The 55,051-nt window shown below is 51.7% G+C and carries 63 protein-coding genes, 3 tRNA genes and 2 pseudogenes (2 of these 68 cut by a window edge); 31 read left to right on the forward strand and 37 right to left on the reverse strand.

Annotated features, from left to right (window positions below):
• The 6 genes from cheW to flhD all read right to left on the reverse strand — a co-directional run.
• On the reverse strand, window positions 1-303 hold the 5' portion of the coding sequence (gene cheW, locus ACLJRS_RS05745) for a chemotaxis protein CheW (RefSeq protein ID WP_000147295.1). The gene continues 201 nt to the left of window position 1, outside the view; the window shows 303 of its 504 coding nt (coding positions 1-303); the start codon lies at window positions 301-303; the stop codon falls past the left edge of the window.
• Between the two features lie 20 nt (window positions 304-323).
• On the reverse strand, window positions 324-2,339 hold the full coding sequence (cheA, locus tag ACLJRS_RS05750; protein ID WP_000061313.1) for a chemotaxis protein CheA: 2,016 nt from the start codon (window positions 2,337-2,339) through the stop codon (window positions 324-326).
• A 4-nt stretch (window positions 2,340-2,343) separates the two neighbouring features.
• Window positions 2,344-3,273: a flagellar motor protein MotB gene (motB, locus tag ACLJRS_RS05755; RefSeq protein ID WP_000795653.1), complete on the reverse strand. Its 930-nt coding sequence runs from the start codon at window positions 3,271-3,273 to the stop codon at window positions 2,344-2,346.
• Window positions 3,270-4,157: a flagellar motor stator protein MotA gene (motA, locus tag ACLJRS_RS05760; RefSeq protein WP_000906312.1), complete on the reverse strand. Its 888-nt coding sequence runs from the start codon at window positions 4,155-4,157 to the stop codon at window positions 3,270-3,272. The genes motB and motA overlap by 4 nt, the downstream gene beginning before the upstream one ends.
• A 125-nt stretch (window positions 4,158-4,282) precedes the next feature.
• A complete protein-coding gene (gene flhC / locus ACLJRS_RS05765) occupies window positions 4,283-4,867 on the reverse strand; it encodes a flagellar transcriptional regulator FlhC (RefSeq protein WP_000605987.1) in 585 nt (194 codons plus the stop codon).
• On the reverse strand, window positions 4,864-5,205 hold the full coding sequence (gene flhD, locus ACLJRS_RS05770; RefSeq protein WP_001518146.1) for a flagellar transcriptional regulator FlhD: 342 nt from the start codon (window positions 5,203-5,205) through the stop codon (window positions 4,864-4,866). The genes flhC and flhD overlap by 4 nt, the downstream gene beginning before the upstream one ends.
• Window positions 5,206-5,887: 682 nt before the next feature.
• Here flhD and ACLJRS_RS05775 point away from each other — a divergent pair.
• Together ACLJRS_RS05775 and uspC are read left to right on the forward strand one after the other, a co-directional pair.
• Window positions 5,888-6,004: a hypothetical protein gene (locus tag ACLJRS_RS05775; RefSeq protein WP_001617301.1), complete on the forward strand. Its 117-nt coding sequence runs from the start codon at window positions 5,888-5,890 to the stop codon at window positions 6,002-6,004.
• A complete protein-coding gene (gene uspC / locus ACLJRS_RS05780) occupies window positions 6,001-6,429 on the forward strand; it encodes a universal stress protein UspC (protein WP_000122603.1) in 429 nt (142 codons plus the stop codon). Before ACLJRS_RS05775 ends, uspC begins: the two co-directional genes overlap by 4 nt.
• A gap of 17 nt (window positions 6,430-6,446) precedes the next feature.
• Here the strand turns inward: uspC and otsA are convergent, their stop codons facing one another.
• From otsA to ACLJRS_RS05800, 4 genes and pseudogenes are all read right to left on the reverse strand, one after another.
• Window positions 6,447-7,868: an alpha,alpha-trehalose-phosphate synthase gene (otsA, locus tag ACLJRS_RS05785; RefSeq protein WP_000089042.1), complete on the reverse strand. Its 1,422-nt coding sequence runs from the start codon at window positions 7,866-7,868 to the stop codon at window positions 6,447-6,449.
• Entirely contained in the window at window positions 7,843-8,646 is an 804-nt protein-coding gene (gene otsB, locus ACLJRS_RS05790; RefSeq protein WP_000840114.1) for a trehalose-phosphatase, read from the reverse strand. The genes otsA and otsB overlap by 26 nt, the downstream gene beginning before the upstream one ends.
• Before the next feature lie 222 nt (window positions 8,647-8,868).
• Window positions 8,869-9,050: pseudogene (gene araH, locus ACLJRS_RS05795) on the reverse strand (L-arabinose ABC transporter permease AraH); the annotation flags it as partial.
• Between the two features lie 228 nt (window positions 9,051-9,278).
• Window positions 9,279-9,836 carry a DJ-1/PfpI family protein gene (locus ACLJRS_RS05800; RefSeq protein WP_000754800.1) on the reverse strand — a complete coding sequence of 186 codons (558 nt, stop codon included), beginning with the start codon at window positions 9,834-9,836 and terminating at the stop codon, window positions 9,279-9,281.
• Between the two features lie 549 nt (window positions 9,837-10,385).
• Here ACLJRS_RS05800 and ACLJRS_RS05805 point away from each other — a divergent pair.
• The gene (locus tag ACLJRS_RS05805) at window positions 10,386-10,889 is read left to right on the forward strand and encodes a non-heme ferritin-like protein (RefSeq protein WP_000741707.1); all 504 of its coding nucleotides are present in this window, start codon (window positions 10,386-10,388) and stop codon (window positions 10,887-10,889) included.
• A 178-nt stretch (window positions 10,890-11,067) separates the two neighbouring features.
• Here the strand turns inward: ACLJRS_RS05805 and ACLJRS_RS05810 are convergent, their stop codons facing one another.
• Window positions 11,068-11,706: an RpiB/LacA/LacB family sugar-phosphate isomerase gene (locus tag ACLJRS_RS05810; protein ID WP_000684804.1), complete on the reverse strand. Its 639-nt coding sequence runs from the start codon at window positions 11,704-11,706 to the stop codon at window positions 11,068-11,070.
• A 255-nt stretch (window positions 11,707-11,961) separates the two neighbouring features.
• On the opposite strand from ACLJRS_RS05810, the gene ACLJRS_RS05815 reads away from it, so the two are divergent.
• The gene (locus ACLJRS_RS05815; RefSeq protein ID WP_000803229.1) at window positions 11,962-12,297 is read left to right on the forward strand and encodes a YecR-like lipofamily protein; all 336 of its coding nucleotides are present in this window, start codon (window positions 11,962-11,964) and stop codon (window positions 12,295-12,297) included.
• 239 nt (window positions 12,298-12,536) lie between these two features.
• On the forward strand, window positions 12,537-13,034 hold the full coding sequence (gene ftnA / locus ACLJRS_RS05820; protein WP_000920611.1) for a non-heme ferritin: 498 nt from the start codon (window positions 12,537-12,539) through the stop codon (window positions 13,032-13,034).
• Between the two features lie 45 nt (window positions 13,035-13,079).
• Here ftnA and ACLJRS_RS05825 read toward each other — a convergent pair whose 3' ends face one another.
• The gene (locus tag ACLJRS_RS05825; RefSeq protein ID WP_000377232.1) at window positions 13,080-13,319 is read right to left on the reverse strand and encodes a YecH family metal-binding protein; all 240 of its coding nucleotides are present in this window, start codon (window positions 13,317-13,319) and stop codon (window positions 13,080-13,082) included.
• Window positions 13,320-13,545: 226 nt separating this feature from the next.
• Here ACLJRS_RS05825 and tyrP point away from each other — a divergent pair, with 226 nt between their 5' ends.
• Entirely contained in the window at window positions 13,546-14,757 is a 1,212-nt protein-coding gene (gene tyrP, locus ACLJRS_RS05830; RefSeq protein WP_001562965.1) for a tyrosine transporter TyrP, read from the forward strand.
• Between the two features lie 74 nt (window positions 14,758-14,831).
• Here tyrP and ACLJRS_RS05835 read toward each other — a convergent pair whose 3' ends face one another.
• From ACLJRS_RS05835 to uvrY, 10 genes are all read right to left on the reverse strand, one after another.
• Entirely contained in the window at window positions 14,832-15,497 is a 666-nt protein-coding gene (locus ACLJRS_RS05835; protein WP_000781521.1) for a YecA family protein, read from the reverse strand.
• Between the two features lie 238 nt (window positions 15,498-15,735).
• Window positions 15,736-16,062, reverse strand: a complete 327-nt coding sequence (locus ACLJRS_RS05840) for a glucose-6-phosphate dehydrogenase (RefSeq protein WP_000240837.1) — start codon at window positions 16,060-16,062, stop codon at window positions 15,736-15,738.
• A 212-nt stretch (window positions 16,063-16,274) separates the two neighbouring features.
• Window positions 16,275-17,714 carry an SH3 domain-containing C40 family peptidase gene (locus tag ACLJRS_RS05845; RefSeq protein ID WP_077906467.1) on the reverse strand — a complete coding sequence of 480 codons (1,440 nt, stop codon included), beginning with the start codon at window positions 17,712-17,714 and terminating at the stop codon, window positions 16,275-16,277.
• Window positions 17,715-17,927: 213 nt separating this feature from the next.
• Window positions 17,928-18,260 carry a hypothetical protein gene (locus ACLJRS_RS05850; protein WP_001556026.1) on the reverse strand — a complete coding sequence of 111 codons (333 nt, stop codon included), beginning with the start codon at window positions 18,258-18,260 and terminating at the stop codon, window positions 17,928-17,930.
• A 249-nt stretch (window positions 18,261-18,509) separates the two neighbouring features.
• A tRNA-Leu gene (locus tag ACLJRS_RS05855) sits at window positions 18,510-18,596 on the reverse strand.
• 11 nt (window positions 18,597-18,607) lie between these two features.
• A tRNA-Cys gene (locus ACLJRS_RS05860) sits at window positions 18,608-18,681 on the reverse strand.
• A gap of 52 nt (window positions 18,682-18,733) precedes the next feature.
• Window positions 18,734-18,809: transfer RNA gene (locus ACLJRS_RS05865), tRNA-Gly, on the reverse strand.
• Window positions 18,810-18,960: 151 nt separating this feature from the next.
• Window positions 18,961-19,509: a CDP-diacylglycerol--glycerol-3-phosphate 3-phosphatidyltransferase gene (gene pgsA / locus ACLJRS_RS05870; RefSeq protein WP_001160192.1), complete on the reverse strand. Its 549-nt coding sequence runs from the start codon at window positions 19,507-19,509 to the stop codon at window positions 18,961-18,963.
• A gap of 56 nt (window positions 19,510-19,565) precedes the next feature.
• On the reverse strand, window positions 19,566-21,398 hold the full coding sequence (gene uvrC / locus ACLJRS_RS05875) for an excinuclease ABC subunit UvrC (RefSeq protein WP_001289472.1): 1,833 nt from the start codon (window positions 21,396-21,398) through the stop codon (window positions 19,566-19,568).
• A complete protein-coding gene (uvrY, locus tag ACLJRS_RS05880; protein ID WP_000611323.1) occupies window positions 21,395-22,051 on the reverse strand; it encodes a UvrY/SirA/GacA family response regulator transcription factor in 657 nt (218 codons plus the stop codon). The genes uvrC and uvrY overlap by 4 nt, the downstream gene beginning before the upstream one ends.
• 311 nt (window positions 22,052-22,362) lie before the next feature.
• Between uvrY and ACLJRS_RS05885 the strand changes: the two genes are divergently transcribed.
• Window positions 22,363-22,518 carry a hypothetical protein gene (locus tag ACLJRS_RS05885; protein WP_000546186.1) on the forward strand — a complete coding sequence of 52 codons (156 nt, stop codon included), beginning with the start codon at window positions 22,363-22,365 and terminating at the stop codon, window positions 22,516-22,518.
• Entirely contained in the window at window positions 22,515-22,739 is a 225-nt protein-coding gene (locus ACLJRS_RS05890) for a DUF2594 family protein (RefSeq protein ID WP_000106483.1), read from the forward strand. The genes ACLJRS_RS05885 and ACLJRS_RS05890 overlap by 4 nt, the downstream gene beginning before the upstream one ends.
• A gap of 66 nt (window positions 22,740-22,805) precedes the next feature.
• Here the strand turns inward: ACLJRS_RS05890 and sdiA are convergent, their stop codons facing one another.
• From sdiA to ACLJRS_RS05935, 9 genes and pseudogenes are all read right to left on the reverse strand, one after another.
• Window positions 22,806-23,528 carry a transcriptional regulator SdiA gene (sdiA, locus tag ACLJRS_RS05895; protein WP_001157167.1) on the reverse strand — a complete coding sequence of 241 codons (723 nt, stop codon included), beginning with the start codon at window positions 23,526-23,528 and terminating at the stop codon, window positions 22,806-22,808.
• Between the two features lie 232 nt (window positions 23,529-23,760).
• Window positions 23,761-24,513 carry an L-cystine ABC transporter ATP-binding protein TcyN gene (tcyN, locus tag ACLJRS_RS05900; RefSeq protein ID WP_001273032.1) on the reverse strand — a complete coding sequence of 251 codons (753 nt, stop codon included), beginning with the start codon at window positions 24,511-24,513 and terminating at the stop codon, window positions 23,761-23,763.
• Window positions 24,510-25,178, reverse strand: a complete 669-nt coding sequence (tcyL, locus tag ACLJRS_RS05905) for a cystine ABC transporter permease (protein ID WP_001158234.1) — start codon at window positions 25,176-25,178, stop codon at window positions 24,510-24,512. The genes tcyN and tcyL overlap by 4 nt, the downstream gene beginning before the upstream one ends.
• A gap of 20 nt (window positions 25,179-25,198) precedes the next feature.
• Entirely contained in the window at window positions 25,199-26,185 is a 987-nt protein-coding gene (dcyD, locus tag ACLJRS_RS05910; protein ID WP_001128188.1) for a D-cysteine desulfhydrase, read from the reverse strand.
• Window positions 26,186-26,338: 153 nt separating this feature from the next.
• The gene (tcyJ, locus tag ACLJRS_RS05915; protein ID WP_000761636.1) at window positions 26,339-27,139 is read right to left on the reverse strand and encodes a cystine ABC transporter substrate-binding protein; all 801 of its coding nucleotides are present in this window, start codon (window positions 27,137-27,139) and stop codon (window positions 26,339-26,341) included.
• 146 nt (window positions 27,140-27,285) lie between these two features.
• The gene (fliZ, locus tag ACLJRS_RS05920) at window positions 27,286-27,837 is read right to left on the reverse strand and encodes a flagella biosynthesis regulatory protein FliZ (RefSeq protein WP_000218080.1); all 552 of its coding nucleotides are present in this window, start codon (window positions 27,835-27,837) and stop codon (window positions 27,286-27,288) included.
• Window positions 27,838-27,895: 58 nt separating this feature from the next.
• Window positions 27,896-28,615, reverse strand: coding sequence for an RNA polymerase sigma factor FliA (locus ACLJRS_RS05925; RefSeq protein WP_001087453.1), 720 nt, complete (start codon window positions 28,613-28,615; stop codon window positions 27,896-27,898).
• 196 nt (window positions 28,616-28,811) lie between these two features.
• Window positions 28,812-30,018 (reverse strand): annotated as a pseudogene (fliB, locus tag ACLJRS_RS05930) (flagellin lysine-N-methylase).
• A 78-nt stretch (window positions 30,019-30,096) separates the two neighbouring features.
• On the reverse strand, window positions 30,097-31,605 hold the full coding sequence (locus tag ACLJRS_RS05935) for a FliC/FljB family flagellin (RefSeq protein ID WP_000079798.1): 1,509 nt from the start codon (window positions 31,603-31,605) through the stop codon (window positions 30,097-30,099).
• Between the two features lie 256 nt (window positions 31,606-31,861).
• Between ACLJRS_RS05935 and fliD the strand changes: the two genes are divergently transcribed.
• The 4 genes from fliD to amyA all read left to right on the forward strand — a co-directional run bounded on the left by fliD (window position 31,862) and on the right by amyA (window position 35,611).
• On the forward strand, window positions 31,862-33,265 hold the full coding sequence (gene fliD, locus ACLJRS_RS05940) for a flagellar filament capping protein FliD (RefSeq protein ID WP_000146806.1): 1,404 nt from the start codon (window positions 31,862-31,864) through the stop codon (window positions 33,263-33,265).
• A gap of 14 nt (window positions 33,266-33,279) precedes the next feature.
• Entirely contained in the window at window positions 33,280-33,687 is a 408-nt protein-coding gene (gene fliS, locus ACLJRS_RS05945; RefSeq protein WP_000287764.1) for a flagellar export chaperone FliS, read from the forward strand.
• Window positions 33,687-34,055 (forward strand): flagella biosynthesis regulatory protein FliT, encoded by a 369-nt coding sequence (fliT, locus tag ACLJRS_RS05950; protein WP_000204899.1) that lies wholly within the window; start codon window positions 33,687-33,689, stop codon window positions 34,053-34,055. The genes fliS and fliT overlap by 1 nt, the downstream gene beginning before the upstream one ends.
• A gap of 71 nt (window positions 34,056-34,126) precedes the next feature.
• On the forward strand, window positions 34,127-35,611 hold the full coding sequence (amyA, locus tag ACLJRS_RS05955; protein WP_000795471.1) for an alpha-amylase: 1,485 nt from the start codon (window positions 34,127-34,129) through the stop codon (window positions 35,609-35,611).
• 39 nt (window positions 35,612-35,650) lie between these two features.
• On the opposite strand, the gene yedD is transcribed toward amyA, so the two are convergent.
• Complete coding sequence (gene yedD, locus ACLJRS_RS05960) at window positions 35,651-36,064, reverse strand: lipoprotein YedD (protein ID WP_000754694.1); 414 nt, start codon at window positions 36,062-36,064, stop codon at window positions 35,651-35,653.
• A 185-nt stretch (window positions 36,065-36,249) separates the two neighbouring features.
• Here yedD and yedE point away from each other — a divergent pair, with 185 nt between their 5' ends.
• The 3 genes from yedE (at window position 36,250) to ACLJRS_RS05975 (ending at window position 38,336) form a co-directional block, all read left to right on the forward strand.
• Window positions 36,250-37,455, forward strand: a complete 1,206-nt coding sequence (yedE, locus tag ACLJRS_RS05965; RefSeq protein WP_001672650.1) for a selenium metabolism membrane protein YedE/FdhT — start codon at window positions 36,250-36,252, stop codon at window positions 37,453-37,455.
• Complete coding sequence (yedF, locus tag ACLJRS_RS05970) at window positions 37,452-37,685, forward strand: sulfurtransferase-like selenium metabolism protein YedF (RefSeq protein ID WP_000790504.1); 234 nt, start codon at window positions 37,452-37,454, stop codon at window positions 37,683-37,685. Before yedE ends, yedF begins: the two co-directional genes overlap by 4 nt.
• 264 nt (window positions 37,686-37,949) lie before the next feature.
• Complete coding sequence (locus tag ACLJRS_RS05975) at window positions 37,950-38,336, forward strand: hypothetical protein (protein ID WP_000639596.1); 387 nt, start codon at window positions 37,950-37,952, stop codon at window positions 38,334-38,336.
• A 119-nt stretch (window positions 38,337-38,455) separates the two neighbouring features.
• Here the strand turns inward: ACLJRS_RS05975 and fliE are convergent, their stop codons facing one another.
• Complete coding sequence (fliE, locus tag ACLJRS_RS05980) at window positions 38,456-38,770, reverse strand: flagellar hook-basal body complex protein FliE (protein ID WP_000719039.1); 315 nt, start codon at window positions 38,768-38,770, stop codon at window positions 38,456-38,458.
• Window positions 38,771-38,986: 216 nt separating this feature from the next.
• Here fliE and fliF point away from each other — a divergent pair, with 216 nt between their 5' ends.
• From fliF to rcsA, 14 genes are all read left to right on the forward strand, one after another.
• On the forward strand, window positions 38,987-40,669 hold the full coding sequence (gene fliF / locus ACLJRS_RS05985; RefSeq protein WP_001276834.1) for a flagellar basal-body MS-ring/collar protein FliF: 1,683 nt from the start codon (window positions 38,987-38,989) through the stop codon (window positions 40,667-40,669).
• A complete protein-coding gene (gene fliG / locus ACLJRS_RS05990) occupies window positions 40,662-41,657 on the forward strand; it encodes a flagellar motor switch protein FliG (protein ID WP_000067735.1) in 996 nt (331 codons plus the stop codon). The genes fliF and fliG overlap by 8 nt, the downstream gene beginning before the upstream one ends.
• Window positions 41,650-42,357: a flagellar assembly protein FliH gene (fliH, locus tag ACLJRS_RS05995; RefSeq protein WP_000064163.1), complete on the forward strand. Its 708-nt coding sequence runs from the start codon at window positions 41,650-41,652 to the stop codon at window positions 42,355-42,357. The genes fliG and fliH overlap by 8 nt, the downstream gene beginning before the upstream one ends.
• Window positions 42,357-43,727: a flagellar protein export ATPase FliI gene (gene fliI, locus ACLJRS_RS06000; protein ID WP_000213257.1), complete on the forward strand. Its 1,371-nt coding sequence runs from the start codon at window positions 42,357-42,359 to the stop codon at window positions 43,725-43,727. Before fliH ends, fliI begins: the two co-directional genes overlap by 1 nt.
• Before the next feature lie 21 nt (window positions 43,728-43,748).
• Window positions 43,749-44,192: a flagellar export protein FliJ gene (gene fliJ, locus ACLJRS_RS06005; protein WP_000046981.1), complete on the forward strand. Its 444-nt coding sequence runs from the start codon at window positions 43,749-43,751 to the stop codon at window positions 44,190-44,192.
• Window positions 44,189-45,412: a flagellar hook length control protein FliK gene (gene fliK / locus ACLJRS_RS06010; RefSeq protein WP_000631686.1), complete on the forward strand. Its 1,224-nt coding sequence runs from the start codon at window positions 44,189-44,191 to the stop codon at window positions 45,410-45,412. Before fliJ ends, fliK begins: the two co-directional genes overlap by 4 nt.
• Before the next feature lie 104 nt (window positions 45,413-45,516).
• The gene (gene fliL, locus ACLJRS_RS06015) at window positions 45,517-45,984 is read left to right on the forward strand and encodes a flagellar basal body-associated protein FliL (RefSeq protein ID WP_000132169.1); all 468 of its coding nucleotides are present in this window, start codon (window positions 45,517-45,519) and stop codon (window positions 45,982-45,984) included.
• 4 nt (window positions 45,985-45,988) lie between these two features.
• Window positions 45,989-46,993 carry a flagellar motor switch protein FliM gene (gene fliM / locus ACLJRS_RS06020; protein WP_000502811.1) on the forward strand — a complete coding sequence of 335 codons (1,005 nt, stop codon included), beginning with the start codon at window positions 45,989-45,991 and terminating at the stop codon, window positions 46,991-46,993.
• The gene (gene fliN, locus ACLJRS_RS06025) at window positions 46,990-47,403 is read left to right on the forward strand and encodes a flagellar motor switch protein FliN (protein WP_001282111.1); all 414 of its coding nucleotides are present in this window, start codon (window positions 46,990-46,992) and stop codon (window positions 47,401-47,403) included. Before fliM ends, fliN begins: the two co-directional genes overlap by 4 nt.
• Window positions 47,403-47,780 carry a flagellar biosynthetic protein FliO gene (fliO, locus tag ACLJRS_RS06030; RefSeq protein ID WP_000978276.1) on the forward strand — a complete coding sequence of 126 codons (378 nt, stop codon included), beginning with the start codon at window positions 47,403-47,405 and terminating at the stop codon, window positions 47,778-47,780. The genes fliN and fliO overlap by 1 nt, the downstream gene beginning before the upstream one ends.
• Entirely contained in the window at window positions 47,780-48,517 is a 738-nt protein-coding gene (gene fliP / locus ACLJRS_RS06035; RefSeq protein WP_001253411.1) for a flagellar type III secretion system pore protein FliP, read from the forward strand. The genes fliO and fliP overlap by 1 nt, the downstream gene beginning before the upstream one ends.
• Window positions 48,518-48,526: 9 nt before the next feature.
• Window positions 48,527-48,796, forward strand: coding sequence for a flagellar biosynthesis protein FliQ (gene fliQ / locus ACLJRS_RS06040; protein ID WP_000187354.1), 270 nt, complete (start codon window positions 48,527-48,529; stop codon window positions 48,794-48,796).
• Between the two features lie 8 nt (window positions 48,797-48,804).
• Window positions 48,805-49,599: a flagellar biosynthetic protein FliR gene (gene fliR / locus ACLJRS_RS06045; protein WP_000616953.1), complete on the forward strand. Its 795-nt coding sequence runs from the start codon at window positions 48,805-48,807 to the stop codon at window positions 49,597-49,599.
• A 281-nt stretch (window positions 49,600-49,880) separates the two neighbouring features.
• A complete protein-coding gene (gene rcsA / locus ACLJRS_RS06050; protein ID WP_000103974.1) occupies window positions 49,881-50,504 on the forward strand; it encodes a transcriptional regulator RcsA in 624 nt (207 codons plus the stop codon).
• 38 nt (window positions 50,505-50,542) lie between these two features.
• Here the strand turns inward: rcsA and dsrB are convergent, their stop codons facing one another.
• The gene (gene dsrB / locus ACLJRS_RS06055) at window positions 50,543-50,737 is read right to left on the reverse strand and encodes a protein DsrB (RefSeq protein ID WP_000867218.1); all 195 of its coding nucleotides are present in this window, start codon (window positions 50,735-50,737) and stop codon (window positions 50,543-50,545) included.
• A 128-nt stretch (window positions 50,738-50,865) separates the two neighbouring features.
• On the opposite strand from dsrB, the gene yodD reads away from it, so the two are divergent.
• The gene (yodD, locus tag ACLJRS_RS06060) at window positions 50,866-51,093 is read left to right on the forward strand and encodes a YodD family peroxide/acid resistance protein (RefSeq protein ID WP_000844798.1); all 228 of its coding nucleotides are present in this window, start codon (window positions 50,866-50,868) and stop codon (window positions 51,091-51,093) included.
• Between the two features lie 309 nt (window positions 51,094-51,402).
• Entirely contained in the window at window positions 51,403-52,218 is an 816-nt protein-coding gene (locus tag ACLJRS_RS06065) for a mannosyl-3-phosphoglycerate phosphatase-related protein (protein ID WP_000948794.1), read from the forward strand.
• Here ACLJRS_RS06065 and dgcQ read toward each other — a convergent pair.
• From dgcQ to ACLJRS_RS06080, 3 genes are all read right to left on the reverse strand, one after another.
• Complete coding sequence (gene dgcQ / locus ACLJRS_RS06070) at window positions 52,197-53,909, reverse strand: cellulose biosynthesis regulator diguanylate cyclase DgcQ (protein ID WP_001119834.1); 1,713 nt, start codon at window positions 53,907-53,909, stop codon at window positions 52,197-52,199. The two genes, ACLJRS_RS06065 and dgcQ, sit on opposite strands and share 22 nt — an antisense overlap.
• Window positions 53,910-54,073: 164 nt before the next feature.
• A complete protein-coding gene (locus ACLJRS_RS06075) occupies window positions 54,074-54,259 on the reverse strand; it encodes a YodC family protein (RefSeq protein ID WP_000232161.1) in 186 nt (61 codons plus the stop codon).
• A gap of 76 nt (window positions 54,260-54,335) precedes the next feature.
• On the reverse strand, window positions 54,336-55,051 hold the 3' portion of the coding sequence (locus ACLJRS_RS06080) for a DUF808 domain-containing protein (RefSeq protein WP_410957770.1). The gene runs 202 nt beyond the window's last position; 716 of the gene's 918 nt are visible here — the last part of the coding sequence; the start codon falls outside the window, past its right edge; the stop codon is at window positions 54,336-54,338.

The raw sequence follows: 55,051 nt of genomic DNA on the forward strand, positions 1-55,051 counted from the left end.
CACTATCCCGACGACGCGTTGCCCCAGATTCAGTACGATCACTACCGTATTGTCATCGTACTCTACGTCGCCTTCGCAGAATTTCACGCGCAGATCGACAATGGGGACAATCACGCCGCGCAGGTTAGTCACCCCTTTTATAAAGGCCGGTGTATTGGCGATGCGCGTCACCTGGTCATAGCCACGGATCTCCTGCACTTTCAGGATATCGATGCCGTACTCTTCATTTCCCAGTGTAAACACCAGGAATTCCTGACCTGACGGCTCGCCGGCCAGTTTGCTTACATTACTCATACCGGTCATATTATTCCCTTCTCACTCAATCAGGCGGCTGTGATCGCCATACGTTGTTCGCGGTTTAAACCCTGCAATGCGGAAACATCAACAATCAGCGCGACGCTGCCGTCGCCCAGGATCGTCGCGGCGGAAATCCCCGGTACCTTGCGATAATTGCTTTCCAGATTTTTGACCACCACCTGGTGCTGACCGATGAGCTGATCGACCAGCAGCGCGTAACGGCGTCCCGCGCTTTGCAGGATCACAACAATGCCCTGCGTGGCTTCGGTTTTCGCCCCGTCCACGTCAAACACTTTCCACAATTCGACCAGCGGCAAATACTCGCCGCGAACTTCCAGAACCCGTTCGCCGCCCGCCAGCGGATGAAGATCCTCTTCACGCGGTTGCAGCGACTCCATCACCGCATTTAACGGCAGGATAAAAACTTCCCCCGCCACGCGAACCGACATCCCATCGAGGATGGCCAGCGTCAGCGGCAGCAGAATACGAATCGTGGTGCCGGAGCCTTGTTTTGACTGGATCTCAACGTGACCGCCCATCTCCTGAATGTTACGTTTCACCACATCCATGCCAACGCCGCGACCGGAGACATCCGTGACCTGTTCCGCAGTTGAGAATCCCGGCGCGAAGATCAACATGCCTACTTCATCGTCGGTCATGTTTTCATTCACCGCCATCCCCTGCGACATGGCCTTCGCCAGGATACGCTCACGGTTAAGCCCCGCGCCGTCATCGGTCACTTCAATACAAATATTCCCGCCCTGATGTTCTGCGGAAAGAATCAGGTTGCCGACAGCATTTTTCCCCGCCTCAAGGCGTTTTTCCGGCATTTCAATCCCGTGGTCGAGACTGTTGCGCACCAGGTGCGTCAGCGGGTCGATAATGCGTTCGATCAGGCTTTTATCAAGTTCAGTGGAGCTCCCCACCAGCGTCAGCTCTACCTGCTTGCCCAGTTTGCCCGCTAAATCGCGTACCAGACGCGGGAAACGGCTGAAGACGTACTCCATAGGCATCATACGAATCGACATCACCGACTCTTGTAAGTCGCGGGCGTTACGTTGTAACTGCCCCATACTGGTAATGAGATCGCCGTGGTTTACCGGGTCCAGCTCGTTAGAACGCTGGGCCAACATTGACTGGGTAATCACTAACTCGCCGACCAGGTTTATGAGCTGATCCACTTTCTCTACCGCCACGCGAATGCTGGTGGACTCGCGTTCACGCGCAGGTTTTTCACGCCCCGCATGATGTTCATGGGCCGCGCTTTTGGCGGCTGGCGCAACGACTGCCGGAGGCGCTACCGGCGCTACCTCGGTTTTCTCTTGCGCTTTTTCCACGGGCGCGGCGACCACTTTTTCAAAAGCGATCTGATCGGCCTCGATGACAAAACAGAGCACCGCGACAATGTCATCTTCCGCGACGCTGCCATCCAGAGTTGCCGACAGTGAATCCGCTCCCTTAACGACATCCGTCAGAGTAGCCAGATTGCCCAACTCTTCTTCAAGCAGATCGACCTCACTGGCTTTCAACCGTGAAAGTACAATGCGCAGTTTACTCTCGTCACGAGGCGATTCGGTTTCGGCTACGCTCTCTTCCTGGATCGCCGCGCTTAGTGCCGCGGTTTCTACGACCGCCGGCGTGGTTTCGCCTTTCGCCTCCAGCGCCAACTGGCGTAGCGCATTGCAGATATATTCGAAGCTTGCGGCATCCGGCTCTTCGGAGTTTTTATAGGCGTCGAGCTGTTCCTGCATAATATCTTTCGTTTCCAAAAACAGGTTGATAATGTCGGTATTGAGCTGCATTTCACCGCGTCGGGCTTCATCCAGCAGGTTTTCCATTAAATGTGTGGTTTCCTGCAGAATAGTGAAGCCGAATGTGCCCGCGCCGCCTTTAATGGAGTGCGCCGCGCGAAAAATGGCGTTCAGTTGTTCAGCGTCCGGAGATTCCGGCACCAAATCCAGCAGATGCTGCTCCATATCAGCCAACAGCTCGTCAGCTTCATCAAAAAATGTCTGATAAAAATCGCTAATATCCATGCTCACGCTATCACCTCGGTTCCGCTTTTGGCGATGTGGGTACGCTTGCCGGCGGGGCTGCCGCAGGCTGTTGTAATACACTTACCGGCTCATTCTGGCTTTCAGCGTTTTCATGCAAAATGGCCTGTTCCGCCTGTTTGTTTAACACCAGCAGGCTTATACGGCGGTTGATGGCGTCATCAGGACCGCGATCGCTCAGCCGCATCGTGGCGGCCATGCCAACCACCCGTAATACTTTTCCGTTATCCAGCCCGCCAGCGACCAGTTCGCGACGAGAGGCATTGGCGCGATCGGCGGATAACTCCCAGTTGCTATAGCCTTTTTCGCCGTTCGCGTAGGGAAAGTCATCGGTATGGCCGGCCAGGCTAATGCGATTAGGTATACCGTTTAACACTGGCGCAATCGCACGCAGGATATCGCGCATATACGGCTCAACTTCGGCGCTGCCGGTTTTAAACATCGGGCGGTTCTGGCTGTCGATAATCTGGATGCGCAACCCCTCCTGAACTAAATCAATTTTCAGATGCGGACGTAACGCGCGCAGTTTGGGATCGGATTCGATCAGTTGATCCAGATCGCCGCGCAGTTTGTTTAAGCGACTCTGCTCCATCCGTTTTTTCAGCTCGTCGATATTCGGCTGCTTTTCCACTTCACCCTGCTGTTGGGTGTAATCATCGCCGCCGCCTGGTATCGGGCTCTCGCTATTGGCAATCCGATTCCCCCCCGTTACCGCGGTGGCCAACGGCGTACGAAAATATTCGGCAATCTGAATTAATTCTTTAGGGCTGGAGATGGAAATCAGCCACATCACCAGAAAAAAAGCCATCATCGCCGTCATAAAATCGGCGTAGGCAATTTTCCAGGAACCGTGCGCCCCGCCGCCGTGCGGTTTGTGCCTGCGGCGTTTTACGACGACAATGGGATGAGCCTGATTTTTCATGCTTCCTCAGTCGTCTGCTGCTGGTTTGGGTTTCTCACTGCGCGAACGTGTTCTTCCAACTCAATAAACGATGGACGCTCACTGGAATAAAGCGTTTTACGACCAAATTCCACGGCAATCGGCGGCGCATAGCCGTTCAGATTAGACAGCAGTGTAATTTTTACGCACTGCATCATCTTGGTGGTTTCGGCGCTCTTCTGGCGCAAAACGGTCGCTAACGGTGAAATGAATCCATAAGCCAGTAAAATACCGAGGAACGTACCTACCATGGCATGGGCAATCAGCGCCCCCAACTCCGCTGCCGGACGATCGGCTGAAGCCAGAGCGTGAACCACCCCCATTACCGCCGCGACAATACCAAAGGCAGGCAGCGAATCCCCCACCATCGCCAGGCTGTTGGCCGGGACTTCCGCCTCGCTTTCATGGGTTTCAATCTCTTCATCCATCAACGCTTCAATTTCGAACGTATTCATGTTGCCGCTGATGATCAGGCGCAGATAATCGACAATAAAATCAAGCATTACCGCATCGGCCAGAATACGCGGATAACTGGCGAAGATTTCACTCTCTTTCGGATTTTCAATATCGCGTTCAAGGGAGAACATCCCCTGCTGGCGTGATTTGGCCATCAGGCGATAGAGCAACGCCAGCAAATCCATGTACATAGATTTTGTGTATTTCGAACGACGAAATAACAACGGGATCGCTTTCATCGTGCCTTTGATGGCCTTCCCGTTGTTGCCGACAATGAACGCCCCTATCCCCGCGCCGCCAATGATGACCAGTTCAGCAGGTTGATAGAGTGCCCCAAGGTGTCCGCCGGTCATGACATAACCGCCGAAAACTGTACCGATAACCACCAGGTAACCTAATAAGATAAGCACGACATCATCCTTCCGCTGTTGACTATGACAGGATGCGCAGTCGGGCGATTAACGCGAAGGCAAGGCAAAAAAAAAGCAGCGGTAATAACTTACCGCTGCTGGAGTGTTTGTCCACACCGTTTCGGTTAAACAGCCTGTTCGATCTGTTCATCCAGCAGTTGTGGAATAATATCGGCAGCATCTCGGGAAAGTTTACGTCTTTTTACTGCGCGGGATGGCGGCTGGCATAAACTACACGCAAAGCTGCCCACGGGCTGATGCGCATGGGTAATAAAGTTCCCACCGCAGCAGTTACAGCTCGACAATTCAAGCAACCCACTTTCAACAAAACGCACCAGCGTCCATGCGCGAGTCAGCGCCAACAACGGCCCTTCAGGCGGTTGCGGACACTGCTCAAGATAAAGCCGATAAGCTTTAATCACCGCATCCACACCGCTGCATAAACCGGTCTTCAGTAAAAATTGCCAGGCGTTGCAGAACATGGAGGCATGAATATTTTGCTCCCAGGTCATAAACCAGTCTGTCGAAAATGGCAGCATCCCTTTAGGCGGCGGGCTACCGCGTAATTCTTTGTACAGCCTGATGAGGCGACCACGGCTGAGCTGTGTTTCGCTTTCCAGCATTTGTAGACGAGCGCCAAGATTAATCAACTCCATCGCCAACTGGATATCGCGAGCTTCCTGAACAATGCTTTTTTCACTCATTATCATGCCCTTTTCTTACGCGCCGTATCGTCCACTTCATTGAGCAGACGCGTTGAAAGCATGATACCTGTGTGAATCTGCTGTAAATCATCGACGCGCGAATCCTGAGTCAAACGGGTGATCGTCTGATGATCGTCAAACCGGAAATGACAAACTAACTGGTTCGTCTCCGCCAGTTTGACCATCTGCGGCAGGGTCAACGCGCCCAGTGTGTTTGCCATCTCTTCGTTGATACCGAGGCGGAACATCGCAGATGCTTTGTCCTGGACGATCAAACGCTGTGCAAGGAGTAAATATGACAAATTGATGTCATAAATGTGTTTTAGCAACTCGGATGTATGCATTGTTCCCATCCAGAATAACCAACTTTATTTTTGTGCGACGTAGCCGCACCCCGTGATGTCGCCGGGAAGGCCCGGTAAAAGAAGCAAAAAGGTCAAATGCATAGCAGCGCTCAGACATTATGGACATTGTGACGTATAACGCAGCTTCCCACTGGGATTCGCCTTACACGTTTACATCAATTTTTACAAATGCCTAAGATTTTTCCTAATTCGACGCAACTCTACTCGTCAGCTTCGTGACATACAACGGAGCGGGACGGCGATTTTAGAAAATATGTGATGCAGATCACATAATTTAACAGAATACTTACGATAAAACCATCAGTATGGCTTTTACTTTGTTTAATTAATAACCTAATGTTCACTTTTTCTATTCCACACTGCTGAATAGGGGTACGTCAACACCAAATTCTTTTTTGTTTCTCTCTGTTAAAATAACGCCAGGATAATAGATAACAGGCTATTATTTCTATTTTAGAAATAATTTTATTTTACCTTTAGTAAACAGTGGCTTAAATATTAAACGTTATTAATTAATCTCGTCACAGCATACGCCCTCCTCTGTTAAAAATAAGCTCATTTGATTTAACTTTTAGCTTTCCTTGTTCACCCGTTTAAATAAACCATCCTGGTGGTGTGTAAAAAGTGTCTTATGCCACGATTCTTTACATAAGAATAATTAATGATTAATTATGATGTCCTTCACATTAATGTGGCATTAGCGCATTGCAGAAATGCGATAAACAGAGTAAAGCTAAAGCACAATCTCATATTCTTGCAATCAAGGAGCGAGTTATGAGCTACACCCATATTCTTGTCGCCGTTGCCGTCACCCCGGAAAGTCACCAGCTACTGGCTAAAGCGGTCTCTATCGCCCGCCCTGTCCAGGCGAAAGTAAGCCTGATTACTCTCGCTTCCGATCCTGAACTGTATAACCAGTTCGCCGCGCCCATGATGGAGGATTTACGCGCGGTTATGCATGAGGAAACCGAGAATTTTCTTAAGATGCTGGAGGAAAAGGCGGATTATCCGATTGAACAAACTTTCATCGCATCAGGTGAGTTAAGCCAGCATATTTTGGCTGTGTGCCGCAAACACCATGTTGATCTGGTCATTTGCGGCAACCATAACCATAGTTTCTTTTCGCGCGCATCCTGCTCGGCAAAAAGTGTCGTCAGCGCCAGCCAGGTAGATGTGTTGTTGGTACCGTTAGCGGGCGACTAGTCGCCGCTCGCGATATTTCAGGCCAGCTTAGGGAACGTCGCCACGTTGTTCTGCTGCTGACGCTCAGGGCTACGCGGCGTGACCTCCTTTAGGTCATGAATAAAACGCTCCTGCCAGCGGTTAATGTCATTTTTAACGATCACGTCCAGCATTTCCGCATGACGCGAAATACGCTCGGCAAGGGGCATCGTTAACGCGCGATTGAGCGCCGCCGCCACGTCATCCCGATCGTAAGGATTGACGATTAACGCCGACGTCAGTTCATTCGCCGCGCCGGCAAACTGTGACAGTACCAGTACGCCAGGATTAGCGGGGTCCTGCGCGGCGACAAACTCTTTCGCCACCAGGTTCATCCCGTCACGCAACGGGGTGACGAGCCCGACGTCTGAATAACGGAATATCTTCATTAACAGTTTACGGTCGAAATGCTGATTCAGATAATAGAGCGGCGTCCAGCCCAATTGTCCATATTTCCCATTAATCCGGCCTGCTTCCGTCTCAAGCTGGTGGCGAATATCCTGATATGCCTGTACTTCGCCGCGTGACGTAGGCGCAATTTGGGTATAACGAATTTTTCCCCGATGCTGCGGGTAGTTTTCCAGTAGCGCTTCATACGCCAGAAAACGTTCCGGCAGCCCTTTCGAATAATCCAGCCGCTCGACGGAAAAAATATTCTTCACATTTTTCAGTTCCGCCTTGAGCTGCGCCAGTTTAGGCGGCAACGGCCCGGCAGCCTGCAGAGCAATCTCATCGGGCTCAATACCGATAGGATACACTTCTGTCTGGAAGTCTTTACCCCACGCGATATGCTGCTTGCCGCTGCGAGTCGTGACTCGCGTTTGACTCGAAAGGCTATCCAGAAAAGCCAGGCGATCATTTTCGGTCTGGAACCCGAGCAGATCAAAGTCACACAACTGCTCCAGCAGTTCATCATGCGGCGGTAAAGCGTTAAAAATCTCCGGGGTCGGGAATGGAATATGCAGGAAAAAACCAATTCGGTTGTTCACGCCGCGTTTACGCAGCTCGCTGGCGAACGGTAACAGGTGGTAGTCATGCACCCAAATGATGTCGTTCTCTTTAATGAGGGGCAATAACTTATCCGCTAATAACGCATTCACCCGCATATAGCCTTCCCATGCAGGACGCTGAAACTGTACCAGGTCCAGACGATAGTGGAACGCAGGCCAGAGAACCGCATTGGAAAATTGACAGTAATAATCTTCGTAATCTTGTTCACTCAGGTTAAACGATGCCCAGGTAATATTACCTTTTGTCACCTTTTTTAATGGCTCATCCTCGTTACCTGTCTCGCCACTCCAGCCGAACCACAACCCGCCAGCCGCTTTTAGCGCGCCAAGCACGCCAACGGCGAGGCCGCCGGCGCCGCCTTTATTATCCGGGGGGGCAATTCGATTAGATACTACGACTAAACGACTCATAGCCATCTCTCCTGTTATTCATTACTTGTTGTTCTTGTTGTGGATAATTGATTTGTTCCAGCCAGCGCCAGACATCGGGTACGCTTTCCAGCCGCCATGCCGCCTGGGTTGCCCCGACGCCCACTTTTACGGAAATTCCGCCAGCGTGATTCACCACGCCAAAGCCAGCCTCATCGGTCAAATCGTCGCCCACAAAAACGGGAATCCGTCCCGCAAAGGGCGCCTCCTGCATAAAGGCGGCAATGGCTTCGCCTTTATTGGTTCCCTTAGGTTTGATTTCCACAACACATTTACCAGGCTGCAACGCCAGTTGCGGCCAGTGCTGCGTAACGTGTTGCGCAAGCGCCAACAGCGCCGCTTCATGTTCCGGAGCCTGACGGTAGTGCAGCGCAAATGCCATCCCCTTCGTCTCCAGCTCCGTTCCGGGCAGCGCTACAAGCGTCGAACGTAATAACGCCTCTACCTCACGGACTACCGCTTCAGGAAGGCGCACGATATGGGTTTTACCATTGATGTCACGACGCTCTGCCCCGTGAACGCCAGCGAGTGGAAAGCGAAAAGGCTTCGCCAAAGCATCCAGCTCAGTCATTGAACGCCCTGAAATCAATGCCAGTGCCCCTGCGTTGTGCGCCGCGAGACGGTCTAACAACTGAAGGATTTTATGCGGTACCACTACCTGATCGGGATGAGGCTTTATCTCTGCCAATGTGCCATCAAGGTCAAAAAAATACGCATAGTTCGCAGTGAGTTCGGGGGATACGGTTAACGGTTCTGCCACCCTGGTCTCCTCCTTATCATCATATTGAGACTCACAAACGGTCTCATTAGTCATGTAAGTATAGACAGTGTGACGCTGCTCGCCATTTAGAAAGACCATCGCCAGCCGGGGTAGCGGCTGGCGATGACGTGAAGCTATACTGTTTAGTTGAGTGTTAATTCATCAAATCGTACGCTTCGCTTTTTGCTTATAATGGTCGAAGATAACTGTTGTCAGAAGGATTCAGCCGCGAACCATACACTGTGCAAAAGGTGAAATGTTGAGCAGGTTCATCGCGCTCTCCACCGCTCCTGATATCAGTACGCTCGCCACCACATATGAGACTTTTCCGAGGCCGCCTTTCAGGAATCCCCCCCTAAGACACACGCAGAAATAACGATTAACTCATAACCCAGGGAAGTCATTGACCTGCTTTAGCGTTTTTTATGTAGGGTAAAATCAAACGATTCTTGTTAGAGAAGACGTAAAACGGTGCACTGTCTTTCATTCATTAGATAAATGCTGATGGCAGGAATAGTTTTAGCGGAAAATGACATAACCCAGAGCGAATTCATCAGCCAAAAGGCAGGAAAGCCAGCACATTAATCCATAACATCAGCCAGCTAATCCTTACGGCCCTGGGTGAATAACGATTACCAGGGATAATAGATATGTTCAGCCTGTTCGCGAACCGGCGCATCGTCTCCCAGCAGTCTGGCGGAAAGGGTTAGCGCGAAATCAAAGACATGACCCAACCCTTTGCCGCTAATTAAATTACCATCTTCAACCACGGGCGCATCCACATAGACACCTTCCGGAACCGCTTTCCACAGATCGCCGGAACAGACATAACGACGCCCCTTCAGCAATCCGTGAGCACCCAGCACCCTTGCCGCCGCGGAACAGATAGGACAAATTAATTTGCCTGCCGCATCATGACGCGCAACGAAAGCGATCACCGCCGGATTAGCCGCCAGATTAGCGCTCCCCTGCGGACCGCCCGGTAGCACTACCGCATCGAAAAGCGCCTGCTGGCGTTCACTCAGCGTGCTGTCCGCAACCATAGGAATATCATGGTAACTCACCACCGCCCGTGATTCAGCACACGCCAGCGTTTCGACGTCGATATGCAAACGTCGCAGAATATCAAGAGTAACAATGGCCTCTGCTTCTTCAAATCCTGGTGCCAACAGCACCGCGACCTTTTTCATTGACTGCTCCTTGTTAACGAGTCACCCAGCAAAACTGCGCTCAACCGAATAACGTGCTCGTATGATTAATGATATTAAAAATGATCTACCGCAAAATCGGCTAGTTTATAAAAACAGGCATATTTGCTCTCAACCGTTTATGCGTGTGATATCCAGACTGGCTAATGTTTATTTTATTGAAATTACCATACTTAAAAGGCTCACCTCATGATCTGAAACAATGCTTCATAAAACAGAAAAAATAGAATATCTTTTATCTTTCAAATAGTTACAAGAATTACATACCAAAAATCATTACACCTGAAAAAATCACACCGCTGAAAATGTAAAAAAAGATAAACAATTGCATTTAAGGATTTTCTTATTTTTATTGACGCGCTATTCTCATTACCGATCGATAAACAGGAAATGAGATCGCATAAGGGACTGGCGGAACGGAGTTCTTCTGCTAAGAGTATTTATTGTGCATAGAGGTAAGAATGTGACAACGGCCCGTTGCATTCTCGTCTGTCATGCACATCAACACTTTCTGGAAATAAGGATATTGTTATGGCAGCTGTAGGAATGGTTCAAAAGCTCAACACGCCAATGAACCTTGAGTTTTACGCATCAAATCTTTACCTCCATCTAAGCGAATGGTGTTCTGAACACAGTTTAACAGGCACCGCCACCTTTCTTCGTACCCAGGCGCAAGGCAACGTGACGCAAATGATGCGCATGTTTAATTTTATGAAAAACGCCGGCGCCACCCCTATCGTTAAAGCCATTGACGTTCCGGGTGAAGAGCTCTGCTCTCTGGAAGAATTGTTCCAGAAAACCCTGGAGGATTATCAGCAACGCGCCAGCACGCTGTCGCGTCTGGCAGATGAAGCGAAAGCGCTGAATGATGCCTCAACGCTCGATTTTCTCCATACCCTGGAAAAAGAGCAGCAGCAGGATGGCGTACTTTTACAAACTATTCTCGAAGAAGTTCGCAGCGCTAAACGAGCAGGGTTATGTCTGGCGCAAACCGATCAGCATCTCCTTAACGTCGTGACCTATCAGCATCACTGATAGCGGCTCCCCGAGCGACAATATTGAGACGTTATTAGCCGGATAGCAACGCGAAGCAGCTTATCCGGCCTACACCGTTTCTGGTCTGTTTGCCAGAGGTGGCGCCTGTCGCTACTGGCGTATTATCGGCACATCATGCCAGCCGACAGGCGCGAAACGTCTCTGTCTTGTCCGGGCATTACCCCAGCATCTCACGTACAAACGCTTCTATTTCTTTATTCTGGCCGTTTTCAAACAAACATTGCTGGAAACGCGGCCCTGAAACCGCCGTTTTAACCAGTTCAGGATCGATAGCCCGCAGTGTATCCAGATAATTCTCTTTGACGACCGCGGCCTTAACCTGATTCAAAATGCCCGCATTGCGTACCTGCGGCGCTTTGCGCTCAGGCGGATACCCCTCACCTTTACGCCCGGTAAACGCTTTTTCAAAGATGAAACGCACGTTCAGCTCAGCGCCCCAGCCAAAGCCTTTCGCAAATGGCAGGGACAACGCATTGCCGTTGTTGATCTGCGCAAACAGAAAAGCATCTGCCGGATCGATGCAATAGCCACAAATGACACCTGGATGAATATTTAACGACATCAGCGCGCCCTGACCAGTGCCACAGCCAGTAACCACAAAATCAACCGCGTTTGCATTAAGCAGAATACTCGCCATGATGCCTAAATGAATGTACGTCAGGTGATGGTCATTTTCGTCGCACATGCCGACGTTAAAAACGGGAAATCCCTTTTCATTGGCGACGGCGCTAAGTTCGTTATAAATGATGGCATTTTTGCTGGCCTGGCTATTTTCCATCATCAGTGCAATTTTCATCGTGTTCCTCCTGAATGCAGACGGTCGCGCCTGCGTAAATCATGACGTTTTGCCCACATTACACATTTGCGAACACACATTCAAATTTAATGAAACGAAGTTTCATTAAATGAAAAGACGCTCACACATTTTCTGTTCCCGCTGTAAATCCCCTGCCGTTACCTTTAATCAAGGCGAATCCGTAAGTTATTCCAGCCATTGACGGTGCAAGACACGAGGTAGCATGGTCTGATACCGAACTGTCGGAGCGATTTTATGAAGCCTCTTATTTTTACTCTTTCACTGCTAGCCCTGACGGGATGCACCATTACTCGACAAGCGCAGGTCAGCGAAGCCAGCCCGATAAGCGGCATCGTGCGCCTGACGTATAACCAGCCGCTATTTTTTACTTCACGGACAGATGACTATGTATCTCACGGGACCGCAACACGCGAATGCCAGCAGATGGGCTATGCCGATGCCGTTTCGTTTGGTCAGCCGGTAGGAACCTGTAGCATTTATGCGGGCTCGTTGTGTCTGAACACCCGATTTACCCTCTCCTGGCAGTGCCGGGGCGTTGCCGTCCCGCAAATCATGCCGCTTTATTATTAAGGCGGCTGGCTTAACGCCGACACCATGTACAATGGAGGAGAGTGCAGGGTCGCTATTGCCAGCATGAAGGTGCTGGCTTTTCTTTATTTTTATACGCTATACACTGGCGTTAATGCGTTTTATTCCCATTCGTATTTTTAATAATTAAATTTAATATTTTACCTTTTGCAAATAATAAAATAACAAATTATAGTGGCGCCACATTACCGTATATCTTTTGCTATTTGTGGAGCGGAACCATGCTGAAAACAGAAATGATCGACAAACTGAATGAGCAAATGAATCTGGAGTTGTACTCCTCCCTGCTCTATCAACAAATGAGCGCGTGGTGTAGCTATCACAGTTTTGAAGGCGCGGCCGCATTTCTTCGTCGCCATGCGCAAGAAGAGATGACGCATATGCAGCGCCTGTTTGACTACCTTACCGATACCGGAAGCCTGCCGCGCATTCATACCGTTTCTTCGCCCTTCGCTGAGTACGCCTCGCTGGATGAGCTGTTCCGCGCGACCTATGAGCATGAGCAGCTTATTACGCAAAAAATTAATGAACTGGCTCATGCCGCAATGACCAGCCAGGATTATCCGACATTTAATTTCTTGCAGTGGTATGTGGCAGAACAGCATGAAGAAGAAAAACTGTTCAAATCTATTATTGATAAATTAACGCTGGCGGGAAAAAGCGGCGAAGGGCTTTATTTCATTGATAAAGAACTCTCCACCCTGGATACGCAAAATTAATCCAGCACGTCCTTACACGGTGAGACGCGCTCTCACCGTGGCGTATTAATGGCGGCAGATTTTACTCTCATGCGTTGAAAAACCGTCCTCCACCGCAATAAACTTTCCTTTCGCCGCCAGAAACGCGACCAGTTCCGCCGCCGTCATATCTGACGCTGAACAGGTGTGAAATCGTGCCCGCTCGCCAAAGCGCGCTTTTATTGCCGCCTCCAGCGAGGCATGCGTGTACTGCTCGCCAGACTCAATCATCATGTTGAGTACTTCGTGACCGTGAATGGAATCCATAACCCCTCCTGAATAAAACTCGTAGCCTAATGTGTCCGTGTGCGAGCGACTTTGCGCTAGCGCAGGTTTGCGGCGGTTGCCCGCGTCTCCTCCCATATTCGCTTTTATGCCCGGAACTGTAAATTTTACAGTACACCCATTGTAACGACCATTTGACGAAAATAGCGTAATGCTTTACCCTGCGCCGCGGATATCACCGTTCTTTGTTACCGGGGTAGTAGAAAGCGTGAAAAACAGAACTCTGGGCAGTATTTTTATCGTGGCAGGCACCACTATCGGCGCCGGGATGCTGGCAATGCCGCTGGCAGCGGCTGGCGTTGGTTTCAGCGTCACGCTGGGATTGTTGATTGGCCTGTGGGCGCTGATGTGTTATACCGCGCTACTATTACTGGAGGTATATCAACACGTTCCGGCGGATACCGGACTGGGCTCGTTGGCAAAACGCTATCTTGGACGTTACGGACAGTGGCTTACGGGATTCAGTATGATGTTCTTAATGTATGCGCTCACCGCCGCCTACATTTCCGGAGCCGGAGAATTACTGGCATCCAGTATTAATAACTGGCTTGGCGCCACGCTCTCGCCCGCTGCCGGGGTGCTGCTGTTCACCTTTGTTGCCGGTGGGGTGGTGTGTGTGGGCACCTCGCTGGTCGACCTTTTTAACCGCTTCCTGTTTAGCGCAAAGATCATTTTTCTGGTCATCATGCTTGCGTTGCTCACGCCACATATTCATAAAGTAAATCTTCTTACGCTTCCTTTACAGCAGGGGCTGGCGTTATCCGCCATACCGGTCATTTTCACCTCGTTTGGTTTTCACGGAAGCGTACCGAGTATTGTGAGTTATATGAACGGCAACATTCGCCGGCTGCGTTGGGTCTTTATGACGGGTAGCGCCATTCCGCTAGTGGCCTATATTTTTTGGCAGCTCGCCACGCTGGGAAGTATCGACTCGCCGACATTCAGAGGGCTACTGGCCAGCCATGCCGGGTTAAATGGCCTGCTGCAGGCGCTCAGAGAAGTGGTCGCTTCGCCACATGTCGAACTGGCGGTCCACCTGTTCGCCGATCTGGCGTTGGCGACCTCTTTTCTGGGCGTAGCGCTAGGATTATTTGATTACCTGGCCGATCTATTCCAGCGCCGCAGTACGGTGTCCGGACGTCTGCAAACCGGGCTGATTACCTTTCTGCCGCCGCTGGCGTTTGCACTTTTCTACCCACGTGGATTTGTGATGGCATTAGGCTATGCCGGCGTAGCGCTGGCAGTGCTGGCACTGCTCATCCCTGCTATGCTGGTCTGGCAGTGCCGTAAACAGAGCCCTCAGGCGGGATATCGTGTGGCAGGCGGCACGCCAGCGCTGGCGCTGGTGTTTATCTGCGGCATTGTCGTGATTGGCGTCCAGTTTTCGATCGCACTGGGGTTTCTGCCCGATCCAGGTTAATGCCAGGCAAAGATTACCGGGCCTGGACGCCGTCCAGGCTCGATAATCGTCACGCTATGGCCGTTTACGAGCCATTAATGCAGGCAGCACTGCTTAAATTTTTTGCCGCTCCCGCATGGACAAGGATCGTTACGCCCCACTTTCACCTCTGCTTTTATCGGCATCTGTAGCGGCGTCGTGTGCGGATGCGCCATCCACCAGGCATGAAGCTCAAGCGCCGCGATACGGATAGCGTCAACGCTTTTATCGAACGCTTCCGGGCTCATTTTATCCAACAGCGCAAAGTTTTCTTCAGTGCCGTGTAAGGCAATCGCTTCCAGCGCCGGTTTTAGCGTATCCGGCAAGTCAGACCAGTCGGACAGCGACACTCCGCGCATGTAACCAAAGCACCATTCTTCAACAATCGTTAATTCATGGCCATCAACTTCTCGCAGGCCAAACAGCGGCTCGAACTGTTCTGGATAATCTTCAAGCCGGGCGGCTGTGTCCGCCATGTGCTGGAACACCAGATCCATAAATCGCGTCATTTCTTTTTCAGATGTCCAGCGCGGTACGTACGCGGGTCCCCCCCATATCGCGACCAGCCACTGTTCCGGCTCGATGGGACGCGGAGAACTTAGTACCGCAGTAATCAGACCGTCCAGCTCCGCGACATCCAAAATGGCCTGATCGGTATTGTATTTCGTCAGCACATCATCCAGCCATTCCAGCTCGTTCTCGTTTAATGGTTCCATTTTCATAACGCTTTTCCTCAGTGATGACTTCCGCCTGTAGGCCTCTTACATTGCAGCGGATAAAAATAATTTTTTTGCAGGCAGTTTGGATGGCAACCATCAGGGGCCAGATTAACACGAAATGAGGAGGATTCCGGAAGTTAACGCACAAAAGGAGGATCAGGGCGCAGATTTTCCGCCAGGAAACGCTCGCCCCACACAAAAGCGAGAGATGGGTTTCTCGCTATATTATACTCATGCTAACTTATACCACCGCCGCGGACAGATAAAACCGCCCTCTCAAATAGAGCTTATTTTCAGTAAAAAAGTGTTTAATGAGTTCGTCTACCGCTTCTCTGTCAGCAGAAAAGGTTATTTCCATAAACAGCGTATCGTACCCTATTTTGATATTTTTTTTCTTACAGTAAACACGGATCTCATCCTGCACACTCAGCAACGGCAGGCTAAATGTGTATAGCGGTTGCGGTTCTTTTTTCGCCGCTTTCTCAAAAACTTTAGTGACCAGATCCCCAAGATCGCGCTCTGATCGGGCACCGTTATTAAAATGCAATAAATTACGTCTTTTTACCACCCAGCCTCCAGCCAGATACCACCAGCAATAACTCTCACTTCAATGTGTGAGGCACATAATCACATCCAGAATCAGCTCCAGATAGTATTTCAAATAAACAGCCCGCACTATAGCGCATACTTTTTTCAGACACAGTTTACAGGGATACTCTCTTTATATCCACGCGCACGGTTGCCTTAATCATATCTTCCGCGATAACACAGTTTGTCAACCTATTCTATATAACCAAGCTTAAACAGAACCTTACCAGCCAGCGATATCAGCTCAGGATTTTCAGGATAAAAACGCAGTAACGGCAAAAATACTGCCTCACCGATAATGCTCCGGCTATTAGCATGGTTTGGGCGCAATCCCCAGATATTCTGATAAGTCATCGGCACAACCTGCCCATTCATGGTTGTGTTACCGATATACAGCATAATATGCCCTGGAATATAGACCAGCGTAGTAAACGGCTTTCCGTATCTGGTGAGATAATCGATCCGCATTTGGGGATTTTTATGACTAAGATCGACCACCCGTCCAGCCGCCTCTACCTGCGCGGATGAATGTCTGGGCAGGAATATGCCAAACGGCATTAACAGGCTGCGGACTTCGGCTGAACAATCATTATAAAAGTTAAAATTTCCCCAACCGTAGGGGGCGCCGTGCATTGCTTTCATTAGCACGGCGATATTTTCCGGCGTCATTTTCCACGGCATAGCCGTAAACTCGTTACCGCTTAGCCAGACCCAATGGATAAACGCGCGACCGTTGCTGTCGCGAACTGGCGCCGCAATGAGGAACTGGCCCGCCCGTTGATGCCGGAACGGTAAAATAGTGCCCGGCCGCCCGGTGAAATAATAGACGCCTGCGGTATGGACAGAAACCGGCGCGTTGATAAATGCCCCCAGTTGCTTGTGAGCGAGCAAAACCCACTGTGTTATAAATTTCTGATCCGTACTGGCAATATCTTCACTATGAACCCAGCCAGTTACCGCTGGTGAAACGACATATTGCCAGCGTTGGTCTTTGCTCTTCGTCAGCGTATAGACCGGCGTACCGGGACGCAGCGAAGACATTTGTAAATTATCAAACGGATACCCCTCGCCCGCCTGACGGGGATCGTTAAAGAGCGGGTCGTCCGTTGGCAGCGCTCTGACTAAACTTTCTCTGACCATAATGCCTCGCCGGGAGGCATGATAGATATTGTCAATCTGCGTATCCGTATTCCCTCTAACCTCCTCTTTCCAGCGAGAGGTATAAAGTCTGAAGTTTTCCCCCCAATAAGCACTGCCGTCGCTAAGAAACTGCTTAATACTGGCATCCCGGGCCTGTGCTGCATTTTTTTTCAGCAATGCGGTAATATAAAAACCATTCCACGGCGAGTGCGCTTCACTGTCCATTCCGAAATAATGAGATTTTAGTGCGTTAAAGTAGCGTTGTTGGGTAGCACTATCAATAACCGGAATAGTGTAATCAGCCGAGTCCGGAGATATCCATTTATCAACCGACTGTGAATAATCCGCTAACGGAAAGCGTGTTTTGGTCGGGTCAATATAGCTCCCTGTGAGAATTTCATCTTTGGCTGTTGATCGGTAGGTCGTCTGGTGGCAAGCGGTGAGGCACAATGGTATCAATAAAACGGCCCAGGTTTTCTTTTGCATCATCATCTCCGTAAAGCGGGGAAAGCATAATATAGAGACTGACCAAAACCGCCATTCACGAAAACCCGAAATTATCTGTAGTTGACCTGTTATTAAGACAATATTGCAAAACGTGATTAAAGCATGATGCGGATCACATTACCTTATGATCAATATTAGTTCGCTATCTACCTTTAGTTAAATTGTGCAGAAAATAACCCTGAACAGTTATATACTCGTTTAATTTGCATAAATACTCCACTGACCCGCCCCTGTTTTTTTCAGACAATACATACTGTAGCGCGTCAGTTCTACTTTTTTTATATACTCTGCAAAGTCATTTTCATCGACGTAGCCAATAAAATTACGCGCATCACATGTTGAAGAGGAAAGCTCTCCTGGAAGAGAGTAGGTTACGATTGCACTCTCAGGCTCATACAAAATAAAAAAAAGTAAAAAAGCGCAACCTACAATCCCAATATTAATGAAGCTAATAAATAATTTTGCATTATCGGTATATTTCACTGGCAGACCTACTCTCTTTAATAAAGCAGGCATAAAACATATCAGCATTTTTTATAGAGATTAATGGATTTTATCGGCTGATTTACCCGACGTTTAGTATTTACCAGGCATAAGTTCTTGCGGGTCGGTAGCACATAACTGTTGTACTGGCAGAAATGCCGCTACCGGTGTTTTTTACTGTGTATCGCACTGGAGAGTTCACGCTCGCGGTCGGCATACAAATTGAAGGCACAAAAAAACCACCCGTAGGTGGTTTCACGACACTGCTTATTGCTTTGATTATTCTTGTCTTTCCCATGGTACCCGGAGCGGGACTTGAACCCGCACAGCGCGAACGCCGAGGGATTTTAAATCCCTTGTGTCTACCGATTCCACCATCCGGGCTCGGGAAAAATTGGAGGCGCGTTCCGGAGTCGAACCGGACTAGACGGATTTGCAATCCGCTACATAACCGCTTTGTTAACGCGCCAAATTTTTTTGACTTTTCAGCCAGCATTCGCTTTACGCCAATGCTTTTAAACTGGAGCGGGAAACGAGACTCGAACTCGCGACCCCGACCTTGGCAAGGTCGTGCTCTACCAACTGAGCTATTCCCGCAGTATCAAGCAACTTTGTTAATCACTTGATTTTGTTATCGTCTGGCAATCAGTGCTGCCGTTCGATGCGTTGCATTCTACTTACCTGACGCACTGAGTCAACGATATTTTTCGTCACTCACGATCGTTTGCTGAAATTTGCGGCGAAACGATCACTGATCAAGCAAATCTCCGCGTGCAGCGCTCAAATATTGCAACATGGACCACAACGTTAGCACCGCTGCGACAAAGAAAAGCGCGATCCCGGCATACTCTACCCAGATATTCGGACGCCACAAGAGCCACGCCAGCGCCACCATCTGCGCGGTAGTTTTGACTTTACCGATCCAGGAGACCGCTACACTACTGCGTTTGCCCAGCTCCGCCATCCATTCACGCAGAGCAGAGATAATAATTTCGCGGGCTATCATCGTCGCCGCAGGTAACGTCACCCACCAGCTATGATAATGCTCGGTGACCAGCACCATGGCGATCGCCACCAGCACCTTGTCGGCGACGGGGTCGAGGAAAGCGCCGAAACGCGTACTCTGGTTCCAGCGTCGCGCCAGAAAGCCGTCAAACCAGTCGGTAATCGCGGCAATACAGAAAATCAGCGCGCTGACCATCGGCGCCCAGGCGAACGGCAAATAAAACACCACGACAAAGAATGGAATCAGGATGACGCGAAACAGCGTGAGCAACGTAGGGATATTAAATTGCATAGTGACGGGTAACTATCTGTTGTCAGTGAAATTACCCCTATGTTGCTACAGTGGCCTCAATGTTTCAACGACCAGAAGATCTTTTCTGCCAGACCTTGCGAAATACCCGGCACTTTTGCAATTTCTTCTACGCTGGCGTTACGTAGTCCTTGCAAACCGCCCATATATTTCAGCAGCATCTGGCGACGTTTAGGCCCAACGCCTTCAATAGTTTCCAGCGTACTGGTATTTTTAACCTTCGCGCGTTTTTTACGGTGCCCGCCGATCGCGTGATCGTGCGACTCATCGCGAATATGCTGAATAACATGCAGCGCCGGCGAGTCCGGCGGCAGGCTAAACCCCTCGCCTTCCGGTTCAAAAAAGAGTGTTTCCAGACCGGCTTTTCTGTCCGCGCCTTTGGCGACGCCGAGCAGCAAAGGACGATGCTTATCCCAGGGGACATCCAGCTCAGCGAAAACGGCTTTCGCCTGGGCGAGCTGCCCTTTTCCGCCGTCGATCAGAATAACATCCGGAATCTTACTTTCTTCTATGGCCTTGCCATAACGCCGACGTAACACCTGATTCATCGCCGCGTAGTCATCACCCGGCGTGATGCCCGCGATATTATAACGACGATACTCGGCGCGTAACGGCCCGTTAGCGTCAAATACCACACAGGATGCGACCGTTTGCTCCCCCATGGTATGGCTGATGTCAAAACACTCCATCCGCTTGATCGCAGGAAGTTTTAATACCGCCGCCAGCGCGGTCAAACGCTGCGTGATGGTGGACTGCTGCGAGAGTTTAGTGATTAAGGCCGTTGCCGCGTTGGTCCGCGCCAGCTTGAGATAACGGGCGCGATCGCCGCGCGGTTTTGTCTGGACATGAATACGCCGTCCGGCAAGTTCCGACAACGAATCGGCCAGCAGCGTTTTATCACTCAGATTAAAATCGAGCAGTATCTCGCCCGGTAGCGTGCGCATCTGGCTACCCTGCAGGTAAAACTGCCCGACAAAGGTTTCCACCACTTCGCCCAGTTCCGTACCACCAGGCACTTTTGGAAAATAGCTGCGGCTGCCCAGCACCTTACCCTGGCGAATAAACAACACATGCACACAGGCCATACCCGCATCAAAAGCCACACCGATCACGTCGAGATCGTCGCCCGCATTGGAGACAAACTGTTTCTCCGTGACCCGGCGTACCGCCTGGATCTGATCGCGAATACGCGCCGCCTCTTCAAATGCCAAATCCTGGCTGGCCTTTTCCATCCGGGCAATCAGTTGTGTTAAGACCTGGTCGTCCTTGCCGGACAAAAACAACCGGACATACTCCACCTGTTGCGTGTACTCCTCCTCGCTGACCAGTCCTGCAACGCAGGGGCCTAAGCAGCGGCCAATCTGGTATTGCAGGCAAGGACGCGAGCGGTTGCGATACACGCTGTTTTCGCACTGGCGGATAGGGAAAATTTTCTGTAACAGCGCCAGCGTTTCCCGCACGGCATAGCCATTAGGAAATGGACCGAAGTACTCGCCTTTCGCATGTTTGGCGCCACGGTGCATCGCCAGACGCGGATGGGTATCGCCGCTCAGAAAAATAAAAGGATAGGATTTATCATCACGCAACAACACGTTGTAACGCGGTTGATACAACTTGATGTAATTATGCTCAAGCAGCAGCGCTTCCGTTTCGGTATGCGTTACCGTGACATCAATGTGTTGAATTTGCGCAACTAGCGCTTCGGTTTTACGCGAAGCCAGGTTGCTGCGAAAGTAGCTGGAAAGACGCTTTTTCAGGTCTTTTGCTTTACCAACATAGATAACCGTACCGCCGGCGTCATACATACGATAGACACCGGGTTGGCTGGTAACGGTTTTCAGGAACGCCTTTGCGTCAAATATTTCACTCACTGGCTTGTTAACGTCTCCGCATTACACAGGCCATGGCGGATTGCCAGGTGAGTCAGCTCAACATCACCATGAATGTTTAATTTACTGAACATACGATAGCGATAGCTGTTCACCGTTTTAGGACTGAGATTCAGCTGTTCTGAAATCTCATTGACCTTCTGGCCCTTGGTGATCATCAGCATAATCTGCAACTCGCGTTCAGACAAACTGGCGAACGGCGTTTCCGTTTTTGCAGGCTCAATCTGACTGAGCGCCATCTGTTGAGCGATATCGGAGGCGATATAACGTTGTCCGGAATACACCGAACGAATAGCGCTCACCACCTCCTGAGGCGCAGCGCCTTTGCTGAGATAGCCAGCTGCGCCAGCCTGCATCACTTTGGCGGGCAACGGGTTCTCCGTATGGACGGTCAGCATGATCACTTTGATATCCGCTGTCGATCGGGCAATTTTACGCGTCGCCTCAAGGCCGCCAATACCGGGCATGTTCATATCCATCAGCACGACGTCAACGGCGTTAGTACGGCACCATTTTACCGCATCCTCTCCGCAGCACGCTTCACCGACAACTTTAATGCCCTTTATATCTTCAAGAATGCGTCGTATCCCTGCGCGCACCAGTTCGTGGTCATCAACAAGAAGAACGTTGATCAAAGGAATATCTCCAGAATAGGGATAACGCTACTGATAGTTAATCGCCCTTATATTAGCTGGTTTTATCTCAACTTTGAAACGTAAAAAAACACCGGGTATTCGATTTTGCTCTCGTTTTTGGAAATTATGTTGTACGTCATGTGGCAACTGCCAACGTTGTAGCCCCTTCTGACGGCGCTGTCCCGGGCTGCTATTTCATAATGGTGACAAAAATTTCACGTTCCGCTGTCTAAACACTAATTAGGGAATCAACTTTGTAACAATAATTAACGAGTAAAATACGCGTAATAAACAAAGAATGAAGAAAATATATGCATCACGCGGCAACGTTTATTTTGTGGGTAACCCCTCCGCTTTTTGATCAAAAAACAACCACTGCTATTTTTAGCGTAGCTTATGGTATACTCCGCCGCCTTAACATCTGCTATCGCACATTTTCACTGAAACATAACGAGGAAAATAAATGAGTACGCCTGATTTTTCCACCGCTGAGAATAATCAAGAACTGGCTACTGAAGTCAACTGCCTGAAAGCCATGTTAACGCTGATGCTGCAGGCGATGGGCCAGGCCGATGCTGGGCGCGTGATTCTTAAAATGGAAAAACAGATCGCGCAGATGGATGATGAAGCACAAGCGGCGGTATTTTCCAGTACGGTTAAGCAAATTAAACAGGCTTACCGCCAGTAGTAAAAAACCGGCTGTTAGCATCGCTTTCAGCCGGTTTCGCGTCTGGCGCGAAGCATTGTCAGCACGTCATATCAGACCTGTCGCCGCAGCGTAGCAGGCAATCTGTGTTTTATTTGGCGCATTAAATTTCTTCTGCATGTTTTTCTGATGGAAGTTAACGGTATTTTCAGAAATCGACAGAATAATGGCGATCTCCGATGAGGTCTTCCCTTCCGCCGTCCACTTCAGAATCTCTTTCTCACGTTTACTGAAACGCATTTCAGGTGCCATCACCATGTCGTCTTCAAATCTTGTCAGCGCCGAAAGACTCTCCCGCGCCAGCAGTTGCAACCTCAGCTCCACTTCATCGTAGGTAAACGAGGAGCAGCGTAAACTGCTACGGGAGAAAGATAAAAAGCCCAGCGCCCGGTTCGGCAACATCACACACTGGGTTACGCCTCTGCGTAATCCGAAACGCTGGGCGGCATCCCACATCGCCTGCGCTTCATGAAATAGCACGTCATCCCAATGTAAATGACCCTGCCTGAAATTTTCCGGCTTTAATACCGGATCGATCGCAAAATAGTTTTCGGACTGGTAATGCGTTACCCACGCCGGAGGATAAGTGGTACGAAGCGATATTTTAGGCCGGGTAAAGGGGACGGGATGACGAACACACAGGGCATAATAATCAAATTCCAGCCGCTGTGTCTGATATTGCAACTCAGTATAAACATCCTCTGCTGCCGCCATCTCCTGAAAGCGTAACAACATTGCGCGTCGCCAGGTGAAGAAATCATTTTCCTGCATATTTTATGGTCACGCCTTTGATATTGATAATCATTATTATGAATAGCTTAAATTAACACATAAATAGTGTTTATATATAAGAAATATCGGACGAAACGTAGAATACTTGAGCGGCATTACAGTTTTTTGGCTTCCGCCTGAGAGCAAGGTTAATAATCTGGCAGAATGACTTCATAATTATTCATTGCGCTCGCCCGAGGCGCGGCTAATTCGGGCGAGCGTTGAAAAGGTATTATTTCATTAAAAATTTCTCAAGGAACTGGCGGGTACGCGGATGCTGAGGATCGGCGAACAAGGTTTTCGCCGGCCCCTGCTCGACGATTTGCCCCTGATCCATAAATATTGCCCGATCAGCCACGTCACGCGCAAAGCCCATTTCGTGAGTGACGATCACCATCGTGCGCTTTTCCTGCGCCAGCTGGCGAATCGTATTAAGCACCTCGCCGACTAATTCAGGATCAAGCGCCGACGTGGGCTCATCAAACAGAATCACTTCCGGGCGCATCGCCAGCGCGCGTGCAATCGCCACGCGCTGCTGTTGCCCGCCCGACAGGCGGCGCGGATAACGGGTCTCTTTACCGGCCAACCCGACTTTGGCTAACAGTTCCCGCGCCAGCGCCGTCGCCTCGGCTTTCGGCTCTCCCTTTACAATCACCGGACCTTCAATGATATTTTCCAGCACGGTACGATGCGGGAACAGATTAAAACTCTGAAAGACAAAGCCGACATGCTGGCGTAGCTGGCGAATCAACCCTTTTTGCTGGCTGAATGGGCGGGCGGTATCGATGATAATATCGCCCACTTTAATGGTACCCGCTTCCGGTTGTTCCAGCAGGTTAATGCAGCGTAATAACGTTGTCTTCCCTGAGCCGCTCGGGCCGATAATGGCGACGACTTCTCCGGGCTTCACCTCAAGGTCGATACCGTGCAGCACCGTTTGACCATGAAATTTTTTGACCAGGTTGGTGACTTCGATAGCACTCATTTTGGCTCTCTCTCCTGGCGGTTAAGCTGGTTTTCAAAATAGTTTTGCAGTGCCGATAAGACGGTCGCCATTACCCAGTAGATTAACGACGCGGCCAGATACATGGTAAACACCTCCAGCGTTCGCGAGGTAATTAACTGCGCCTGGCGGAACAACTCCGGCACCTGAATCGTCGCGGCGAGCGACGTATCTTTCACCAGGCTGATAAAGCTGTTGCTCAACGGCGGAAGCGCGACGCGGGCCGCCTGCGGCAAAATAGCGCGGCGTAGCGTTTGCCACGGCGTCATGCCAATGCTCGCCGCCGCTTCCCATTGCCCCTTGTCGATAGCCGAGATCGCCGCGCGCAGCGTCTCGGACGTGTAAGCCGCAGTATTGAGCGATAAACCAATCATCGCCGCCGGGATAGGGTCCAGCTCAATCCCAAATTGCGGCAGGCCGTAATAGATCATAAATAACTGGGCGATAAGCGGCGTACCGCGAAAAATCGAGATATAAAAGCGCGCCAGCCAGCGAACCAGCCATAGTGGAGACATCCGCATCAGCGCCAGCACAAATCCCAGCAGCAGACCAAAAAACATACCGCCAATACTCAGTTGCAGGGTAAAGACGGCGCCTTTAAGCAAATACGGCAGCGATTCAATAACCAGTTGGATACTTTCTTGCATTCGCGTTGATTACCTGGAGGTTATACATGAGGATGGTAGGCAAACAGCGCAGGCGCCCCACCGGTGTGAATAAAGAGAATCGGCCCGTCATCGTTAAAGCGTTTCTGGCTGATGCCGTCTATCAGACCCGCCATCGCTTTGCCGGTATATACCGGATCCAGCAACACCCCCTCCAGGCTCGCCAGCAGTTTCACCGCCTCCATCCCCGCGTCATTTGGCACGCCGTAACCCGGGGCAAAATAGTCATCCCATAAATGAATATCCGCCGTCGCCGTCAGCGCCAGCTGACCGGCAATAGCCTGCTGCAAGGCAATTACTTTGGGTTTCTGCTCGGCGACAGAACGTGAAACGGTCACGCCAATCAGTTCGACATCCGGCATCAGATGTTCCAGCCCGACAGCTAACCCGGCGTGCGTTCCGGCGCTGCCGGAGGCCACCACCACCGAAGAGAGCCCGACGACCTCTTCACACTGCTGGGCGATTTCCAGGGCGCTCTCTACGTATCCCATTGCGCCCAGCGCGCTGGAGCCGCCGACCGGAATCACATAGGGCCTGAACCCTTGCGCTTCAATACGCGTCGCCAGCGTTTGCAGCTGCGCATCCGGATCGGTTAGCGCATCGCACATCTCAATTTGCGTATTAAATAAATCCAGTAACAGGCGATTACCATTCGTCAGGTAATTTTCCGCGGTGGTACCGATTGGATTTTCCAGCAAAGCGACGCAATGCAGCCCCAATTTGGCCGCGACCGCCGCCGTCTGACGGACATGGTTCGACTGAATCGCCCCTGCGGTTATCAGCGTATCCGCCCCTTCTCGCAGCGCGTCGGCCACCAGAAACTCCAGCTTGCGCAGTTTATTGCCGCCCATTGCAATGGGCGTAACGTCATCGCGCTTAATGTAAATCTCACGGCCAAGATAATCAGACAATCGCGGCAGGTATTCGAGCGGGGTCGGCGCGCCAATAAGCTCCAGGCGAGGAAAGCGCGTTAAGTGATGTAGTGGCATTGAGCCTCCGGTAACGTTGTGGTGTGTTCTTTTTATTATGCACGTTGATCCAACGGAAATAAAAAAGGCGCCGATTCACGCGCCTCCGTTTGCTGACATAGTATGAGGTTGATATTGCCCGGCGGCGCTCTGCCTGCCGGGCAACGTAGAGCATTATTGGGTCACGTCAGCGCCAAACCATTTTTCAGAGAGCGCTTTTAAGGTGCCATCTTTTTGCATTTCCGCAATAGCGTTATCTACCGCCTTCAGCAAGTCTTCGTTGCCTTTACGTAACGCAACGCCGGACTCCTGACGCGAAAACGCATCACCGGTGACGGCCAGCGTACCTTTGGTTTTTTTCACCAGATCCAGCGCCGCCAGACGATCGACTAAAATCGCGTCAATACGGCCTACGCGTAGATCCTGGTATTTTGTAGGATCATCGTCATAAGTACGGATATCCACGCCCTGAACATGTTGACGTAGCCACTCTTCATAGTTAGTCCCCAGCCCAACGCCGACTTTTTTGCCCTGCAGATCGGCTGCCGTTTTGATCGTGCCTTCATTCCCTTTTTTCACCAACGCCTGAACGCCGGAGACCGTATAAGGCGTAGAGAAATCATATTTTTTCTTGCGGACATCTGAAATCGTGACCTGGTTTATCACCACATCAATGCGTTTAGCGTCCAGCGACGCCAGCATTCCGTCCCATTTGGTCGGCTTCAATGACGCTTTAACGCCCAGATGTTTTGCCAACGCCTCGGCGAAATCGACTTCAAAACCGGTTAATTTGCCGTCTTCGCCCTGAAAGCTAAACGGCGGATAGGTACCTTCCAGCCCTACCAGCAGCGTGCCGCGTTCTTTAACTTTGTTCAGCAAACCCTCATCGGCAAAGCTCTTCGCGCTCATTCCCGCCACCAGCGCTACAGCCATTACTCCCATCAGTGCCTGACGTCCCAGTAGTGCTAATTTCATAGTAACCCCGAATATTGCCGTTAATGACCATAGACTGTGTCCCGCCATGGCGCATCGTCACGTCTCGCGAACCTTTGGGGGACTCAGCCTAATGTAGAAGGTTTGCCACGTTTCACCAACACGACTCTGCTACATCTTATGCTTTTTTAATATATATCAGAACTGGCGGTAAAGGGGGATTTCTGTCTGGGCGCAATCTGCTGATGCGCTTTATATTGCTGGTATTTACGTAGTGCGATACGGTAATTATTGGTGCTGGTTTCCGGTAACCATGGCGCCAGGCTTTCATCGAGAAAACCGTCCTGCAGCAGATCGTGGGAAATGTTTTGCTCGCTGAGGTAATTGCCAAGACGTCGTAAACGCACGACATATTCCCGCACCGTGCCATGACTCATCTCGGTTTGTTCAAACAAATACTGTTTGAAACCGATAATATCGAAAAAATCACTCTGCTTTTTGCAGTGCAAATCGCCGCAAAAGCGACACAGCGCCACCCACTCCTTCTGCTCCCGCTGCCAGGCAGCGTCGTCAAGTAGCATATCCAGCTGTGAAATAGCGATTTTATTAACGATCTTGCCACGGCGAACCAGCGTAATGCGGTCGAGCAGTTTGTGACAATGCGCGCAATGCGTCTGGCTGTGTTTAAAGTCTTTAAGATAGCGGCTCAAGGGCCGCCTTTTAGGTTGCTGCACCGTCATGAGAACTCCTGGTAGTCTATACGTTGTGCGGCACTTTTCGGGTGCGATCATGCGCTACCTATAACTTACCCAGTTTGGTGCGTAATCGTTTGATGGCCTGACTATGCAACTGGCTGACCCGCGATTCGCCAACTTCCAGTACCGCGCCAATCTCTTTGAGATTGAGCTCTTCCTGGTAATACAGCGTTAACACCAGTTGCTCGCGTTCCGGCAGCGATTCAATCGCATCCATTACCCGCTGTCGCAGGTCGCCCTCCAGCAGTTGATGTAACGGGTTTTCCTGTTGATGTTCTTCAGTCACCAGTTCGATGCTATCGCCATGCTCTTCCCGCCACTCATCGTAAGAGAAAAGTTGGCTGTTGTTGGTATCGAGCAACATCTGACGATACTCCGCAACAGGGATGCCAAGACGTTCCGCCACTTCGGTTTCCGTCGCATTACGCCCCAGTTCCTGCTCCAGTTGTCCCATCGCCTGCGCCACTTCGCGGGCATTACGCCGGACGCTACGCGGCACCCAATCGCGGCTGCGTAATTCATCCAGCATCGCCCCACGAATACGCTGCACTGCGTAAGTGGTAAATGCCGTTCCTTGCAAAGCGTCATATCGGTCGACCGCATTTAATAACCCGATGCCGCCCGCTTGTAGCAGATCGTCCAGTTCCACGCTCGCCGGCAATCGCACCTGCAGGCGCAATGCTTCGTGACGCACCAGCGGTACATAACGCTGCCACAGCGAGTGTTTATCCATTACACCTTCAGCGGTATACAGTGAATTCACGATAAACAGCCCTGCGTTAAATGAGTTATCGGCATGATTATCCGTTTCTACAGAGGGTTCTATCGAAGGAATAAGGCTATAAAAGAAGGGTTATTTCACTTATGTAACCTGTAGCACCTTTTTAGCGGCTCAAAGAGCAGAATAAAATCAGCCAGATAGGATAAACGGGATGCGCAAAAGCCCACCCCGAACAAAACTATGTCAGAAGATGAATCATCGACAGATCGTCGCCAGTACGCACCGTTTCTATATGGCGATGAAAATTCTTCGCCACCTCGCTGTTATGCTGGCTGCGGGAGTGAAAAACTATACACAATATTGGTAACGTCATCCCACTCAAGCCGCCCGCGCTCATGCACGCTGGCTGCCGTTAATAGCTTAATAAAGGCATATTCCGCCACGATAATATACAGCGCGCGTAACGGGTCGACATTCGGCTGGTTGGGGAAATTATTTTCCCAAATTTTATAGAGAATTAAATTTCTGAAGGCCCAGTTCTTCTGCTGCTCATCCGCCTGTAAACAGCGCGCTAATGAGGACTCAATATCGCTAACCTTCTGCTCCATTGAAATGCCCTCTTCCGCCGTCAGCACCCGCAGAAGGCACTGGATGTAGTGATCGAGGATAACACTGCCACGATTAAGCGGGAGCGAGCGGAAATAGTTCTGCATCTGCAATACCAGCGAGGTTTTTACCTTGCTATCCGGCGCGATATTCATCAACTCCTGCGCCAACACGCCGGTCTGCAACTGTTCAAGTAACGCGGCATACACCTGTTCCAGTTCGCCCAGCGCGGCATCATCAATTTTGGCAAATTTCTGTGCATACATGACGAATTTAATCAACGCATAGAGCGCGGCTTCCGTACTGCTGTTGGCATGGTTGATCAGACTCAGGCAAAACAGATTGAGTAACTTTTGCTGCGCTGGGAATAACGGCGCAGTATTGAATGTCTGCTGAATGATTGTTTTTTCGCTGAGTGCCATTGCGTCAGGATCGTTTAAAATACGCGACGTTACCTCTGGGCAGGCAAGACTCAGGGAGTTACGTACCTCATTTTTATAGGTATGGTGCGCCCGTGGGAAAGAGGAACAGGTATGACTTAATGCCTTTGCGCCTAACGTTTTTTGTACCCGGCACAGACGGTCCTCATCCAGATAAGGGCAATTCCCCAGCGCCGAAGGCAGCTTAATTTCCCCCCAGTGGCTGTTGTTCTTTTTCAGCAGGATAATATGGTCTTGCGCGATGGTACGAATCGCCGTGTCTTTACTGGCGAGATACTTTTTGACCGTCGTCTTATCCAGCGTGATTTTCCAGCCCTTACAACAGTGATCGCGGCAGGCCGAGCCAGAACAGGAAAAGTGGGTGACAAAGGCAGGTTCAGTGACGGTGATTTCTTTCATTACACAGGCTCCGGAATTAAAAAAGGCAGCTTTCGCTGCCTTGATTGTGTACCACGTGTCGGTGAATCAATCGCCGGATTAACGCAGTAAAGAGAGGACGTTTTGCGGAACCTGGTTCGCCTGCGCCAGAACGGAGGTACCGGCCTGCTGCAGGATCTGCGCGCGAGACATGTTGGAGACTTCGGTCGCATAGTCGGAATCTTCGATACGGCTACGCGCTTCAGACAAGTTGTTTACGGTGTTGCCCAGGTTGGTGATAGCGGAGTTGAAACGGTTCTGTACCGCACCCAGGTCAGAACGCAACGCATCAACCTGCGCCAGCGCGGCATCAATTTTAGCCAGCGGGTTTTCGGTGGTTTTAGCGGCTGCTTCAGCCAGCTCTGGCTGCGCTTTGAAATCGTGACCAGCGGCTTTACTAGCATTGTAGGTTTTACCGTCGATAGTAACAACTTCGGTTTTACCGTCTACGCCACCAAGTTGGTTAGCCGCAGTTTTTGTGGCTCCCGTGGAATCAGTATAAGTGGTTACATTAGCTGTGATTTTACCTGTACCTTCGTCATAGGTTGCAGCATAGTACTTGCCACCGGCTTCAAGCGCATAACCACCGTCAATAGATTTTCCATTTTTATCGGTATAAGACATTTTTACTAATTTAGCTGCGGTAGCGTCCGCATTTGAAACGCCACCATCTTCTAGCGCTTTTTTAACATCAGTACTGACTGCAACAGGAGCATTAACCTGTACTTTGGTTACTGTTGTATCCCCAGTTACTGTGGCTTTAGTTGGTGCTGCATTGAAAGTTACCGCACCTGTCGCACTATCAACATTCACTTCATATTTACCATTCTTACTGGTATCGGCAGCATTCGTATACCCTGCAACAGTGGCGTAATACTTACCATCTTTAAACGAAAGCGTAGCAGACAAGGAATCGCCTGTTGCCGCGGGATTTCCCAACGCGGCTTTGATAGCAGTAGCATCAGGCGCTGTAAGATTTTTAGTACCGTCAGTAAATGATTTCGGATCCATTGCAGCAGTTGCTGATACATCATACGCTTTCTGCACATTCAGCGTATCCAGACCCAGGGTCTGAGAGTTGATCTGCTTCAGATCTATATCGATGGTTTCACCGTCGTTGGCACCAACCTGGATGGTCAGGGTGTTGTCCTGCGCCAGGACTTTCACGCCGTTGAACTGAGTCTGGCCGGATACACGGTCGATTTCGTTCAGGCGCTGGGTGATTTCAGCCTGGATGGAGTCAAGGTCAGACTGGGAGTTGGTGCTGTTAGCAGACTGAACCGCCAGTTCACGCACACGCTGCAGGTTGTTGTTGATTTCGTTCAGCGCGCCTTCAGTGGTCTGCGCAATGGAGATACCGTCGTTAGCGTTACGGGAAGCCTGAGTCAGACCTTTGATGTTCGCGGTGAAACGGTTAGCAATTGCCTGACCTGCCGCATCGTCTTTCGCGCTGTTGATACGCAGACCGGAAGACAGACGCTCGATAGCGGTACCCAGAGCAGACTGGGATTTGTTCAGGTTATTCTGGGTCAACAGCGACAGGCTGTTTGTATTAATGACTTGTGCCATGATCTTTTCCTTATCAATTACAACTTGATGTTATTGGGCTGTTGCCCACGGTTTCTCACCGTAACCCTTGTATCGGCACCTGAATTTCGAACTTTAGAAAATTTTTCACTTCCCCCGATCTTTTTCTTAGGCGGCGAAATAGCCGCTTTATGCATCATTATTCCGCGCATTATTTTTGCAAAATTATCATTAAACTTTGCCTCCAGATTGCCGATAACGCGCTTAACTACTGTTTGCAATCAAAAAGGAAGAAGGCATGGCTTCAATTTCATCATTAGGTGTGGGATCAAACTTACCGTTAGACCAGTTGTTGACAGACCTGACAAAGAACGAAAAAGGACGCTTAACGCCAATTACCAAACAGCAGAGCGCGAATTCGGCAAAGCTAACCGCCTATGGCACATTGAAAAGCGCATTAGAAAAATTCCAGACGGCAAATACCGCGTTAAATAAAGCGGATTTATTTAAGTCTACCGTGGCGTCCAGCACGACAGAGGACCTCAAAGTCAGTACTACCGCAGGCGCTGCCGCAGGGACTTATAAGATTAGCGTAACCCAGCTTGCCGCCGCGCAGTCGCTGGCGACAAAAACCACCTTCGCAACCACCAAAGAGCAGTTGGGCGATACGTCGGTCACGTCCCGGACAATTAAAATTGAACAGCCGGGACGTAAAGAGCCGCTGGAAATTAAGCTGGATAAAGGCGACACCTCCATGGAGGCGATCCGTGACGCCATCAATGACGCCGACAGCGGTATCGCCGCCAGTATCGTTAAGGTCAAAGAGAACGAATTCCAGTTGGTGCTTACCGCCAATAGCGGTACCGACAATACGATGAAGATCACGGTGGAAGGCGATACAAAACTTAACGATCTACTCGCTTATGACAGCACCACCAATACCGGCAATATGCAAGAGCTGGTGAAAGCAGAAAACGCGAAGCTGAACGTAAACGGCATCGACATTGAGCGTCAGAGCAATACCGTAACCGACGCCCCTCAGGGAATTACACTCACCCTGACGAAGAAAGTGACCGACGCGACCGTGACGGTAACGAAAGATGATACCAAGGCGAAAGAGGCGATTAAATCCTGGGTGGATGCCTATAACTCGCTGGTGGATACTTTTAGCTCATTAACTAAATATACCGCCGTTGAGCCGGGCGAAGAAGCCAGCGATAAAAACGGCGCGCTGTTAGGCGATAGTGTGGTTCGTACTATCCAGACCGGGATTCGGGCACAATTTGCCAATAGCGGCAGTAATTCTGCGTTCAAAACAATGGCGGAAATTGGCATCACCCAGGATGGGACTTCCGGCAAACTGAAGATTGATGATGATAAGCTGACCAAAGTACTGAAAGATAACACAGCCGCAGCGCGTGAGCTGCTGGTGGGCGATGGTAAAGAAACGGGGATCACCACCAAAATTGCCACCGAAGTGAAAAGTTATCTGGCGGATGACGGCATTATTGATAATGCGCAGGACAACGTTAACGCCACGCTGAAAAGCCTGACAAAACAGTACCTGTCCGTTAGCAACAGCATCGATGAAACCGTTGCCCGTTACAAGGCCCAGTTTACCCAACTGGATACCATGATGAGTAAGCTGAATAACACCAGTAGTTATTTGACCCAGCAATTTACAGCTATGAACAAGTCCTGATAACAGAGGTCACCATGTACACCGCGAGCGGTATCAAAGCTTATGCGCAAGTCAGCGTGGAAAGCGCCGTGATGAGCGCCAGCCCGCATCAGTTGATTGAAATGTTGTTTGATGGCGCGAATAGCGCTCTGGTGCGCGCTCGCCTGTTTTTAGAACAAGGCGATGTTGTCGCGAAAGGTGAAGCGTTAAGCAAAGCCATCAATATTATCGATAACGGGCTGAAAGCCGGCCTCGATCAGGAAAAAGGCGGTGAGATTGCGACGAATCTTTCCGAGCTATACGACTATATGATTCGCCGTTTACTGCAGGCTAATTTGCGTAACGACGCTCAGGCCATCGAAGAAGTGGAAGGGTTACTCAGCAATATTGCAGAAGCCTGGAAACAGATTTCACCGAAAGCATCTTTCCAGGAGTCTCGTTAATGACCTCAACCGTGGAGTTTATCAACCGTTGGCAGCGTATTGCGCTGCTCAGTCAATCGCTGCTTGAACTTGCGCAGCGAGGTGAATGGGATCTCTTACTGCAACAAGAGGTCTCCTATCTGCAAAGTATTGAAACGGTGATGGAAAAGCAAACTCCACCGGGCATTACGCGAAGTATTCAGGATATGGTCGCCGGATACATCAAACAAACGCTGGATAATGAGCAGCTCCTGAAAGGGCTGCTGCAACAGCGACTGGATGAACTGAGTAGTTTGATCGGACAATCCACCCGCCAAAAATCACTCAACAACGCTTATGGGCGTCTTTCCGGTATGTTACTCGTGCCAGATGCGCCTGGCGCCTCATAATATTTTCCCGTCTCGTATGAAAATTCTTCCATACTCCAGAGGTCGGCTAAACGACTTCTGGAGCACGGAAGATGAAAAACCCCACGTTATTGCAGTACTTCCACTGGTATTATCCCGACGGCGGTAAACTCTGGTCTGAGCTGGCGGAACGTGCTGATGGGCTGAATGATATCGGTATCAATATGGTCTGGCTACCGCCCGCCTGTAAAGGCGCCTCCGGCGGCTATTCCGTAGGCTATGATAGCTACGACCTGTTTGACCTCGGCGAATTTGACCAAAAAGGAACTATCGCGACAAAGTACGGCGATAAACGCCAGTTACTGACGGCGATAGACGCGCTCAAAAAAAATAATATTGCGGTGCTGCTCGACGTCGTCGTGAACCACAAAATGGGCGCAGACGAAAAAGAACGTATCCGCGTTCAGCGCGTGAATCAGGATGACCGCACGCAAATCGATGACAACATCATTGAATGCGAAGGCTGGACGCGCTACACCTTCCCTGCCCGCGCGGGCCAGTATTCCAACTTTATTTGGGACTATCACTGTTTCAGCGGCATTGATCACATCGAGAATCCCGACGAAGACGGCATTTTTAAGATCGTCAATGACTATACCGGCGATGGCTGGAACGATCAGGTTGATGATGAGCTGGGTAATTTCGACTATCTGATGGGGGAAAATATCGATTTTCGCAATCACGCGGTTACGGAAGAGATTAAATATTGGGCTCGTTGGGTCATGGAACAAACCCACTGTGACGGCTTTCGCCTGGACGCGGTAAAACATATACCCGCCTGGTTTTATAAAGAATGGATTGAGCATGTACAGGCGGTTGCGCCAAAACCGCTGTTTATTGTCGCAGAATACTGGTCGCATGAAGTGGATAAACTGCAAACGTACATCGATCAGGTCGACGGGAAAACCATGCTGTTCGACGCGCCGTTGCAGATGAAATTTCACGAGGCCTCGCGCCAGGGCGCGGAGTATGACATGCGCCACATATTCACCGGCACTCTGGTAGAAGCCGACCCTTTTCATGCGGTGACGCTGGTCGCTAACCACGATACACAACCGTTACAGGCGCTGGAAGCGCCGGTAGAACCCTGGTTCAAACCATTGGCCTATGCGCTGATCCTGCTTCGTGAAAACGGCGTACCGTCAGTGTTTTATCCCGATTTATACGGCGCCAGCTATGAAGATAGCGGCGAAAATGGCGAGACCTGTCGGGTCGACATGCCGGTGATTAACCAACTGGATCGGCTGATCCTCGCTCGTCAGCGTTTTGCGCACGGTATACAAACACTCTTTTTCGATCATCCTAACTGTATCGCCTTTAGTCGCAGCGGTACTGAAGAGAATCCAGGCTGTGTGGTTGTACTTTCCAATGGCGACGACGGTGAAAAAACCCTCCTGCTCGGCGACAATTACGCTAACAAGACCTGGCGTGATTTTCTGGGAAACCGCAGTGAGCATGTTGTAACTAATGATCAAGGCGAAGCGACGTTCTTCTGCAACGCAGGCAGCGTCAGCGTGTGGGTCATTGAGGACGTGTGATGAGCGTTCCCGGCGGCAGAGCGCTGCCGGGAAGCGAAATTACGGCAGCGGCGTCGGCAGCGGCGTTTTTTCTAACGCGGCGGCGCACTCCGGCGTCGGACGAGCGACCCGTTGCAGCGTCATGCCATCATATTCCAGGGTATTCCCGTCGCGCTCAATCTCATAGAGCTCACGCTTAACCGTAACATTGGTTAAGTCATCGGAGAGCATGGTCAGCTTGCCCGGCAGAGCAATAACGCGCTGCCACTGGCGGCAGTCCAGCGTATCGCCTTCTTTAGTCACCACCAGGCTGGCGATAGCTTCAGGACTCACCAGCTTACGTTGCGGGCCTTTTGACTGCCAGTACCCTTCCAGACCGGCCGGCGCGGGCGTTTTCACCACATCATTATAGTTTTCCACCTCGGCGCATCCGGCCAGAACCAGCAATGCGCCAACGATCGCTACTTTTTTCATCATTCATCCTGCATCAGAAGAAAGAGGAATTGTGGCATTAAAGCCCTGACGCCGCCAGCCTTTCCAGGCGCTGGCCGCAATTTGATCCAGTCGGTATTACCGCTTATTAGGTGTAGGCAAATTCTGTGATCGGTGTAGTATGCGCACTTCTTGTTTCACACCTTCTGAGTTCAGAGGCTAAACACATGTCATGGCAACACTTCAAGCAAACCTGGTTAATTAAATTCTGGGCGCCGGCCCCTGCGGTGATCGCAGCCGGTATTCTCTCTACCTATTATTTTGGCATCACCGGCACGTTCTGGGCCGTGACGGGCGAATTTACCCGCTGGGGCGGGCAAATTTTGCAGCTTTTTGGCGTTCATGCCGAACAGTGGGGCTACTACAAGCTGATTCATCTGGAAGGTACGCCGCTGACGCGTATCGACGGCATGATGATCCTCGGCATGTTCGGCGGCTGTTTCGCCGCGGCGCTGTGGGCCAACAACGTAAAACTGCGTATGCCGCGCAGCCGAATCCGTATCGTACAGGCGGTGGTCGGAGGCATGATCGCTGGCTTCGGCGCGCGTCTGGCGATGGGGTGTAACCTGGCCGCCTTTTTTACCGGAATCCCGCAGTTCTCCCTACACGCGTGGTTCTTTGCGCTGGCGACCGCTATCGGCTCCTGGTTCGGCGCCCGCTTTACGTTGCTGCCGATGTTTCGCATACCGGTGAAAATGCAAAAGGTCTCCGCGGCTTCGCCACTGACGCAGAAACCGGATCAGGCAAGACGGCGTTTCAGGCTCGGTATGCTGGTCTTTATCGGCATGATTGGCTGGGCGTTATTAACGGCAATGCATCAGCCGAAACTGGGGCTGGCGATGCTGTTCGGCGTCGGGTTTGGGCTGCTGATCGAGCGCGCGCAAATCTGCTTTACTTCGGCCTTTCGCGACCTGTGGATCTCCGGACGCGCCCATATGGCGAAAGCGATTATTTTCGGCATGGCGGTCAGCGCCATTGGTATTTTCAGCTACGTGCAGTTGGGCGTTGCACCTAAAATTATGTGGGCTGGCCCGAATGCGGTCATTGGCGGACTGCTGTTCGGTTTTGGCATCGTGCTGGCGGGCGGCTGCGAAACCGGCTGGATGTACCGCGCCGTAGAAGGCCAGGTGCATTATTGGTGGGTGGGCCTCGGCAATGTCATCGGTTCAACCATCCTGGCTTACTACTGGGATGATTTCGCGCCCGCGCTGGCGACCAGTTGGGATAAAGTTAACCTGCTGAATACCTTTGGTCCGCTGGGGGGGCTGCTGGTCACCTACCTGTTATTATTTGCCGCGCTGATGTTAATTATCGGCTGGGAAAAACGTTTTTTCCGCCGTGCGGGGCTGACGCCTGCTAAGGAATCTGTATGAAAAATATCGTCCCTGATTACCGTCTGGATATGGTTGGCGAACCTTGCCCGTACCCGGCGGTCGCCACTCTGGAAGCGATGCCGCAGCTAAAAAAAGGTGAGATCCTGGAAGTGGTGAGCGACTGTCCGCAGTCCATTAATAATATTCCACTGGATGCGCGCAATCACGGTTATACGGTGCTGGATATCCAACAGGATGGCCCGACAATTCGTTATCTGATTCAAAAATAAGCGCATACTCCCGCTGTACGTTACGGCGGGAGACCTTTTACGGCATAACCGGCAAAAATCTAAAACGCATAAAAGAAATCAGACAAGGTCGTCTTGTGCGCCGTGGCATAAATCTATTATATAACGTATACCGTTTTAATTTTGTTTGAGCCGATGAAAAACCCATGACTATTTTAAGCAAAACATAAAATAATTATTATTTTCCCTCTACGTCATAAAAGACTATCAGGTATTTATATTTTTACTCACTGACATTATCAGGTGATGATTTATTTATGCACAGCAGAAGCCAAAAAAATGATAAAAATTATTTTCATCTCCATTATTGGAGTCGTCTGTCTTGCCGCTGCCCGTTACTCACCCGTCACAGTGGTCAATGCACATCCGAGCGCCATTGCCCGCTGTCTCGCTGATAATCTGTCCCCGTATGGGTATATACTGGATCTCCATGAAACAGATATTCCAGGCATTAATAAAGAATTTACCGTGTATTATCGCAACGGCGCATATATTGCAGGAACATTCTGGATTGCAAACTCAATGACAATAGCGTCAGAACGAATAGTAGGAATGAATGGCGTCAGTAAACAGGCGTACCCTATTTTTAATAAGTCCCTGCAACAATGTGCAACCCGCTTATCAATAAAATGAGCGCGCCTCGCAAAAATAAGCCCACATAATCACGCACTGGTTGCATGGGCGTCGCGTTCCCCGCCGCTGACTTAGGTAAGCACCCGGGAGTTCGCTGCGGATGGGTTGTCAGCCCTGGCTTAAACCTGCATGGACATGACTTCCTGGTACGCGGCGACCAGCTTATTGCGCACCTGAATCCCCATTTGCATGGAGACGGACGCCTTTTGCATATCGGCCATCACGTCATTAAGCGCAATGCCCGGCTCACCCAGAGTGAATTTTTCCGCCTGAACGCGCGCCGCCGTCTGTCTGTCGCTAATACGATCCAGCGCAGCATGTAGCTGGCCGGCAAAACTCACCGTCGACTGCGAGTGCGTTTCTTGCCCGCGCGCGGCCATCGCCGTCGCCTGTAACTGGCTAATAACCCCTTCAATCCCCTGTATTGCTGCCATGCTATTCCCCTGGATGATTTTTTACGCAGCAGAGATTACCAGTTTGTCAATAAGATAAAGGCGTTAAATAACGATAAAAAACCTCGGTTTTTAGCGCATAGAAAAATTCGAAACCACAAATAATGAGACCGTCAATTTTTCGAGTTTGCTGACCCGGGAGTGAGTCTTGTTCCACTTTGCAAAAAACGCCGTCCACGATCAGTCACGAGGTGCGAGATGAGTGCGACTGCATCGACTGCAACCCAACCTAAACCTCTCGAGTGGCTTAATCGCCTACGCGCGAATCCCCGAATTCCGTTAATTGTGGCGGGTTCCGCCGCCGTGGCGATCGTCGTTGCGATGGTGCTGTGGGCCAAAACGCCCGATTACCGCACGCTATTTAGCAACCTTTCCGATCAGGACGGCGGCGCGATCGTCGCGCAGTTGACCCAGATGAATATCCCCTATCGCTTTGCCAATGGCAGCGGCGCGATTGAAGTGCCCGCCGACAAAGTGCATGAACTGCGTCTGCGTCTGGCGCAGCAGGGACTGCCTAAAGGCGGCGCGGTAGGCTTTGAACTGCTTGATCAGGAAAAATTCGGTATCAGCCAGTTCAGCGAGCAGGTGAATTATCAGCGCGCGCTGGAAGGTGAACTGGCCCGGACGATCGAGACGCTGGGGCCGGTAAAAAGCGCCCGCGTTCACCTGGCGATGCCAAAGCCGTCGCTATTTGTGCGGGAACAAAAATCCCCTTCCGCCTCCGTCACCGTCACACTGGAACCGGGACGGGCGCTGGATGAAGGACAAATTAGCGCCGTGGTACATCTGGTTTCCAGCGCTGTCGCCGGTTTGCCGCCAGGAAACGTCACTCTGGTCGATCAATCCGGTCATCTGCTCACGCAATCCAATACCAGCGGTCGCGACCTTAATGACGCGCAATTAAAATTTGCTAATGATGTGGAAAGCCGCATCCAACGCCGTATCGAAGCCATTCTGTCGCCTATCGTCGGGAACGGTAATGTTCACGCTCAGGTAACCGCCCAGTTGGATTTTGCCAATAAAGAGCAGACGGAAGAGCACTACAGCCCGAACGGCGATGCGTCGAAGGCCACCCTGCGTTCACGTCAGTTGAATATTAGCGAACAGGTAGGCGCGGGCTATCCCGGCGGCGTGCCTGGCGCGCTGTCGAACCAACCAGCGCCGCCTAACGAGGCGCCGATCGCCACGCCGCCGACCAATCAACAAAACGCGCAGAATACGCCACAAACCAGCACCAGTACCAACAGTAACAGTGCTGGCCCGCGCAGTACACAGCGTAATGAAACCAGTAACTACGAAGTGGACCGCACCATTCGTCACACCAAAATGAATGTGGGCGATATTGAGCGTCTCTCCGTGGCCGTCGTGGTGAATTACAAAACGCTGGCGGATGGCAAACCGCTACCATTGACCGCCGATCAGATGAAACAGATCGAGGATCTAACCCGTGAGGCGATGGGTTTTTCTGATAAACGCGGCGATACGCTAAATGTGGTGAATTCACCGTTTAGCGCAGTGGATAACACCGGCGGCGAACTGCCCTTCTGGCAACAGCAGTCCTTTATCGATCAGTTGCTCGCGGCAGGTCGCTGGTTGCTGGTGCTGGTGGTGGCCTGGATTCTGTGGCGCAAAGCGGTACGTCCGCAGTTGACGCGCCGCGTTGAAGAAGCGAAAGCGGCGCAGGAACAGGCGCAGGTTCGCCAGGAAACCGAAGAAGCCGTGGAAGTACGCCTTAGCAAAGACGAGCAGCTCCAGCAACGCCGGGCTAACCAGCGTCTGGGCGCCGAGGTGATGAGCCAGCGTATTCGCGAAATGTCAGACAACGATCCGCGCGTTGTGGCGCTGGTCATTCGCCAGTGGATGAGTAACGATCATGAGTAATCTTAGCGGTACCGATAAAAGCGTCATTTTGTTGATGACCATTGGCGAAGACCGGGCGGCAGAGGTGTTTAAACACCTCTCCACCCGCGAAGTACAGGCGTTAAGTACGGCGATGGCTAACGTGCGTCAGATTTCCAACAAGCAACTGACGGACGTACTATCAGAGTTTGAGCAAGAAGCGGAGCAGTTCGCCGCGCTGAATATCAACGCCAACGAATACCTGCGCTCCGTACTGGTTAAAGCGCTGGGCGAAGAACGCGCCTCCAGCCTGCTGGAAGATATTCTGGAAACGCGCGATACCACCAGCGGTATCGAAACGCTCAACTTTATGGAACCGCAGAGCGCCGCCGACCTGATTCGCGACGAACACCCGCAGATTATCGCCACCATTCTGGTCCACCTTAAACGCAGTCAGGCCGCCGATATTCTGGCGCTGTTTGACGAACGACTGCGTCATGATGTGATGCTGCGTATCGCGACATTTGGCGGCGTACAGCCGGCGGCGCTGGCGGAGTTGACCGAAGTGCTGAATGGCCTGCTCGACGGTCAGAACCTGAAACGCAGCAAAATGGGCGGCGTAAGAACCGCGGCGGAAATTATCAACCTGATGAAAACGCAGCAGGAAGAAGCGGTTATTACCGCTGTGCGCGAATTCGACGGCGAACTGGCGCAGAAAATCATCGACGAGATGTTCCTGTTCGAAAATCTGGTGGATGTGGACGATCGCAGTATCCAGCGTCTGTTGCAGGAAGTGGATTCCGAATCGCTGCTGATCGCTCTGAAAGGCGCCGAACCGCCATTACGCGAGAAGTTCCTGCGCAATATGTCCCAGCGCGCCGCCGATATCCTGCGCGACGACCTTGCCAACCGTGGCCCGGTTCGTCTGTCTCAGGTGGAAAACGAGCAGAAAGCGATTCTGCTTATTGTGCGTCGTCTGGCGGAAACCGGCGAAATGGTGATTGGCAGCGGCGAGGATACCTATGTCTAATGAATTGCCGTGGCAAGTCTGGACCCCCGACGATCTCGCCCCGCCGCCAGAAACGTTTGTGCCGGTTGAGGCTGATAACGTGACCTTGACAGAAGATACGCCGGAGCCCGAACTCACTGCCGAACAGCAGCTGGAGCAGGAGCTGGCGCAGCTAAAAATACAGGCCCATGAACAAGGTTATAACGCCGGGCTGGCGGAGGGACGGCAAAAAGGACACGCGCAGGGATACCAGGAAGGGTTAGCGCAGGGGCTGGAGCAAGGACAAGCCCAGGCGCAGACGCAGCAGGCGCCGATTCATGCCCGTATGCAGCAGTTAGTGAGCGAGTTTCAGAACACGCTTGACGCGCTCGATAGCGTTATCGCCTCACGGCTGATGCAAATGGCCCTGGAGGCCGCACGTCAGGTCATCGGCCAAACGCCGGCGGTGGACAACTCAGCGCTGATTAAACAGATCCAACAACTGTTGCAGCAAGAGCCGCTCTTTAGCGGCAAGCCGCAGTTGCGCGTGCATCCGGACGACTTACAGCGGGTGGAAGAGATGCTGGGCGCCACGCTCAGTCTTCACGGATGGCGGTTGCGCGGCGATCCAACGTTGCATCACGGCGGGTGTAAAGTCTCTGCCGATGAGGGCGATCTGGACGCCAGCGTCGCCACTCGCTGGCAAGAGTTGTGTCGCCTGGCGGCGCCGGGAGTGCTCTGATGACCACGCGCCTGACCCGCTGGCTTACCGCGCTCGACAACTTTGAAGCCAAAATGGCGTTATTGCCGGCGGTGCGTCGTTATGGACGTTTAACCCGCGCCACTGGCCTGGTACTGGAGGCCACCGGTCTCCAGCTTCCGCTGGGCGCCACCTGCATTATTGAGCGCCAGGACGGCCCTGAAACCAAAGAGGTGGAATCGGAAGTCGTCGGTTTTAACGGCCAGCGTCTGTTTTTAATGCCGCTGGAAGAGGTCGAAGGCATTCTGCCCGGTGCCCGCGTTTACGCCCGTAACGGGCATGGCGACGGTCTGCAAAGCGGCAAACAGCTACCGCTCGGCCCGGCCCTGCTTGGTCGGGTGCTGGATGGCGGCGGTAAACCGCTCGACGGACTGCCTGCGCCGGATACGCTGGAAACCGGCGCGTTAATCACGCCGCCGTTTAACCCGCTACAGCGAACGCCAATCGAACATGTGTTGGATACCGGCGTACGCGCTATCAACGCGTTGTTAACCGTAGGGCGCGGTCAGCGTATGGGACTCTTTGCCGGTTCCGGCGTCGGTAAGTCGGTTCTGCTTGGCATGATGGCGCGCTACACACGGGCGGACGTGATTGTCGTGGGACTTATCGGCGAACGTGGCCGCGAAGTTAAAGATTTTATCGAAAATATTCTCGGCCCCGACGGTCGCGCGCGTTCGGTGGTGATTGCCGCCCCGGCGGATGTTTCGCCGCTGCTGCGAATGCAGGGCGCCGCCTATGCCACCCGCATCGCCGAAGACTTTCGCGATCGCGGACAGCATGTGTTGCTGATTATGGATTCGCTGACGCGCTATGCGATGGCGCAGCGTGAAATTGCGCTGGCAATCGGCGAACCGCCAGCCACCAAAGGTTATCCGCCCTCGGTGTTCGCAAAGCTGCCGGCGCTGGTCGAACGTGCCGGTAATGGCATCCACGGCGGCGGCTCTATCACCGCGTTTTATACCGTGTTGACCGAGGGGGACGACCAACAAGATCCCATTGCCGACTCGGCACGCGCAATCCTCGACGGGCACATTGTCTTGTCCCGCCGTCTGGCGGAGGCCGGGCACTATCCGGCCATTGATATCGAGGCGTCAATCAGCCGGGCGATGACCGCGCTCATTACCGAGCAGCACTATGCGCGGGTACGGCTATTTAAACAGTTGCTTTCCAGTTTCCAGCGTAACCGCGATCTGGTCAGCGTCGGCGCCTATGCCAAAGGCAGCGATCCGATGCTCGATAAAGCCATTACCTTATGGCCGCAACTGGAAGCGTTTTTACAGCAAGGCATTTTTGAACGGGCCGACTGGGAAGACTCTCTGCAGGCGCTCGATTTAATTTTCCCGACGGTGTGATAAAGCAGGAGGGCGACGATCATGGCACAACATGGCGCTCTGGAAACACTCAAAGATCTGGCCGAAAAAGAGGTAGATGACGCGGCGCGTTTACTGGGCGAAATGCGTCGCGGCTGCCAACAGGCGGAAGAACAGCTCAAAATGCTGATCGATTATCAGAATGAGTATCGCAGTAATTTGAACACCGATATGGGCAACGGCATCGCCAGTAATCGCTGGATCAACTATCAGCAGTTTATTCAGACACTGGAAAAGGCGATAGAGCAGCATCGCCTCCAGCTTACGCAGTGGACGCAAAAAGTCGACCTGGCGCTGAAGAGCTGGCGTGAGAAAAAGCAGCGACTTCAGGCCTGGCAAACCTTACAGGACCGACAAACCGCGGCAGCGCTGTTAGCTGAAAACCGCATGGATCAGAAAAAGATGGATGAATTTGCTCAGCGTGCAGCAATGAGGAAACCCGAATGATCACCCTGCCCCAACTGATCACCACCGATACCGACATGACCGCGGGTCTGACGTCAGGAAAAACCACCGGTTCAGCCGAGGACTTTCTGGCGCTCCTGGCGGGCGCGTTAGGCGCAGACGGCGCACAGGGCAAAGACGCCCGCATCACGCTGGCCGATTTACAGGCGGCAGGCGGCAAATTATCGAAAGGGTTACTGACCCAACATGGCGAGCCGGGCCAGGCGGTAAAGCTTGCCGACCTGCTGGCGCAAAAAGCGAATGCGACGGATGAAACGCTTACCGATCTGACACAAGCGCAGCATCTACTGTCTACGCTAACGCCATCGTTGAAAACCAGCGCTCTGGCCGCACTGAGTAAGACGGCGCAGCATGATGAGAAAACGCCCGCGCTGAGCGATGAGGATCTTGCCAGTCTGAGCGCCTTATTCGCCATGCTGCCCGGACAACCTGTCGCGACGCCTGTCGCCGGAGAGACGCCGGCTGAAAATCACATCGCCTTGCCGTCACTGTTGCGCGGCGACATGCCATCGGCGCCGCAGGAAGAGACACATACGCTCTCTTTTAGCGAGCATGAAAAAGGGAAAACCGAGGCGTCGCTTGCGCGCGCCAGCGACGATCGCGCCACGGGTCCAGCACTGACGCCGCTGGTGGTCGCTGCCGCCGCGACCAGCGCGAAAGTGGAGGTGGATAGCCCGCCCGCGCCAGTAACGCATGGCGCGGCAATGCCGACGCTCAGCAGCGCCACGGCGCAACCGCAACCGCTACCTGTCGCCTCAGCCCCGGTACTCAGCGCGCCGTTAGGCAGCCATGAATGGCAGCAAACGTTCAGTCAGCAGGTCATGTTATTTACGCGTCAGGGACAGCAAAGCGCGCAGCTTCGATTGCATCCGGAAGAGTTAGGTCAGGTGCATATTTCGCTCAAGCTGGATGACAATCAGGCGCAGCTCCAGATGGTATCGCCGCACAGCCATGTCCGCGCCGCGCTGGAAGCCGCTCTACCCATGTTGCGCACCCAGTTGGCGGAAAGCGGCATTCAGTTGGGACAAAGCAGTATCAGTAGCGAAAGCTTTGCCGGACAGCAGCAGTCTTCGTCGCAACAACAGTCTTCCCGCGCCCAACACCCGGACGCGTTTGGCGCTGAAGATGACATAGCGTTAGCGGCGCCGGCCTCGCTTCAGGCCGCCGCGCGCGGCAATGGCGCAGTGGATATCTTCGCCTAACGCCAGAGGTAGCATGATTATCCGCGTCTTTTCCACGCTTTGTCGTGGACAGGACACGGGATAATCAGCCAATAAGCAGTACCGAAACAGGAAGCCCGTATCAGATGACTGACTCCGCGATTAACAAAAAGAGCAAACGCTCGATTTGGATACCTTTGCTGGTGTTGATTACCCTCGCCGCCTGCGCGACCGCCGGTTATAGCTACTGGCGTATGCAGCAGCAACCGACCACGAACGCTAAAGCGGAACCGGCTCCGCCGCCTGCGCCGGTATTTTTTGCGCTGGATACGTTTACCGTCAATCTGGGCGATGCGGATCGCGTGTTGTATATCGGCGTGACCCTGCGTCTGAAAGACGAAGCGACGCGCGCGCGATTAAATGAATATCTGCCGGAAGTGCGCAGCCGTCTGCTGCTGTTGTTTTCCCGTCAGAACGCCGCCGAGCTCTCAACAGAAGCTGGCAAACAAAAACTGATTGCCGCCATTAAAGAGACGCTGGCCGCGCCGCTCGTTGCCGGACAACCAAAACAGGTCGTCACTGACGTGCTTTATACAGCTTTTATTCTGCGGTAACGATATGGGCGATAGTATTCTTTCTCAGGCTGAAATCGATGCGCTGTTGAACGGCGACAGCGACACCAAAGACGAACCCACTCCCGGTATCGCAAGCGATAGCGATATTCGCCCTTACGATCCCAATACCCAGCGTCGCGTCGTGCGTGAACGCTTGCAGGCGCTGGAGATTATTAACGAGCGTTTCGCACGCCAGTTCCGGATGGGATTATTTAACCTGCTGCGCCGCAGCCCGGATATTACCGTGGGTGCCATACGTATTCAGCCGTATCACGAATTTGCGCGTAACCTGCCGGTACCGACCAACCTGAACCTGATCCACCTGAAGCCGCTACGCGGCACCGGGCTGGTGGTGTTCTCGCCGAGTCTGGTGTTTATTGCCGTCGATAACCTGTTCGGCGGCGACGGTCGTTTTCCGACCAAAGTCGAGGGCCGCGAGTTTACCCATACGGAACAGCGTGTCATCAACCGTATGCTGAAACTGGCGCTGGAAGGCTATAGCGACGCATGGAAAGCCATTAATCCGCTGGAAGTGGAGTATGTGCGTTCCGAAATGCAGGTGAAATTTACCAATATCACCACCTCGCCGAACGATATCGTCGTTAATACGCCGTTTCATGTGGAGATCGGCAATCTGACCGGTGAATTTAACATCTGTCTGCCATTTAGCATGATCGAGCCGCTGCGTGAGCTGCTGGTGAATCCGCCGCTGGAAAACTCGCGCCATGAAGATCAGAACTGGCGTGATAACCTGGTCCGCCAGGTTCAGCACTCTGAACTGGAGCTGGTGGCCAATTTTGCCGATATTCCGTTGCGTCTTTCCCAGATTTTGAAGCTGAAACCCGGCGATGTACTGCCGATTGAAAAACCCGACCGCATTATTGCTCATGTGGACGGCGTTCCGGTACTCACCAGCCAATATGGCACCGTAAACGGACAGTATGCGCTACGCGTAGAACATTTGATCAACCCAATTTTGAATTCGCTGAATGAGGAACAGCCCAAATGAGTGACATGAATAATCCGTCCGATGAGAATACTGGCGCATTGGATGATCTGTGGGCTGACGCGTTAAACGAGCAAAAAGCGACCACCAATAAAAGCGCCGCCGACGCGGTTTTCCAACAGCTTGGCGGCGGCGATGTCAGCGGTGCTATGCAGGATATCGATCTGATTATGGATATCCCGGTCAAACTGACCGTAGAGCTGGGCCGCACGCGAATGACCATTAAAGAACTGCTGCGTCTGACGCAGGGGTCGGTCGTCGCGCTGGACGGGCTGGCGGGCGAGCCGCTGGATATCCTGATTAATGGCTACCTGATTGCCCAGGGTGAAGTGGTCGTCGTGGCGGATAAATACGGCGTACGTATCACCGATATTATTACGCCATCCGAGCGTATGCGTCGTTTGAGTCGTTAATGATGAAGACAGAGGCCACGGTTTCTCAGCCCACCGCGCCAGCCGGATCGCCGCTCATGCAGGTGAGCGGCGCATTAATTGGCATTATTGCGCTCATTCTGGCGGCGGCCTGGGTGATTAAGCGTATGGGATTCGCGCCAAAAGGAAATAGCGTCCGGGGACTGAAGGTGTCAGCCAGCGCCTCGCTTGGCCCGCGCGAACGCGTGGTGATTGTCGAGGTCGAAAATGCGCGTCTGGTACTGGGCGTGACCGCCTCGCAGATCAACCTGCTGCACACCCTCCCGCCCGCGGAGAATGACACGGAAGCACCCGTTGCCCCACCGGCGGATTTCCAGAACATGATGAAGAGCTTACTCAAGCGTTCCGGGAGATCCTGATGCGCCGTTTGTTATTCCTTTCTCTGGCGGGTCTGTGGCTTTTTAGTCCCGCCGCTGCTGCGCAACTGCCGGGGCTTATCAGCCAACCATTAGCGGGCGGAGGCCAAAGCTGGTCATTATCCGTCCAGACGCTGGTTTTCATCACCTCGCTGACGTTTCTGCCGGCGATTTTACTGATGATGACGAGCTTCACGCGTATCATCATTGTTTTTGGCCTGTTGCGTAACGCGCTGGGCACGCCCTCGGCACCGCCAAATCAGGTGTTACTCGGACTGGCGTTGTTTTTGACCTTTTTTATTATGTCGCCCGTCATTGACAAGATTTACGTGGATGCTTACCAGCCGTTTAGCGAGCAGAAAATTTCTATGCAGGAAGCGCTGGATAAAGGCGCGCAACCGTTACGCGCGTTCATGTTGCGCCAAACCCGCGAAGCCGATCTGGCGCTGTTTGCCCGTCTGGCCAATAGCGGTCCGTTACAGGGACCGGAAGCAGTACCGATGCGTATCCTCCTGCCCGCTTATGTCACCAGCGAATTAAAGACGGCGTTTCAGATCGGTTTTACGATTTTCATCCCTTTTTTGATTATCGACCTGGTGATCGCCAGCGTATTGATGGCGTTAGGGATGATGATGGTGCCGCCAGCGACAATCGCCCTGCCGTTTAAGCTGATGCTGTTTGTGCTGGTCGATGGTTGGCAATTGCTTGTGGGGTCGCTGGCCCAAAGCTTTTACAGTTAGAGGCGCAAAATGACTCCTGAATCCGTCATGATGATGGGGACCGAGGCGATGAAAGTCGCTCTCGCCCTGGCTGCGCCGCTGTTACTCGTCGCGCTGATTACCGGCCTCATTATCAGTATTTTGCAGGCCGCGACTCAGATTAATGAAATGACGCTGTCGTTTATCCCTAAAATCGTCGCGGTATTCATCGCAATTATCATTGCCGGCCCGTGGATGCTCAACCTGCTGCTGGACTACGTACGCACTCTGTTCAGCAATTTACCTTATATCATCGGATAAACAGAACGATGATACAGGTTACAAGCGAGCAATGGCTATACTGGCTGCATCTCTATTTCTGGCCTTTGCTGCGCGTACTGGCGCTGATTTCAACGGCACCCATTCTCAGCGAGCGCGCTATTCCCAAGCGGGTAAAACTGGGGTTGGGAATAATGATTACCCTCGTTATCGCGCCGTCGCTACCGGCAAACGATACGCCGCTTTTTTCTATTGCCGCCTTATGGCTGGCGATGCAACAAATTCTGATCGGTATTGCGCTGGGATTTACCATGCAATTTGCCTTTGCGGCGGTGCGTACCGCAGGTGAGTTTATCGGTCTGCAAATGGGGCTTTCCTTTGCCACCTTCGTCGACCCGGGCAGCCACCTGAATATGCCGGTTCTGGCGCGTATTATGGATATGCTCGCCATGCTACTATTTCTCACCTTTAATGGCCATTTATGGCTTATTTCGCTGTTGGTCGATACCTTCCACACTCTGCCCATCGGTAGTAACCCGGTGAACAGTAATGCATTTATGGCGCTCGCCAGGGCCGGAGGGCTCATTTTCTTAAACGGACTGATGCTGGCATTGCCGGTCATTACCCTCCTGCTTACGCTCAACCTGGCGCTGGGGCTATTAAACCGCATGGCGCCGCAGCTCTCGATATTTGTTATCGGTTTCCCGCTTACCCTCACCGTCGGCATTATGCTGATGGCCGCGCTAATGCCATTAATTGCGCCGTTTTGCGAACATTTATTCAGCGAAATTTTCAATTTGCTTGCTGATATTGTTAGCGAGATGCCGATAAATAATAACCCATAATTTTTATCCTGTTTTACTAAGGTTTATCCGAAAATAAATTTTAAAAAACATTCACCAGGATATATCCGCTGCCCCTTATTTGTTTTTACTTCACTCACATAACGCAACATTCACTTTACTTTAAGATGATTCCTGGCAAATTATATGTAACTTTACGGGATAGTAAGTTCGCCTGAAAAACCGCGTAAGCGTTGTCTAAGGTGACTATTCGTGTTCCGTCTGATTATGGTGAGTTATTCAGGTAAGGGGAATTATCGTTACGCATTGAGTGAGGGTATGCCATGTCAACGATTATTATGGATTTGTGCAGTTACACCCGGCTAGGGTTAAGCGGGTATCTGGTCAGCAGAGGGGTGAAAAAAAGGGAAATCAACGACATCGAAACCGTTGACGAACTCGCTATCGCTTGTGGCGCGCATCAGCCTTCGGTGGTGTTTATTAATGAGGACTGTTTCATTCATACGCCTTCAGACAGTCAACAAATAAAGCAAATCATTAATCAACATCCTGACACGTTATTTATTGTTTTTATGGCAATTGCTAATGTGCATTTTGATGAATATTTATTAGTAAGAAAAAACTTATTGATTAGCTCGAAATCGATTAAACCTGACTCGCTGGATACCCTTCTTGGCGATATTCTGAAAAAAGAGTCGGGTATTTCAGGAACCATAAATTTACCAACATTATCGTTAAGTCGAACTGAATCCAGCATGTTGCGAATGTGGATGGAAGGTCAGGGAACCATTCAGATTTCTGACAGAATGAATATTAAAGCAAAAACAGTATCCTCCCATAAGGGGAATATAAAAAGAAAGATAAAAACGCATAATAAACAAGTGATCTATCACGTAGTGCGGCTGACAGATAACGTCACTAACGGCATTTTTGTTAACATGCGCTGAGAAATCCGGACTGGCAATGTACCTCCAGTCCGGCTCAATTAGTCCTGCTCCGCCTTCTCGACAAAAATACCATCCTGGTGACCTGACTCATTGAAGAACCAGATGCCGAGCGGGTAATCCTCCAGCGAAACCAGGTACATTGTGCCTTCACTAAATTCTTCCACTGCCAGTACCACGCCCGGTCGGCGGGGACCGCCGTCCGTTTTAACGGTTACCCGATCATTCACCTTCATCGTTTTCCTCCTGTCGCTTTGTGCCAGTGTAGAACAATTTTCTGCGTCTGACAGCGCCTTGCCGGCGTGTTTGCTGGTTTTCTCAACGGTCTATACTTAGGCTGTCAGGAACCCGTGAGGTAGTGAAGATGAAAACGGCAAAAGAGTACAGTGATACGGCCAAGCGCGAAGTGAGCGTCGATGTAGATGCGCTACTGGCGGCCATCAATGAAATCAGCGAAAGCGAGGTTCACCGTAGCCAGGAAGATCCTGAGCGGGTGAGCGTAGACGGACGGGAATATCATACATGGCATGAATTAGCTGAAGCATTCGAGCTGGATATTCATGATTTTAGTGTAACAGAAGTAAACCGTTAAAAATGGCCGAAAAAAATCCCGGCCCTACGGGTCGGGATCAAACTTGCTTATGCAAGAAGCACTTGAAAATTCGTTACACCAGGAAATCTGATGTGAGATTTACCTTATCTGCAATTTTTTTGCATGACAAGTAAATATTTTTTACATGAATGATTAAGCGCGCTAATAGTTCGGTAGCAAAAGTGTGACAACGCATGTGCTGCCTGGAAGCGACGGGATCGGTTCCAGTTAGCGTTCGACTTCTTTCGGATGTGCTTTAGGATTTTTCCTGGAAATAAGCCCGCCGTTGCAACGGAAAATGAGGAAAAAATGCTCTCAATCCATGACCCCTTGCTGATTTTTACCGATCTGGACGGCACATTGCTGAACAGCCACACGTTTGAGTGGCAGCCCGCGGCCCCCTGGCTTACACGCCTGCATGAAAGCGGCGTGCCTGTGATCCTCTGTAGCAGTAAAACCGCGGCTGAAATGCTCCAGCTCCAGACGACGTTAAATCTACAGGGACTGCCGCTGATTGCGGAAAACGGCGCGGTGATCCAACTGGACGTTCATTGGGAAGACCATCCCAACTATCCCCGCCTGATAGCCGGTATTTCTCACAACGAAATCCGCCTCGTCCTGCATAAATTGCGTGAAAAGGAACAGTTTAAGTTCACCACGTTTGATGACGTTGACGATCAGGTGATAAGCGAATGGACGGGCCTAAACCGGGCACAGTCTGCCCTAACCCGTCTGCATGAAGCGTCGGTGTCGCTGATCTGGCGCGATAGCGATGAACGCATGGCGCAGTTTGTCGCCCGTTTAAATGACCTGGGACTGCAATTTGTCCATGGCGCCCGTTTCTGGCATGTGCTGGACGCCTCCGCCGGAAAAGATCAGGCTGCCAACTGGCTGATTGAAGCATATCGTCGGCAGTGGCGCGCGCGTCCTCTGACGTTGGGACTAGGAGACGGCCCCAATGATGCGCCTTTACTGGATGTGATGGATTATGCGGTTGTCGTCAAAGGGCTAAACCGGGAGGGCGTACATTTGCGTAACGACGATCCTCAGCGCGTCTACCGTAGCCAGAACGAAGGGCCGGATGGCTGGCGCGAAGGAATGGACTATTTCTTTTCCCGCTCCTGAGTCGCGTCGCTGGCGCAAATACGGTTACGTCCGGACTGTTTGGCGTAATAAAGCCGTTTGTCGGCCAGCGACTGCAACTGCTCAAAATCATAGTCGCCGTATTCCTCCGCGCTACTGATCCCCATTGACGCGCTGATACGAAGCGTCGTGCTTTTCGTCACCAGAATCTCTTTGTCATTAATGCGCTGGCGTATGCGTTCGGCAATCTGCAGCGCCTGCGCTTTCGTCGCACCGGGCAGCACGATACAAAACTCTTCGCCCCCTACCCGTCCGGCGATGTCGTGCGCTCGAATGGTGCTGCCAATGAGCCCAGCGGCATGGGACAACACGCGATCGCCTGCCTGATGGCCAAAGCGATCGTTAACGCTTTTAAAATAATCTAAGTCCAGTTGTATCACAGAAAATGGCTGGCGGGCTTCCCGATAGCGCTTTGCCAGCCTGGACGCTTTTTCAAACAGCGCGCCACGGTTATATAGCCGGGTCAGCGGATCGTGCCATGCCTGCCATTGCAGCGAATTTTGCAGAACAAACATGTTTTTGACCATATGTCGAATAACGCCCCAGGAGATCAACAGCATCGCCGTAAAAAGCACCCATAACAGCGTCAGCGCGATACTAATACTGCCAAAATTCCCTTGGATGCCTTCACGTAGTGTATGCACGCGCAGCAGGACGCCATCAAAATGATCCAGCCGCTCCCAGCTTACATAATGCGTTCCTAAACGCAGCCCGCCCAGGGTATCTTTTTCTATTTCACGCGCCAGTAAGGCGCGCTCACGGTCATTTAACGTATTCGCGGTTTGTTGTTCCGGCGCGGAGTCCGTCAACAAACGGAGATGGTTATCGTATAGCTGATATTCCCCTTCAATATCCTTTTCGGCCGCATCGCGCAGGAACCGCTGTAATGACGCGACGGGAATATCCATTGCCAGTACGCCATACCAGTAATTATCGTGATCCAGCGGTAGACTGGCTGTCACTTTTTTCTGCTCGTCAGCAACATAGGACTGTGCGGAGGTAAACCACCGCACGCCGCGCTGTGGGTTACGCCGTTGGCTTTGCTCGATAAACCAGGGCTGAGTCACGTACTGATAGTAACGGGAGACAATATCGCTACCGTACGCCGTAGGGAGAGTTGAGAGGTAAAACCCTGAGCGAGAAACATACATCGTCTCCAGCGTCAGCATGGCGGATGAGCGAGCCAGACGCGCCAGATACCCTAACTCCAGAGTGGCGGTTAATTCATTTGCCAGGTCACGACTCTCCCGCGAAAGAAGCGTCGTCCGGGCGACAAATTGATCGGAAACGCCATATAACGGCAATGTCCGCCGCTTATCCAGCTCCAGTTGCCAGAAATGTCTGACGCGTCGTTGCTCAAACTGCGTCACCGCGCTTTGCAATGCGGAAAAAGCCAGCGGCGCCACCAGCGCTTCATGCATACCGTTGCGTAAAAAGATCAACCTGTCCATGTTGAATTGCAGTTGGCGGTCAAGGACATTCGCGACGCTCCCCAGATGATTGCGCTGACTGGCGACATACGCGTCTTTCAGTATCATCACTTCCCGCCAGGTAAGTAGCGTCGAGAACAGCATCACGATCAGAAAACAGGTGTTGACGACATGACCGGGACCAAAACGCCGCGCCAGCTTTTTAAACCAGCCTTGATTGTCTAACAGTGTTTCGTGCGGCACCCTGGTAACTCCTGGTTATTGATACAACTCCCCCTGATGGCTTACGGTAGCCAGACCTCATCAAGGGATACCACTCAATCCTGGCATAACCAGGTAGCAGCATGTCGCAGCGCGACGACTCTTTTTCTCCACAGCAAAACGCCCGGCATTAACCGGGCGTTTTGTCATCGGGCTTCGTCCCGCACGCGCCTTTCCTTGCCTGGCACGAGCTCATTCTCATGGAATGCCTCCCGCTTTACGCCAAAACCATCATACCAGCGACACTCTACCATTCCGCTGGAATAACCGGTGACGATCATCCGGGGCCCACCCTCTTTCACGGTAACTTCCTCACTGACAGAAAAGACCATACCTGCCTCCTGTATCAGATGAAACGCTTTCACCTTAGACGAGGATGGACAATTTTGCATAATTCATTGTAGAAAATCAGTGCGAAACACCGCGAATTTTCGCCACACCTTTCACCAGCGCCACCACAATGGCGCCGATAATAAAGCCGAGCGCCAGATTCAGCCCCGCAGGGATCGTATGCGCCATGAAAGCCCCCTGCTGCTGCGCAAAATGTTCAATGGCATGGTGTAGCGGCGCAATACCGTGTACGACAATCCCGCCACCGACCAGAAACATCGCCAGCGTACCGACAATGGATAATGCTTTCATTAACCAGGGCGCGATAATCAGTAATCCTTTACCGACGCCCTGCGCCAGCACGCTACGCTTTTCCGCCAGCCAGTACCCCATATCATCCAGTTTGACAATAATACCCACCAGGCCATACACGCCAATGGTCACAACCAACGCAATCCCCGCCAGCACCAACACCTGATTAAGCAGCGGCGCCTGCGCGACAATCCCCAGGGTAATGGCCACAATTTCAGCGGACAGAATGAAATCGGTACGGACCGCCCCTTTTACTTTATCTTTTTCAAAGGCCAAAGGGTTTTGCGCAGCCAGCGCTTCAAGACGTTTTTGCCGCTCCGCCGGGTCTTCTTTGTGTTTTCGCGCCTCAAAGGTATGCAGGACTTTTTCTACCCCTTCAAAGCAGAGAAACGCGCCGCCTAACATTAATAAAGGCGTGATGGCCCACGGGATAAATGCGCTTATCAGCAGCGCCAACGGCACCAGAATAACCTTGTTGATTA

The sequence above is a fragment of the Salmonella sp. SAL00670 genome, from assembly GCF_046552235.1.
GTDB classification, from domain to species: domain Bacteria; phylum Pseudomonadota; class Gammaproteobacteria; order Enterobacterales; family Enterobacteriaceae; genus Salmonella; species Salmonella enterica.

What these genes read in the sequence shown, in the direction of transcription:
- ACLJRS_RS05835 (WP_000781521.1), bottom strand. Translation starts at nt 15,497, where the DNA reads ATGAAAATGGAACCATTAAACGAGAACGAGCTGGAATGGCTGGATGAT.
- ftnA (WP_000920611.1), top strand. Translation starts at nt 12,537, where the DNA reads ATGCTGAAAACAGAAATGATCGACAAACTGAATGAGCAAATGAATCTG.
- fliR (WP_000616953.1), top strand. Translation starts at nt 48,805, where the DNA reads ATGATACAGGTTACAAGCGAGCAATGGCTATACTGGCTGCATCTCTAT.
- fliK (WP_000631686.1), top strand. Translation starts at nt 44,189, where the DNA reads ATGATCACCCTGCCCCAACTGATCACCACCGATACCGACATGACCGCG.
- ACLJRS_RS05845 (WP_077906467.1), bottom strand. Translation starts at nt 17,714, where the DNA reads ATGATGATGCAAAAGAAAACCTGGGCCGTTTTATTGATACCATTGTGC.
- yodD (WP_000844798.1), top strand. Translation starts at nt 50,866, where the DNA reads ATGAAAACGGCAAAAGAGTACAGTGATACGGCCAAGCGCGAAGTGAGC.
- fliS (WP_000287764.1), top strand. Translation starts at nt 33,280, where the DNA reads ATGTACACCGCGAGCGGTATCAAAGCTTATGCGCAAGTCAGCGTGGAA.
- fliH (WP_000064163.1), top strand. Translation starts at nt 41,650, where the DNA reads ATGTCTAATGAATTGCCGTGGCAAGTCTGGACCCCCGACGATCTCGCC.
- ACLJRS_RS05885 (WP_000546186.1), top strand. Translation starts at nt 22,363, where the DNA reads ATGCATCACGCGGCAACGTTTATTTTGTGGGTAACCCCTCCGCTTTTT.
- fliM (WP_000502811.1), top strand. Translation starts at nt 45,989, where the DNA reads ATGGGCGATAGTATTCTTTCTCAGGCTGAAATCGATGCGCTGTTGAAC.
- yedF (WP_000790504.1), top strand. Translation starts at nt 37,452, where the DNA reads ATGAAAAATATCGTCCCTGATTACCGTCTGGATATGGTTGGCGAACCT.
- ACLJRS_RS05975 (WP_000639596.1), top strand. Translation starts at nt 37,950, where the DNA reads ATGATTTATTTATGCACAGCAGAAGCCAAAAAAATGATAAAAATTATT.
- ACLJRS_RS05815 (WP_000803229.1), top strand. Translation starts at nt 11,962, where the DNA reads ATGAAGCCTCTTATTTTTACTCTTTCACTGCTAGCCCTGACGGGATGC.
- tcyL (WP_001158234.1), bottom strand. Translation starts at nt 25,178, where the DNA reads ATGCAAGAAAGTATCCAACTGGTTATTGAATCGCTGCCGTATTTGCTT.
- fliF (WP_001276834.1), top strand. Translation starts at nt 38,987, where the DNA reads ATGAGTGCGACTGCATCGACTGCAACCCAACCTAAACCTCTCGAGTGG.
- fliP (WP_001253411.1), top strand. Translation starts at nt 47,780, where the DNA reads ATGCGCCGTTTGTTATTCCTTTCTCTGGCGGGTCTGTGGCTTTTTAGT.
- yedD (WP_000754694.1), bottom strand. Translation starts at nt 36,064, where the DNA reads ATGAAAAAAGTAGCGATCGTTGGCGCATTGCTGGTTCTGGCCGGATGC.
- flhC (WP_000605987.1), bottom strand. Translation starts at nt 4,867, where the DNA reads ATGATAATGAGTGAAAAAAGCATTGTTCAGGAAGCTCGCGATATCCAG.
- fliN (WP_001282111.1), top strand. Translation starts at nt 46,990, where the DNA reads ATGAGTGACATGAATAATCCGTCCGATGAGAATACTGGCGCATTGGAT.
- pgsA (WP_001160192.1), bottom strand. Translation starts at nt 19,509, where the DNA reads ATGCAATTTAATATCCCTACGTTGCTCACGCTGTTTCGCGTCATCCTG.
- fliE (WP_000719039.1), bottom strand. Translation starts at nt 38,770, where the DNA reads ATGGCAGCAATACAGGGGATTGAAGGGGTTATTAGCCAGTTACAGGCG.
- fliL (WP_000132169.1), top strand. Translation starts at nt 45,517, where the DNA reads ATGACTGACTCCGCGATTAACAAAAAGAGCAAACGCTCGATTTGGATA.
- dcyD (WP_001128188.1), bottom strand. Translation starts at nt 26,185, where the DNA reads ATGCCACTACATCACTTAACGCGCTTTCCTCGCCTGGAGCTTATTGGC.
- ACLJRS_RS05800 (WP_000754800.1), bottom strand. Translation starts at nt 9,836, where the DNA reads ATGAAAAAGGTCGCGGTGCTGTTGGCACCAGGATTTGAAGAAGCAGAG.
- ACLJRS_RS05935 (WP_000079798.1), bottom strand. Translation starts at nt 31,605, where the DNA reads ATGGCACAAGTCATTAATACAAACAGCCTGTCGCTGTTGACCCAGAAT.
- fliQ (WP_000187354.1), top strand. Translation starts at nt 48,527, where the DNA reads ATGACTCCTGAATCCGTCATGATGATGGGGACCGAGGCGATGAAAGTC.
- uspC (WP_000122603.1), top strand. Translation starts at nt 6,001, where the DNA reads ATGAGCTACACCCATATTCTTGTCGCCGTTGCCGTCACCCCGGAAAGT.
- fliO (WP_000978276.1), top strand. Translation starts at nt 47,403, where the DNA reads ATGATGAAGACAGAGGCCACGGTTTCTCAGCCCACCGCGCCAGCCGGA.
- ACLJRS_RS05890 (WP_000106483.1), top strand. Translation starts at nt 22,515, where the DNA reads ATGAGTACGCCTGATTTTTCCACCGCTGAGAATAATCAAGAACTGGCT.
- ACLJRS_RS05850 (WP_001556026.1), bottom strand. Translation starts at nt 18,260, where the DNA reads ATGCTGATATGTTTTATGCCTGCTTTATTAAAGAGAGTAGGTCTGCCA.
- dsrB (WP_000867218.1), bottom strand. Translation starts at nt 50,737, where the DNA reads ATGAAGGTGAATGATCGGGTAACCGTTAAAACGGACGGCGGTCCCCGC.
- ACLJRS_RS06075 (WP_000232161.1), bottom strand. Translation starts at nt 54,259, where the DNA reads ATGGTCTTTTCTGTCAGTGAGGAAGTTACCGTGAAAGAGGGTGGGCCC.
- fliI (WP_000213257.1), top strand. Translation starts at nt 42,357, where the DNA reads ATGACCACGCGCCTGACCCGCTGGCTTACCGCGCTCGACAACTTTGAA.
- fliZ (WP_000218080.1), bottom strand. Translation starts at nt 27,837, where the DNA reads ATGACGGTGCAGCAACCTAAAAGGCGGCCCTTGAGCCGCTATCTTAAA.
- otsA (WP_000089042.1), bottom strand. Translation starts at nt 7,868, where the DNA reads ATGAGTCGTTTAGTCGTAGTATCTAATCGAATTGCCCCCCCGGATAAT.
- motB (WP_000795653.1), bottom strand. Translation starts at nt 3,273, where the DNA reads ATGAAAAATCAGGCTCATCCCATTGTCGTCGTAAAACGCCGCAGGCAC.
- ACLJRS_RS05825 (WP_000377232.1), bottom strand. Translation starts at nt 13,319, where the DNA reads ATGGATTCCATTCACGGTCACGAAGTACTCAACATGATGATTGAGTCT.
- sdiA (WP_001157167.1), bottom strand. Translation starts at nt 23,528, where the DNA reads ATGCAGGAAAATGATTTCTTCACCTGGCGACGCGCAATGTTGTTACGC.
- rcsA (WP_000103974.1), top strand. Translation starts at nt 49,881, where the DNA reads ATGTCAACGATTATTATGGATTTGTGCAGTTACACCCGGCTAGGGTTA.
- ACLJRS_RS05775 (WP_001617301.1), top strand. Translation starts at nt 5,888, where the DNA reads ATGATTAATTATGATGTCCTTCACATTAATGTGGCATTAGCGCATTGC.
- flhD (WP_001518146.1), bottom strand. Translation starts at nt 5,205, where the DNA reads ATGCATACATCCGAGTTGCTAAAACACATTTATGACATCAATTTGTCA.
- ACLJRS_RS05810 (WP_000684804.1), bottom strand. Translation starts at nt 11,706, where the DNA reads ATGAAAATTGCACTGATGATGGAAAATAGCCAGGCCAGCAAAAATGCC.
- fliJ (WP_000046981.1), top strand. Translation starts at nt 43,749, where the DNA reads ATGGCACAACATGGCGCTCTGGAAACACTCAAAGATCTGGCCGAAAAA.
- tcyJ (WP_000761636.1), bottom strand. Translation starts at nt 27,139, where the DNA reads ATGAAATTAGCACTACTGGGACGTCAGGCACTGATGGGAGTAATGGCT.
- ACLJRS_RS05805 (WP_000741707.1), top strand. Translation starts at nt 10,386, where the DNA reads ATGGCAGCTGTAGGAATGGTTCAAAAGCTCAACACGCCAATGAACCTT.
- fliD (WP_000146806.1), top strand. Translation starts at nt 31,862, where the DNA reads ATGGCTTCAATTTCATCATTAGGTGTGGGATCAAACTTACCGTTAGAC.
- fliG (WP_000067735.1), top strand. Translation starts at nt 40,662, where the DNA reads ATGAGTAATCTTAGCGGTACCGATAAAAGCGTCATTTTGTTGATGACC.
- tcyN (WP_001273032.1), bottom strand. Translation starts at nt 24,513, where the DNA reads ATGAGTGCTATCGAAGTCACCAACCTGGTCAAAAAATTTCATGGTCAA.
- yedE (WP_001672650.1), top strand. Translation starts at nt 36,250, where the DNA reads ATGTCATGGCAACACTTCAAGCAAACCTGGTTAATTAAATTCTGGGCG.
- ACLJRS_RS06065 (WP_000948794.1), top strand. Translation starts at nt 51,403, where the DNA reads ATGCTCTCAATCCATGACCCCTTGCTGATTTTTACCGATCTGGACGGC.
- amyA (WP_000795471.1), top strand. Translation starts at nt 34,127, where the DNA reads ATGAAAAACCCCACGTTATTGCAGTACTTCCACTGGTATTATCCCGAC.
- fliT (WP_000204899.1), top strand. Translation starts at nt 33,687, where the DNA reads ATGACCTCAACCGTGGAGTTTATCAACCGTTGGCAGCGTATTGCGCTG.